This window comes from Flavihumibacter fluminis (assembly GCF_021491375.1).
Lineage (GTDB): Bacteria > Bacteroidota > Bacteroidia > Chitinophagales > Chitinophagaceae > Flavihumibacter > Flavihumibacter fluminis.
The window spans coordinates 173015-230685 of the sequence record NZ_JAKEVY010000003.1; the positions used below are offsets into that span (position 1 = coordinate 173015).

Consider the following 57671-nt stretch of genomic DNA (forward strand, 5'->3'; position numbering starts at 1 on the left):
TTTCATTGCTTTCCTCCAGCGCCGGATCATATTGATTAAACGCTCCAAATGCTCTGAAGGCTTCCAGGATACCACCACATCCCGGGCGTTCCGCCTGGTAAATAAGCGATTGTCCGGCTGTTGCTTCAACCAGCGCAGGCTCGGCTGCACCAACCACAACACCTTTATAACCTGTCTGGTATAAGGACAGATCGTTCAGGGTATCACCGGCCACAAGGATCTGGTCCTCGGGTACACTGAGCAATTTCACTAATTGTTTGAGGGTAAATCCTTTATTAACACCCGGTGGCAATACATCCAGGAACTTCCCTGCTGAAACCAGCACATCACAACCCAATTCGGCAGCAAAAGACTTTAGTTGCTCCATATCGGTTTCATGATCAAAGAAATAGGAACTGCGCCTGGTCATAGGTACTTCCTGGCGTTTCAGGCCACGGATATCTTTCAGGCGGTTATTCACCACAAGGGAACCCGGCCACCTGTTTTCAATTTCGGACTGTATAGGTTGAATAGGTTCGAGCGTGCGGCCATTTACTACTGTAGCTCCTACATCGCAAATAATATAATCAGGGTTAGGGATCACAGGGTCATTCAAAAGAGGGATTACTGTTTCAAGACCGCGACCTGTAACAAATACCAGCCGGACAGTAGGATTCTCCCGAATCACCCGGTACAGTTGCTGTTTGTCAGCACTTTTACCACCTAAAAAAGTTCCATCCAAATCCGTTGCTAATAATAACATACTATCAATTTTATCTTAAATAATGTTCAAGCAGTCTCATCTCATTAAACGGAGAAGACTGTTTATATAATATCCGGTACACCGCAGATAAGAGCGGTAACTGGAGTTTGGCTGCATTTGCTAACGTATAAAGTCCGCGTGCGGCAGGATAACCTTCCGCCACCATCTGCATGTGCGTTTGTGCCATATGCACAGAATAACCACGACCAATCAACTGGCCAAATGCCCCGTTCCGGCTAAAGCCTGAATAGGCAGTAACAAGCAGATCGCCGAAATAGGCAGAATCATTTAAATCTCTTGGGGCCGGATGCAGGGTGTCTACCAATGTCCTGGTTTCTCTCAGGGCATTGCTGATCACCACTGCCAAAAAATTATCACCGAAATTCATCCCCCGCACGATCCCTGCAGCAATACCGACAACATTTTTCATGATGGCGGCCAACTCAACACCCATCGGATCCTGGTTTTGGATCACTTTCAGGTAGGGAGAAGTAATCGCGGCAGCAACCTCCTGCACGGCAGTTGTATCATGACCTGATACGGTGAGATAGGTTTTTCTGCCCATGGCGATTTCTTCCGCATGGCAGGGTCCTCCAAGTACAATACAATCCCTGGCATTGGTACCCAGTTTTCTTGCCAGAAAAACAGAGGGAATCTCACCTGTTCCTGGCACCACACCTTTAATAGATACCAGCAATCGCTTACCGGGAGGTAAAATTTCTTCCCAGTCTGAAAGCGTTGATTCCAAATAGGCGGAGGGTACGGCAAATAAAATATGGTCAGCGGCATTCACTGCTGTGGCAATGTCGGCCACCGGATGAATCGTATCGAGATTAAGCGATAGGTAATTCAGATAATGTTGCGGACTCCGGTGCATCAAAATATGATCCACATGGGCGGATGACCTTAATAACCAGGTCACCTGCACGCCGCTTTCTGAGAAAATCTTTACCAGGGCTGTAGCCCAACTTCCACTGCCAACTATACTGATTTTTTGTAATGCAGGCATGGTGCAAAGGTACCCCATAATGCCCGGTAATCGGGCCTCAAGCAGTTAATTAAAATCATAAAACAATGATTATTAACATTTTAAACAGATTATTTTAATGGTATTTTCATATGAGACAGTTTCCCGGTACTTTTGCGCCACACTATCAGCTAGCCAATGAAAAATACTCCCTTTACCGCCAAACATCAGGCCCTTGGAGCCAAAATGGCGCCCTTCGCCGGATACAATATGCCCATTTCCTATACCGGAATCAATGATGAACATGCAGCCGTAAGAACCAATGCCGGTGTGTTTGATGTAAGCCATATGGGCGAATTCATCCTGAAAGGAGCCGGCGCCGTGGATTTGATCCAGCGTGTTACTACTAACGATATTTCCAAGCTCACCAAAGGAAAAGCGCAATACAGTGCCCTGACCAATGAAACCGGCGGTATTGTGGATGACCTGATTATTTACTGTGTTGAAGAAAACCAGGTGTATATGCTGGTGGTGAATGCCAGTAATATTGAAAAAGACTGGGAATGGATCAGTCGGTTTAATACCGGTGGAGTTGAGATGCATAATATCTCTGACAAAACCTGTTTGCTGGCTATCCAGGGTCCGAATGCAACCAAAATTCTGCAGCCACTAACGGAGATGGATATCCTGAATCTGAAATATTACACCTTTGTAAAAGGGCCATTTGCGGGAGTAGATAACGTGCTGATCAGCGCAACCGGTTATACCGGGTCAGGTGGTGTTGAAATCTACTTTGAAGACAAAGACGGTGCTGCAGATAAAATCTGGGATGCCATTTTCGAAGCAGGTAAAGCAGCCGGTATCAAACCAATTGGCCTGGGTGCAAGGGATACCTTAAGACTTGAAATGGGTTACTGTTTGTATGGTAATGATATTGACGACAGCACGTCACCACTGGAAGCCGGACTGGGATGGATTACTAAATTTTCGAAAGATTTTACAGCCCGGAATATTCTTGAAGAGCAGAAAGCAGCCGGCATTCAGCGTAAACTGGTCGGCTTTGAAATGATTGATAAAGGCATTCCGCGTCATGATTACCAGATTGCAGATGCGGAAGGAAATATCATCGGAAAAGTAACCAGTGGAACACAGTCGCCCAGTTTGCAAAAGGCAATTGGATTAGGTTATGTTACTATCGGTCATGCACAACCGGATTCGGAAATTTATATTCTTGTTCGCGATAAAAAACTGAAGGCGAAAGTGACCAAACTTCCCTTTAGCTGATTGTTAAGATCTCATTAGAAAGGCCGCCGCTTACCCGCGTTGCGGCCTTTTTTTGTAGCTTTGCTGCTCCCACACCCATCCGCCTGCCTTATTATTCACTAAATTTTTATTCATGAGAGAATACTTGAATCAAACATTTTGGGGAAATACTTATTTGGCTTATCTGATAGCAGCAGCAGGAATATTGGTTGCCTGGATTATTGTTCGGTTAGTCAAAAAATACGCAGTAAAAAAACTACAGCAACTGGTTTCATCTACCGATAACCAGTATGATGATATGGTTATTGAAGGGGTAGAGAAATTTGTAATTCCCTATATCTACCTTTTTGTCAATTATAATATCATTACCCATCTCAACCTGCATCCAAGACTGGCCAATATATTTCGGGTAGCGATTACCGTTATTACGCTGTATTATGCTGTACGGCTGGTGAACCATATTCTTGGTGCCATGCTGAAAGGTTTCATGGAAAGAAGGCATGAAACTCCCGAGCGTATCCGCCAACTCCGGGGAGTGATGATCGTGCTGAAAGCAATCGTATGGTTTCTTGGTATTGTATTGTTATTAGACAACCTTGGTTATGATGTTGCCACTATTATAGCAGGTATGGGTATTGGTGGTATCGCCATCGCCCTGGCGGCACAAACCATTCTGGGTGACCTCTTCAGTTATTTTGTGATCTTCTTTGACAAACCATTCGAGATCGGTGATTTTGTAAATGCGGACGGAAAGATTGGAACCGTTGAATATATTGGAATAAAAACTACCCGCATTCGTAGTATCACTGGTGAGCAGGTGATTATGTCGAACACCAAACTAACCAATACGGCCCTGCATAATTTCAAACGCATGGAAAGAAGGCGGATTGCGTTTACCATTGGTGTTACCTATCAGACTCCTGCAGAAAAACTGAAACAGATTCCGGGCATCATAGAAAAGGCTATCAAGGCTCAATCGATCGCAGCTTTTGACCGTTCGCATCTGTCTGCTTTTGGCGATTTCAGTATCAATTTCGAAACTGTCTATTTCATTGAAACACCTGATTATCTTGCCTTCATGAATGCACAGCAGGAAATTTACCAGGCTATTTTTGAAGCGTTTGAAAAAGAGGGAATTGATTTTGCCTATCCTACTCAAACCCTGTTCCTGGAAAGAGCCAGCCAGGATACAGCTGCAAAGACCACTGAATAAAGCTGCACCGATTTTCCTACATTCATGGCTCAAACAACCGCTATGAGAAGCTTCGGATGGATCGTATTGCTTGCTCTTGGCTTAACAGCACAAGGCCAAAGCACCCAACCAACCTTTGCGGAACGATTAGGTTTTCCAAAAGGATCCAAAGTAGTTATCCTGCATGTAGATGATGCAGGCATGAGTTATGATGCCAACCTGGGTGCCATGCGCGCACTCACAGAAGGAGTTGCCAGCTCTGTCAGCGTCATGATGCCCTGCCCCTGGGTTCCACAGTTTATGAATTGGCTGAAGGAAAATCCGAAAATCGATGCCGGCTTACACCTGACCCTTACCTCCGAATGGAAACAATATAAATGGGGACCGCTCAGTGGTTATCCCTCTGTACCCGGATTGGTTGACACCACCAGTGGAGCTATGTATGCCTCTGTTCCGGAAGTGGTTCAACATGCCAAACCCGAAGAAGTGGGTATGGAAATCAGTGCGCAGATTCGTCGCGCCAGGCAAATGGGCTGGGAACCAACCCACCTCGACAGCCATATGGGTACACTTTTTGCGCATCCAGGATTTACCATGCAATACGTACAGGCCGGAATCCGGGAGCGCATCCCGGTTATGGTTCCAGGTGGCCATAACACCAATCTTATAGAAGATGATCCATCGCTGGCCCAGCGAAAAGCGGAGACAGATCAGTTGGGCGCTATGCTCTGGAATGCCGGTCTGCCGGTGCTGGACGATCTCCATAATAAAAGTTATGGCTGGAAAATTCCGAAGGAAGCCCTGAAATCGGATAAGACCCTGGCTGCTTATGCAACCAGACAATATATCCAGGCGCTGGAAGAATGCAAACCCGGACTCACCATGATGATCATGCATTGTACGCAGCCAACTGAAGTGTTTGAACAGATCAGTGACAGCGGTCCCAGGCGGAAAGCAGATCTTCTTGGAATGTTATCGCCCGAGGTAAAAAAATACATCCGGGACAATGGTATCATCCTGACTACCTGGAGAGAATTGATGGAAAGAAGAAAACAGCTTTCGAAGTAAACATGCCAACCATTCACCTGACCAGTTTTATCCAGGCGCCGATTGAAAGGGTATTTGATCTTTCTCGCAGCATCGACCTGCACAAAAAATCCATGACCGACAGTGCTGAGGAAGCCATTGCAGGCACCACCAATGGCCTGATACAATTGGGGGAAACAGTCACCTGGAAAGGCAAACACCTCGGCAAAACACGCTTTCATAAATCCCGGATTACTGTACTTCAAACGCCTGTGCATTTTATTGATGAAATGGTGGAAGGGGATTTCAAGTCCTTTGAACACGCCCATCATTTTATGAAAATTGAAAATGGCACCATCATGATCGACCTGCTCAACTACGAAGTTCCGTATGGGGTGATTGGCCGGCTGGTAGACCGGTTTTATCTTTACCGGTACATGGTAAAAATGATGGAAGCCAGAAACTTATATATTAAACAAACGGCTGAATCAGAGAGATGGCGGCAATTTTTGTGAGCCCCCCTTATCTTTGCAGCCCATGAACAATCGTCCCAGCCTCTTTACATCCCTGTCCCCCGCCCTGTTGCATCTCTATGATGTTCGCGAAAGTATTGTTGTAATTATTGATGTGTTGAGGGCTACCTCTACCATCGCAACCGCCCTGTATAATGGCGCAAGCTCCGTGATTCCGGTGGATTCTGTGCAGCGTTGTATTGAACTGGGCGGACAAATAGGCGCCATCACTGCCGGAGAGCGGGATGGAAAAGTGGCACCCGGACTTGCCTATGGCAATTCTCCTTTTGAATACCCCCGCAGTTTTGTGGAGAACAAGACACTGGTGCTGACCACCACCAATGGAACCAAGTTGTTGCATATGGCATTAAACAATGGTGCACCTACCGTGATTACTGGTTCTTTTCCCAACCTCTCAGCAGTTTGCGACTACCTGGTAGCTGAAAAAAGAAATGTGATCCTGGGCTGTGCAGCCTGGAAAGATCGTTTCAACCTGGAAGACACCCTGTTTGCCGGAGCTGTGATTGACCGCATTCGGGAGCATTTTGAAATTAACTGCGATTCTTCACAAATGGCGGCTACCCTCTACCAGGAAGCACGGGAGGATCTTTATGAATTCATGAAGAAGAAGGACGCATCGCATTACCATCGCCTGACAGGTTACGGATTGGAAAAAGACATCCGTTATTGCCTGGCTGCAGATGGCGCCAATGTTTTACCCATATTTATTGATGGCCGGCTGGTAGTTAACCAAGCGATTTAGTGAGCACATAAGTGGTGAGTCCGGATGCCGCTTCAGCAGAAGCCGCTACGGTAAACCCTGCTTTTTCATAAAAGCCCAGGCTTTTTTCATTTTCAATGCTCAGCCATAATTCCTGCAAACCCGCTTCCCGGGCCTGTTCAGCAGAGCTATCCAGCAGCCATTTTCCATAGCCCCTGCCTCTGACACTGAAATCCACTGCCAGCAGCCAGATATAGGCAAAATTCTTTGCAAGCCCTGAGATCAGGGCTTCCGGCGTCTGCTCATGCGTATTGAATCTTTCCCATGCTTCCAGCACATACGCTGGTTGCCCGGTCATTTTAAAAGGATCAATATGGGGAGGAAATACGGTTCCGGGAATCCAGGCGAGCACCCCTGCGTTGCCCGGAGCCAGGATGATTTCCCCTTCCGTGAGGCAGTAATCCAGTGCCGCATTGAAATAGGCTTCTATCCCCCGGTGCCGTTGCTGGTCGGTACCCTGGAAACTATACCGAAACAAGGGGTCATCACTGAAGTTACTGGTGAGCAAAAGAGAACATTGTAGCAGATTCATACTGCAAATATCCCTGACCTTTCCCGAATTCGTAAGCGGAATGGTGTGCGGATCGGTATTTTTGCACACTTAACAGATCTGACGGCATGATTCAAATTGGATTAGTAGGCAACCCGAACAGTGGAAAGAGTTCTCTTTTTAATGCATTGACGGGCTTGAACCAGAAGGTGGGGAATTTTCCTGGCGTAACGGTTGATAAAAAAACCGGTATCTGTGATTTGGGAGAGCAGCAAAAAGCAACCCTGATCGACCTTCCCGGCACCTACAGCCTCTATCCAAAACGGGGTGATGAATGGGTAACCTACCAGGTACTGATGGGCCAGGACAAGGAGGTGAAACTGGATATGCTGATTCTGTTGGCCGATGCCAGCAACCTCAAAAGAAACCTGCTGTTTGTTTCCCAGATCATCGACCTGAAGATTCCGGTAATTGTAGCCCTGACCATGATGGACCTCGCCCGAAGCAAAGGCATTGAGGTGGATCTTGAAGGACTGGAGCGGGAACTCGGGGTTCCGGTGGTAGCTGTAAACCCCCGCAAATCAAAAGGCATTCCTCAACTTAAAAAAGTAATGGCCGCCACCGCAAAGGGTCAGTACAAAGCACCTGCCTTTGATTTTATTGCCAATCATGAACTGGCTGCCGGGGCAGTTTCCGAAGTGAAGCAACTGGTACCCGGACTCAGTGATTACAAGGCTATACATTACCTAATCAATCATGAAAGTTTTGAATTGGGTGCCGGATTACAGGAAAAAATAGAAGGTGCGGAAAAGAATCATGCGTTCAATCCAACCAAAACCCAGGCTGAAGAAATCCTGCAGCGATATGCCCGGATCAAAACAATCATGGGCCAAACAGTTGCAGAACCTGATCCCTTACACAAAACCATTCTCACAGATAAACTGGATTCAATTCTCTTACACCGGGTTTGGGGTTACCTGATCCTGCTGGGCGTGTTGTTCCTGCTGTTTCAAAGTGTTTTCCTCATTGCCCAATACCCGATGGATGCGATTGAAACCAGCTTTGGTGCACTGGGCTCCTGGCTCGGTGAAGTATTGCCAGCAACCTGGTGGAGTGATTTGCTGATCAATGGAATTGTTGCAGGGCTCGGGGGTATCGTAATATTTGTACCTCAGATCATGATCCTGTTTGGTTTGATTACTGTACTGGAAGACACCGGTTATATGGCGCGGATCAGCTTTCTAACCGATAAACTCATGCGAAAAGTGGGACTGAATGGAAAATCGGTGATGCCGATGATCAGTGCCTTTGCCTGTGCAGTACCGGCCATCATGAGTGCCCGCAATATTGAAAATAAGAAAGAGCGATTGCTTACTATCCTGGTAACACCCCTGATGAGTTGCAGCGCCCGATTGCCTGTTTATACCATCCTGATTGCTTTGGTGATTCCGCAAAAAATGATTGGAGGTATTGTGAGTTTGCAGGGCCTGGTAATGATGGGCCTTTATCTGCTGGGAATCGTATTGGCGATGGCGATTTCCTGGATTGCAAAATGGTTTATTCAGAATAAGGATAAAAGTTTTTTCATCCTGGAACTGCCCATGTACCGCGCACCACGATGGAAAAATATTTTCACCACAATGATACAGAAGGCCCAGATTTTCGTATTCGAGGCCGGTAAAGTAATCATGGTGATCAGCCTGCTTTTATGGGCGATGAGTTCCTATGGTCCTGGAGATCGCATGGCACAAGTGGAAACAGAATTTGCTGCTAAGAAAGCGGCACAACCGGAAGCTTTGGAAGAACTGGAAAAAGCTGAAGCATCTGCCAAACTAGCTAATTCATATGCGGGGATCCTGGGTAAAGCAATTGAACCGGCGATTGAGCCTTTGGGCTATGATTGGAAAATCGGCATTGCGCTGATCACTTCTTTTGCAGCACGTGAAGTGTTTGTAGGAACGATGGCAACCCTCTATAGCGTAGGTGATTCTGATGATGAAAGCGGCTTGCTCCTAAGGGAAAAAATGCAGCAGGAAAAAAAATCCGATGGTAGTCCTGTTTACAGTCTGGCCACCGGATTATCCCTGATGGTGTTTTATTTATTAGCGATGCAGTGTATGAGCACCCTGGCTATTGTAAAGCGTGAAACACGTTCCTGGAAATGGCCGATGATTCAGCTGGCATATATGACAGCATTGGCATATGTCATGAGCTGGCTGGTTTACACCATTGCCTCGTGAACTTTCACTGCTTCTGTTTCAGGTCTGACGTCTCACATCTCACGTCTCACCTCTTCCATAAATTCCAGTGCAACCTCCATACCCTTATTCTTTGCATACCAGGCGTGGAGCTGATTGTAGAGTTCTTCTTTGGGAAGTTCTCTGTTTTCTTTTAACTCTTCGAGCAGCTTTTGTGCGGAACTCGGTCTGGGTCCCCATGAACCAATAACACTCAGGTCATCTTCCTTCATCAATATGATTTTTGGAATGGAGCGGGTTCCATTCGTCAGGAACTGGTCCATGATCTCCAGATTCTCATCCCGAAGAATAAGCCGGTGTTGAATTAATGGATTTACAGCAGCCAACTTTTCAATGATGGGTACCACCTGTGCCGCATCTCCACACCAGCCTTCTGTAATGGTAAGCCAGATCATAGGGGTTTCTATTGCCAGGAGTTGTTGTTCCAATTCTTCCGGAACCGTCCAGGTTTTATCCCAGCGATTCATTCGCTGCACATTCAATCGGGTGTAATCTACCAGCCATTCTTCCTGGTTGGGACCAGTGGTTTTTCCAGCTTCAACAAGGTCATTTAATGTTTTCCGGTAGGTATTATAGGATACAGCCTGGTCAATGACCAGTTCATTCATATGTGTCATCATTTGTTTCGTTTTCAGTTAAGCTACGGCAAGCTTCGTCAGGAGGGCTTTCACCTGGTCGCGAATATAATCACGAACAGTATTGAATTCTGCCGGCTCCATATGTTTGGGGTCGGGAATCTGCCAGTCGATGAATTCTTTGGCAGGCATCCAGGGACAGGCATCACCGCATCCCATAGTAACAACTACATCAAAGGGTGCAAATTGTTCAACTTCCTGGAGCGACTTCGAATCATGTGTGGTAAGATCATAGCCAAGTTCCTTCATGGCGGCGATGGCTTTTGGATTTACCACTCCGCTGGGTCGACTGCCGGCACTGTACGCTTCCACTTTATCTCCTCCAAGAATGTTGGCGAAGGCCTGACTCATCTGGCTTCGATTGGCATTTTCGACACAAACAAAAAGCAGTTTCTTTTTTTCCATTTTGATTATTGGGTAATTGTTTTTCGCATAATCACAGCACTTGCGGGACATAAACCATTCATCTCTTCTGAGCTGGCTACGGAAGCCGGTAAATCGGCTTTCGTAATTAGTTGAAAGCCTTTTTTACTGAAATAGGATTCGGCAGTATTGGTAATCAGGTAGAGCTCAGACAGGTCAAGCTTTTTTGCCAGCAGCTCTACCTGATCCACCAGGCGACTTGCAATTCCCTTATTTCTGTATTCCGGTAAAACTGTCATAGAGCGAAGTAATCCATAAGGAGCATACAGATCCATGCCAATTACACCAATTGCAGTACCTGTTGCATCCGCGATCCAGAAATGTTCCAGGTCTCTTTTAAGATCTTCAGTTGGCAATCCGGCAGCTCTCAATAATGCGACCACAGTTGCATACGCTTCCGGCTCAGCCTTGTTGATTTTAATATCCTGATTCATGTTTCCCATTAAGGTTTTGCGCGATGAGATTAACAACAACCACTGCCTGGTTCACAACAGGCGGCAGGTTTTTCTGCATAAACCGTAATACTTTTAATGGCGACATTTCCGCTCTTGTATTCTATTATTTCTTTCTCACTCAGATAGTTTTTCAGAATCTCTTCCGGAATGGTGATCAGCTTTTCTTTTTGAATGGTGATCTTGCTGAAACCTGCTCCCTGGATATGATTCAGGTAGTCAGATTGCTGGATGGCCCCACTCACACAACCAGAGTAGAGCTCAGCAACTGCTTTCCATTTTTCCGGAAGCTGACCTTCGAGTACAATATCAGAGATCGAAAAATGGGCTCCTGGTTTCAATACCCGAAAGATTTCTTTGAAGACTGCAGGTTTATTGGGCACAAGATTCAACACGCAATTGCTGACAACTACATCGGCGGTGTTGCCTGCAACCGGCATTTTTTCAATATCGCCCTGGCGGAATTCAACATTGTTATATCCAAGCTTATCAGCATTGACGCGGGCCTTTTCAATCATTTTTTCAGTGAAATCGATACCGATCACTTTGCCCTTTTCTCCAACAATGGAGCGTGCAACAAAACAATCATTACCTGCACCACTTCCCAGGTCGATCACTGTATCTCCCTCCTTGATTTGCGCAAAAGCAGTAGGCAGACCGCATCCCAGTCCCAGGTCGGCATCGGGTACATAACCTTTTAATTGAGAGTAGTCATCTGCCATGATGGAATAGACTTCGTCTCCACAGCAGGAGCTGGTAGCACCGCAGCAGGAGCTTGCATTTTGCGTGGCGCTTTGTTCTGCGATAGCGCTATAGCGTTCGCGAACCAGGGATTTTAAATCGTTATCTGTTTGCATATGATGTATGTTTTAAATTTTGATAAATACGCTTAATTGTATGCTGAAGGGTACATCGATGCAGCACTAACTGCAGCAGCCGGCCGCTTTCTGGCGGGTTTCGATTTCTTTAAAAAAGGAAGAGAAGGAATCAATGGCTTTTCTAAAAGCGGATTCATTAATACAGTAGCAACTCTTCGGTCCGTCGATGGTTCCCGCGATCAGTCCGGCCTCCTTTAGTTCCCGGAGATGTTGAGAAACAGTGCTTTGTGCCAGCGGCAGCACATCTACCAGTTCTCCGCAAATACATTCATTGCGTTTTGCCAGTTCTTTTAAAATGGCAATTCGGGCGGGGTGGGCAAGTGCTTTAGCCATGGTAGCCAGTGCCTGTTCTTCCTGTGAAAACGCTTCTTTTTTATTGATCGCCATATTTTATCGTTTTTATACGATTAATCGAGGGAAAGAAAAAGGCCATACGGCCTCCTTTCATAGTCAAAGTATATCGCAAATATACGATTTAGTACAACTCTCCAAAAATTATTTTTCCCCGTCGTTCTCTTCCTCCATCTTCTATAACCTTTCTTCCATTCCCCCATTTTCCTTTTGTCCTTCTTCCCTTCCCCTCTTCCTCCTTTACCCATCTTCCATTCCTCCATCTTCCCTGCCTCCCGTCTCCTCTGTCTCCCGTCTCCCTTGCCTCCTCTTCCATACCCATCTTCCTATGTCCTATCTTACATTCCCCCTTTCTTCCCTTCCTCCATCTTCCTTTCCTCCCTTCTCTCATATGCCAGGGCCGCCTTGATTTCGGTATAGGAAATTGCCTCCCCCAGGTATTCCTTAAGTGGACCTAACTGGGTTGAACCAAGCGCTTCCCTGCCTGCCTGAACCAGGGACCTTACCTCCTCTTTTACCAGGAAATCCGGCTCCAACTCGCCCTCCTGGATTCCCTTTACCAGGTGCCCTTCTATTGTAGAATAAGCAAGTTGTCGTTCCGCCGCGATTTCTGTTATTGACTTACCCTCCTTACAGAGTGAAATACTTTCGCGGTACGAACTGCCTGTTTCCTTCTTCTGACCGGGAGTGGTGCTTTTTTTACTTGCTGTTTTAGAAGAACCTTTCGGGCCCTCATCAGCAAGCTGGTTCGTTGGAACCATGGTTTCCTCAGCTTCCGGTTTATGTTGATTCAATTGTTGAATCAGCTCACTGATGGCAGGAGTAGCCAGACCCTGCTCCAAGGCGGCAGCAATTTCCACCGACTGTTTCAATTTTTGATGCCTAACCCGAAGCGCTTCTCCCAGGTTCCTGAGCTCCCGCTGGTATTTGGTAAGTCGGGGTTCTTTTTTCATCTCGGTTGCATGCGCATCGACCAGGCTTTGCAGTTCGTCAAACAAGCCATTGAAATAATGAACTGCATCTTTTGTACGCTGCAATAAATAAACACGATCCATTGCGGCTCCCTTTTCAAACTGAAGAGAAAAGTGATGCGCTGTTTTATTCGCAACCTGTTGCACCACCTGCAATTTTCCATTCAGTTGCTGATAGGCTTCCAGCATTTTGTATTTGGATACACTGTTTTTCTTTTCAATCTCCGAAAACCAGTCATCGGTTAATGCTTCCAATCCTTCCAATTTAAAGCAGCGCAAAAAGTAGTCGTTCACATAAGCAGCTTCAGCTTCTTTCAATGCCTGCTCCAACTCATCTTCTGGAAATTCAACCCTGGTGTAAGTAACCACTCGTTCATCTGTCTGGATCGCTGCCATTGGAATACGAGTCTTTAATACCAGTCCCTCCAGCCCGGTTAACCGGCTGAGCGCAACATATACCTGTCCGGGTGCAAACGCCGCCCCCGCATCTACAATGGCCCTGTCAAATGTCAGTCCCTGACTTTTATGAATCGTAATCGCCCAGGCCAGCCTTATAGGATATTGAGAGAAGGTCCCTAATTCCTCTTCATCTATTTTATCTTTCGCCTTATCCAGTTTATAGCGGATATTTCTCCAGGTCTCCTTTTCAAGAATGATGGAATAGTCCTCCTCAGGGAAGCGCACTTCGATCTGCTCTTCCTCCAATGATTCAATCACCCCAATTTTGCCATTGTAAAAGCGGCGGAATTCACCCTTGTCATTTTTAATGAACATAACCTGCGCACCCAGCTTCAATTCCAATACTTCTTCCGCCGGATATGCTTTCTCTCCAAAATCACCCGTGATCTCTGCCTCGTACCGAAATACTTCACCTTTCAGCCTGCTGAGTTCCTGTTGGTTAATGGCATCAGCCCGACTGTTATGGGTGCTCAGTGTTATATAATACTTGCCAGGCTCTGGTTGAAACCCTGGCTGATAATGCACATGAAGGGCATGCCATCCAATCTGATCAAGCTGGTTGTTTCGAATCTTATTCAGCAATTCAATAAACTCCTGGTCTGTCTGACGATAAATCTTCTTCAACTCAATCAGAAAAGGATTAGTCTCTTTTATAACCTGGGCATCAAAGAAAAACGGACTGCTGTAATGTTCTTTTAAATGAACCCATTCCTTATCTGAAACCACTGGTGGCAACTGCCAGAGATCACCGATAAACAAAACCTGCAGCCCACCAAATGCCTGCTGTGGTTTTTTGCGAATAAACCGTAAGACCGCATCCACTGCATCCAGCAAATCAGAACGAACCATACTCACTTCATCAATCACCAGTAATTCCAGCTCCTGGAATAATTCCTTCTTTGACTGTGAAATCCGAAGATTCCGCAACAAACTTGCCCTGTTATTAAATAGCTGTTCGCCTGTATCGGGAATCGGACCCGCCGGAACATAGGCACCCAATGGCAGCTGGAAAAAAGTATGCATAGTTACTCCTCCAGCATTTATGGCAGCAACACCGGTTGGCGCAACCACGGCCATCTTTTTGGTACATTGTTCCCGGATGGTCTTCAGAAAACTTGTCTTTCCTGTGCCTGCCCGTCCCGTTAGAAATACAGATCGGTTTGTATGTAATATAAACCGCAAGGCCAGGTCCAATGGCCGGTTTGTCAGATCCCTCGTTATCATCGCTGTAAATCTACTGATAAGATACTATGTCTGAATAGCTCACCAATCCAGACATAGCATCACCACCAATCAGACCTCTGCCTTTTTCGCCTGGCGAATCAGACTTAGTTCCAGCACTGTTATCTCTGTAACATAACGCTTCAGTCCCTCCTTATCCACATAACTGCGATAGGAAATCTTCCCCTCAATGGATACTTCTGATCCTTTCTGCAGCTCCTGCTCTGCTTTATCCGCCAGCTTGCCCCAGGCAACCAGGTTATGCCACTGCGTTTCAGTAACTTTTTCCCCCTGACTCGTCTGATACGTATCATTGGTTGCCAATTTCATATGTGCAACTTTCTTGCCTGTAGTCGTTTCCTTCATCTCCGGATCAGCACCCAAATGACCGATCAGGAATACACGATTGTTCTTTTCACTCATGACTCTTTGTTTATGCAGACTTTCATCCGCCTGGTTATTCAAATAAAAATTTGCGGCGCCGTTAACAGTGTAAATATGAATAGAAAAGGAACCTGTAAAAGAATGGTAAGTGATTAAAACAAAAGAAAACCGTTATTAAACGCTTGTGGTGCAAAACGAGCCGGACTATTTTGTTGAAAAAAATTATGGCCTTTACAGAACCAACCCGCTATTGCCTTTGGTGTAAGGATCCTCTTCGCGGCAGATCCGATAAAAAATTCTGCGACACCAGTTGCAGAAATGCCTACCATAATCAACAGGATCACAACACCGCGCACCTGATCAAAACCATCAATTATGTACTTCGGAAAAACAGGAATATCCTCGCAGAGCTTTTTGAAATGGCCGACGAACAAACAACCTTCCCTGCTGCAGTTCTACTATACAAAGGTTTTCAGTTTCAGTATCACACCGAAGTACAACATACAAACAGCCCGGCACCGTTTTTTATCTGTTACGATTTCGGCTACCAGGCTGTTAAGGATGAAATGGTACGCATTGTACCTATATCAAAAGACTTACTTTGTTCTTGGCATTCGGGCAATGGAACGGGGAGGAGGAGCGGGATTTAATACTGCTTTTATCTCATGTATCTTCATCTTATCCGCTGATTTCACCTGCACCGGAACACTGGAAAACGATTTCTTCTTTTCCATCTCCTTGTGCAACTCATATTTGGTATCCGCCGGCCCTAATATGATCACAGACTCCACTTTACTCATTTTTCCCACTACCGATTTCAGAAACGCTTTGCGCTGCTGCTGCAATTTATTCTGTGCATGTTTCTCCTGGTTCAAGGTAGCCCCAAACAACCGGTTCTTGTTGGAACCTTCTCCTTCAAACCGAACCCGGGTATCAATTTCAGACAGGACTGATTCCGTACTTACTTTTCCCTCTTCATCTTTACAGGCAATCACTGCTTTTTGTAAATCAATCCAGATGGCATACTGTAAACAATTCGTTGTTTTCTTTTTCATACCGCTGATTTTGTGAAATAAAAAGTTACGATTTTTTTATGGCATGATAACTTGCCGCGTAACCCGATCCGAATGATTGTAGTCATACCAGCCAGTAATTTTTATCATACTTACAACTTATCATGAAAAAGATCCTGGCTCTGACGCTTAGCTACTTTGTAATCAACAGCTGTATTGCACAATCATCAAGTAAAAATCATCCCCTGGAAAAACTTGGGCAGGCTTATATAACGGCTCATAATACAACCGATACCCTGCAATTCAGGCAATGGATGGCCAACACCAATTTGGACGCTGCCACGCAGGCCCGAAAAATCCAGGGCTTCAAAAATGGTTGCAGGATGGTTGGCCCGGTACAACCTGTGCATTCGCAATCCCTTTCCGACAGCAGCATTCAGCTGCTCGTTAAAGACAATCAATTTGATGCCTGGTGGAAAATCAGGATCTATACCAACTCCAATGGAGCATTCAAAGACAGAACCTTGCAACCGCATCGCTTCAGTACCGAACTGATACAAAAAGGCAAGCTGACAAAAGAAGAGTTTCAGGTACAACTCGATAATTATCTCAGTCAAAAACTGCAACCCTTTTCAGGAGAAATCCTGATCACAAAGGGAGAAGAAACCTTCTATCATAAAAAGATCGGCAACACCACAGCTTATGGACTCGCTTCCCTAAGCAAAATTTTTGCTGCCACTGTTATTCTCCAATTACGCGACCAGGGTAAACTTTCGCTGGAAGATAGTCTCTCCAAACACCTGCCCTTCATTATAAATCCGGCAATCCGCCCCATTACTATCCATCAACTGCTCACCCATAGCAGTGGTTTGGGTGATTTTTTTGAACAGCCGGAATATCACCAGCTGAAATCCATGCTGAAAACAGATGTTGATTTCCTTCCTGTTCTTGAAGCCGACCAGCTAAAATTTACACCAGGCACTCAATGGCAGTATAGCAATAATGGATTTGCCTGGCTGGGCATATTGATAAGCACGATCACCAAACAACCCTATGAAGAATATCTTAGGCAGGCAATTTTTAATCCCGCTCAAATGAACCATACCAATGTGCAAAATGGTTCCGGCGGAGGTGTGTCTACTGTAGAAGATCTCAATAAATTCGCAACCGCCTTGCGCACTCAAAAACTGCTCAGCAAAAACAGCAACACAGAATTATTAACCTACACCTTCAACGACGAGTACGGCTTAGGTTCCGAACATGCTCAAATTGGTAAAGAACAGGTGGTCGGACATAGTGGTGGCTTCGAAAAAGTTTGTACCGAACTCAATATCTACCTGCAATCAGGATACCATGTCATCATCCTTTCGGATGTCGACCCACCTTTTGCACATTTCTTATCCAATAAAATAAAGGAATTATTGATCCGCGATTATAGTCCATAAAACCGGATGGCATTGCCACCCCAGAAATCCTGTTGTTCCTGTACACTCAAATTCTGTACATAATCAGCAGCAAGATTTACGACCTGGCGATAGGATCCTGCTACAAGACATACCGGCCAGTCGCTGCCAAACATCAGGCGCCGCGACCCGAATGCCTCCAGCGCCACATCCAGATACGGACGAATCTGTTCTGCGGTCCAGCTATGCCAGTCGGCTTCTGTAATAATGCCGGAGATTTTGCAGTAGCAGTTATCCATCGCGCCCAGCTTATACATGTCCCTGCGCCAGGCATCAATTTCTCCAGCCTTGATATAGGGCTTCGCGATATGATCCAGCACAAAGGGCTGAGCCGGACAGGTTTTCACCAGCTCAACAGCCGCTTCCATCTGGTGTGGTTTGATCAGGATATCATAGGTAAAGCCATACCTGCCCAATTGCCGAATGCCTCTGATTACTTCCGAACGCGATAAGTAATCTGCAGGCTCGGCCTGGGCAATATGGCGGAATCCTTTCAGCTTGGACAAGTCTCTCAACTCATCCAACTGGTCTTCCAGATCGGCAGCCAGTAAATCCACCCATCCCACAACACCCTTGATAAAGGGATTTGCTTCGGCCGCGGCAGTGAACACCATATTTTCCCGCAGGTTCTGATTTACCTGCACCAGGACTGTTCCATCTATGCCGGCTTCCTGCAACAAGGGTTCCATATCAGCAGGCGTAAAACTTCGTTGAATCACAGCCATGGAGTCATCAATCCAGGCATGTTGTACCGGGTCATAGTCCCATATGTGATGATGTGCATCAATCTTTAGCATAATCCTAAAATACAATGATTTAGTTTTGCAACATTCAACATGCAGTTATTTATCAAAAATATGGTCTGCGATCGCTGCATCCTGGTGGTGAGGCAGGAACTCGATCAACTGCAGCTACCCTATCGGCAGGTTCAGCTCGGAGAAGTGGAGCTCGCAAAAGAACCATCTGCAACAGAATTATCGCAATTGAGAGATCGACTGGAAAAGCTAGGCTTTGAATTGCTGGATGATAAAAAATCAGCGCTTGTTTCAAAAATCAAAACGCTGGTGCTGCAACTGATTCATGGGAATGAAGAGGTGGAACTCAATACCAAATTGTCTGTTATATTATCAGAAGCCCTGCAGCACGATTACTCCTATCTTTCTTCTCTTTTTTCCTCTATTGAAGGCACTACCATTGAAAAATATGTAATTGCCCAGCGCATTGAAAGAGCGAAGGAATTATTGCTCTATGATGAACTAACACTCAATGAAATTGCATTTAAACTGGGCTATAGCAGTGTGCAACACCTTTCGCAGCAATTCAAAAAAATAACCGGACTCACACCCACTCATTTCAAACAGATTCGGGAGAATAAAAGAAAGCCACTCGATAAAGTGGGACAATAATTATATAACAGACAGCGAAGATTCTGTAACAACCAGCCCAATCGCAATGCGGACCTTTGAGTTATCAAATCAAAGTTCAGCAAGATGGCTACTCAACTCATAAAAGAAACTTACCCGGTACTGGAAATGACCTGCGCCGCCTGTGCGGTTAGTGTCGAATCCATGTTGAAATCGGTGAATGGCGTAGCAGATGCAGGGGTGAATTTCGCCAACCAGTCGGCCTGGGTGAGTTATAACCCCGCCCTTACCAATCCGGAAAAGTTTCAGCAAACCGTTCGCTCCATTGGATATGATCTGGTAATCGAAAAAGAAAATGCAGAGGAGGTCCAGGAACTCGCGCAGCAAAAACAATATGCTGCCATTCGCCAGCGCACTATCTGGGCCGGTGTGTTTTCCATCCCCCTGGTGATCATCGGCATGTTCTTCATTGATATGCCCTACGCCAACTGGATCATGCTGGTACTGGCAACACCGGTTGTCTTTTACTTCGGACGTAACTTCTTTATCAATGCATTTAAACAGGCGCGCAATGGCAAGGCTTCCATGGATACACTGGTTGCATTGAGTACAGGCGTTGCCTGGCTGTTCAGCACCTTCAATACGCTGTATCCTGAATTCTGGCACGCACGCGGACTGCATGCACATGTGTACTTTGAAGCCGCTGCAGTTGTGATCGCCTTTATTTCTCTTGGGAAACTGCTGGAAGAAAAAGCCAAATCCAATACCTCTTCCGCATTGAAAAAATTGATGGGATTACAACCCCAGACCGTCACCCGGGTATTGGAAGATGGAAGCCTGGAATTGACCCCCATCCAAGCTGTCCTGGCTGGCCAGTTGCTCCTTGTTAAACCCGGAGAAAAGATCCCGGTGGATGGATCGGTTAAAAATGGCAGCTCCTATGTGGATGAAAGTATGATCAGTGGAGAACCTGTACCGGTGCTCAAACAAGCAGGTGAAAAAGTATTCGCAGGCACAATCAACCAGAAAGGATCCTTTCAGTTTATCGCTGAAAAAGTTGGTTCCGATACCGTGCTGGCGCAAATTATACGATTGGTAAAAGAAGCCCAGGGATCCAAGGCCCCGGTACAGCGACTCGTAGATAAAATCGCAGGTATTTTTGTTCCCATCGTGATAGGTATTTCCATCCTCACCTTTATCAGCTGGATGGTGTTGGGAGGAGAAAATGCGTTTACTCACGGTTTGCTTACCGCGATTACTGTTTTGGTAATTGCCTGTCCCTGTGCATTAGGACTCGCCACACCCACTGCCATTATGGTAGGCGTAGGCAAGGGTGCCGAAAATAATATCCTCATCAAAGATGCAGAAAGCCTGGAGCGGGCCCACCTGGTAAATGCTATGGTGCTGGATAAAACCGGAACCATCACGGAAGGTCATCCCACCGTAGAAGCAATTGAGGTTGCAGCCGGATATGACCCCGCAAGCATTAAAGCCATTCTTTCGGCTATCGAATCCCGGTCTGAACACCCACTGGCAGATGCGGTGGTACGGTTTCTGAATGCAGAAGGAATAAAAGCAGTGGAAGCCGATTCGGTAGAAAGCATCACCGGTATGGGTATAAAAGCTGGCTATAACGGAAAACAGTATACGCTGGGTAATCAACGCTTCCTGGAACAGGAAGGGATTAAGCTGCCGGCAGTCATTCAATCAAGAAAAAACGAATTAGAGTCAGCAGCGCATACAGTAATCCTGCTGGCTGAAAACAAAACAGTAGTGGCACTGGTGGCCATCACAGATAAGATCAAATCCGGCTCTGCTGCTGCCATCGCACAATTGGAAAAATCGGGCGTAGAAGTGTATATGCTGACAGGCGATAATCGCCATACGGCAGCAGCCATCGCGCAGCAACTCAACCTGAAACATTTCGAGGCGGAACAACTGCCTGGTGATAAAGCGGAATTTATAAAGCAACTAAAAGCCAAAGGCAAGATCGTTGCCATGGTGGGTGATGGTATCAATGATAGCCAGGCCCTCGCGGAAGCAGATCTCAGCATTGCAATGGGTAAGGGTTCAGATATTGCCATGGATGTTGCCAAAATGACCCTGATCGGATCGGATCTGAACAGCATTCCCAAAGCTTTGAAGTTATCCCATAAAACCGTGCGGGCGATTCGGCAAAACCTCTTCTGGGCTTTTATCTACAATATCATCGGCATCCCTCTTGCTGCCGGCATATTATATCCTGTCAATGGATTTCTGTTAGACCCCATGATTGCTGGAGCTGCTATGGCACTCAGTTCCGTAAGTGTGGTAGCCAACAGTTTACGCTTAAAATTTTCAAAATTATAAATCAATAACAATGGAAACATTACAATTTAAAACCACCATCAAATGCAGTGGCTGTATCGAAAAAGTAACTCCCTATTTAAATGAAACCGTGGGAGAAAACAACTGGGAAGTGGATCTTCAAAATCCGCAAAAGGTCCTGACCATCCCAAACGCGGAGCAAGTTCAAACCGGTGAAGTAGTGGAAGCCCTTGCCAAAGCCGGATACAAAGCAGAAAAAATTTAAACCTTATTACCATGAAAGAGTTCCTATTATCCCTGGCGCTATTTGGGTATTGCATCAGTGCAACTGCTCAATCCAACAGAAATGGAGTCCTGGCAAAATACTACAGCATCAAAGAATTTCTGGTGCTCGGTGATTCCAAAAATGCAATGCTTTCTGCCAATGAGCTGATGCAATCACTGGACACTGCGCAATATAAAAATGCAGCGAACTTGGTTCCCAAGTTGAAAAAAGATGCAAAAGCTATTGCATCCTCATCTGACATTAATAAACAGCGGGTTGCTTTTGCCACTTTATCTGAGGCCATGATTGAATTCGTGAAAGCCAATCAGGCAGATACTGCACCTATTTATGTGGACTATTGCCCGATGAAAAAAACATACTGGCTTAGTGCAGAAAAAACAATCCGCAATCCCTATTACGGATCGGCTATGTTAAGCTGCGGCTCTATTACTGATACCATTCAATAAACGATCATGCGAACTTCCCTCCTGTTTATTGCCCTATTCCTGGTACAGTTGGTTACTGCTCAGCATGCATTAACTCACCTGAAGGAGCGATTACCCTTCCGAACTACCATTGGAAATAAAGTAATCCTTCATTTATACCTGACCGATACGGTGGTGCAGTATACCAATAAAAAAGCCAGGGCGATTGCCATTAATGGAAGTATTCCTGGTCCCACCCTGCAGTTTACAGAGGGTGATACAGCAGAAATTCATGTGCACAATGAAATGCATATGGAATCCTCCATCCATTGGCATGGGCTGATTCTTCCGAATGAACAGGATGGAGTTCCTTATTTGACAACAGCCCCGATTAAAGCAGGAACAGTTCATGTGTATCGTTTTCCAATTGTTCAATCGGGAACTTACTGGTATCATTCCCACACGATGTTACAGGAGCAGTCCGGCATGTATGGAGCTTTTGTCATTCATCCCAGGAATGCTCCGGTTGAAAAGGAACAGGTGGTATTGCTCAGCGACTGGACCAATGAAAATCCTCACCAGGTGGAGCGCTCCCTGCATTTTGCTACGGATTGGTATGCGATCAAAAAGAAAGCAACTCAAAACTATGCAGAAGCAATCCGTGAAAAGCACCTGGGTACCAAACTGGAAAATGAATGGAAGCGCATGCTGGCCATGGATGTGAGTGATGTTTATTATGATCTCCTTACTACCAACGGCAAGCTGGTTGACTATAGAAGTGATCTGCAAAAAGGAGATACCATTCGGTTACGTGTCATCAATGGAAGTTCCTCCACCTATTTCTGGCTGCAATTCGCAGGAGGAAAAATCTGGGTGGTTGGCACAGATGGTCAGCCGGTGGAGCCTGTAGAAGTAGATCGCCTTATTGTGGGAGTATCTGAAACCTATGACCTCAAAGTAGTACTGCCAGACAGTGGGTCCTATGAATTCCGTGCTACTTCAGAAGATCGGACCAATCATACCAGTATCTGGCTTGGAAAGGGGACTGCACACCCGGCCAGCGGATTAGGCAGACTTCATTATTTCGCCGGCATGAAGATGATGAACGAGATGACCAATCCGGATGGCAGCATGCATGATATGGGCATGAACATGAGTTTGCAGCAGATGGACATGAATACTATTATGTACCCCGAAATCGCAGACAGCAATCAACAACTGGTAACACTGAATTATGCCATGCTGAAAGCTCCTTCCAATACGGTGCTGCCAGCCGGACCGGTTCGGGAAATGAAATTTGAACTAACGGGGAACATGAACCGATATGTGTGGACCATGGACAATAAAACCATTTCCGAGTCGGATAAAATCCTGATTCGCAAAGGGGAAAATATCAGGATCATACTTCGCAACAATTCCATGATGCGGCACCCTATGCACCTGCACGGACATTTTTTTCGTGTCATCAATGGCCAGGGAGAGCATGCTCCACTTAAAACGGTGTTAGATATCCTTCCGATGGAAACGGATACCATTGAATTTCATGCAGGAGAGGAATATGGCGACTGGTATTTTCATTGCCATATTTTATACCACATGATGTCAGGGATGGGCAGGATATTTTCCTATGAAAATTCGCCACCCAATCCACAACTTCCGGATGCAAAAAAAGCGCTGCAAAAAGTTTATAGAGATGATCGCCGGTTTTTCCTTGGGGCGCAAATCGGGCTTGAGTCCAATGGGTCTGATGGAGAAATCATGCTGGCCAATACCCGATGGCTCCTGCAAACCGAGTGGAGACTTGGTTTAAATGAGCGAAAAGGATTTGAAAATGAAATACACCTGGGAAGATTCATTGGAAAGCGGCAGTACCTGATGCCCTATATTGGTTTCGACTGGCGCTACAGAAAAGGATCAGAGCCGGAAAAAAATATTTTCGGTCAGGCGAATACCAAGGACCAGCGTGCTGCGGTTTGTTTTGGCGTACAATACCTGTTGCCCATGTTGTTTCGTGCAGATGCCCGCATCGATACAGATGGCCGCATCCGGGTTCAACTGGGAAGAGAAGATATTCCGATTAGCAGTCGCCTTCGGATAAACCTCCTGGTAAACAGCGACAAAGAATATATGGCTGGATTCCGATACATTGCTACCAAGTACCTGTCTCTATCTACGCATTACGACAGCGATATGAGCTGGGGAGCTGGCATAACGTTTACGTATTGATTAATCCCTGTCCCGTATTTTTGAAGGAGAATGCAAACTATGCCTCGAATTCTTCCAATACTGCTGCTGATCTGCAGTTACAACCTAACTGCCACTGCACAGAAAACAACTATACCCGCACTGATTCAGGAACAACTACCCTGGCTGACTAAAACCTATCAACACCTGCATGCCAATCCGGAGCTCAGCACACAGGAAGTTAAGACCGCCGCCTTTCTCAAACAGGAAATGAAAACAATGGGTTGGGAAATTATCGACTCACTGGGTTATCACAGTTTCGCTGCGGTGTTGAAAAATGGAAAAGGTCCGGTTGTTTTGTACCGCACAGATATGGACGGATTGCCTCTCAAAGAATTAACCAACCTGCCTTTTGCAAGTACATCTTCGGCTATGCATGCGTGTGGGCACGACCTGCACATGACCAGCTGGCTGGGTATTGCAAAAGTCCTTGGCGCGATGCGTTCCCAATGGTCGGGTACCCTGGTCTTTTTGGCACAGTCTGCAGAGGAAACCGGTCAGGGTGCTAAAAAAGTAGTAGCTGCCCCCAATTTTGCGAAGCTGCCAAAACCCACTGCGCAATTAGCGATTCATGATCATGCGGAGCTATTAGCCGGACAAGCAGGCTTCTGCGATGGTTATTCCATGGCGGCAGTGGACATGCTGAACATCACGGTGTTTGGAAAAGGCGGACATGGAGCAGTACCTAACAAAGCAATCGATCCGGTGGTGTTGGCGGCGCAATATGTACTGGCACTGCAAACAGTTGTCAGTCGCAACCTGCCCACCACTGAAAATGCAGTAGTAACAGTGGGTGCTATCCAGGGTGGTACGGTTGGAAATATCATCCCGGATAAGGTGGAGCTCAGGCTGACCATCCGATCTTTCAGCAGCGAATCGCGCCAGCTCATTTTTGACCGCATCAAAACAATTGGAAATAACCTGGCCCTGGCAGCCGGACTCGACAGCTCACGTTTACCTGTATACGATTTGCTGAATATGTCGATTCCATCTGTTTACAATGACCCGGCTTTGGGAGATCGCCTACGCACCAACCTGAAACGCAAACTCGGAGAAAGCTCCTTCACAACGGTTGCCCCTGTCATGATTGGAGAAGATTTTGGCGTTTATGGACAACAGGCCTCGAAAATCCCTTCATATATTCTATGGATGGGTACGGTAGCACCAGCCAAAAAGCAGGCTGCCTCAGAAGGAAAACTGGAATTACCTTCCCTGCATTCGCCACGCTTTGCACCTGACCTGGAGCCTACATTGAAAGGTGGCATTCATGCCCTGACAGTGAGTATCCTGGAATTGTTATCGCTTTAGTACTAAGTCTTCTTTCGCAGCCCATTGACCGATATCCTGCTTGCTCAGGGCCTGCGCCATCAGATCCGGAAATTTATCCGGTGTACAGGCAAAGACCGGAATTCCGAGGGAAGCCAGGTAGGCCGCGTTCGCATGATCATAACCGGGAGCACCATCATCGTTTAGTGCCAGTAATACAATTACCTGTACGCCGGCCGCCACCAGCTCAGCAGCTTTTTTTCGCATGGGCTCATCCGAACCTCCTTCATACAAATCGGTGATCAGCACCAGCACTGTATCTAATGGTCGCGTGATGATCTGCTGACAATAACCCAATGCCAGTTGGATATCGGTGCCTCCTCCCAATTGCACACCAAATAACAAATCCACCGGATCCTCCAGCTCTTCAGTTAGATCCGCCACAGCAGTATCAAAGACCACCATCTTTGTTTTAATAGCAGGAATGGATGCCATCACCGATCCGAATATACCAGAATACACAACCGAGGTACCCATCGAGCCGGATTGATCCAGGCAAAGCACCACATCTTTCAGGGCAGATCGTTTACGCCCATAACCGATGCGCTGTTCCGGGATAATTGTTTTGTACTCGGGTTGATAATGTTTCAGGTTCTTTTGAATGGTTGCATGCCAGTTGATTTCTGCATGCCTGGGACGCGTATTTCGTATGCTCCTGTTCAAACTGCCCTGGATCGCCTGCTGCATGGGAGTCGACAGCTTGCGCAATAATTCTTCCACTACTTTTCTTACAACCTGCCTGGCAGTGTCTTTTGTCTTATCCGGTATCACCCTGCTCAGGGTTAACAAGGTGGCCACCAGGTGAACATCCGCTTCCACATTTTCCAGCATTTCCTTTTCAAACAACAACTGCGTAAGGTTCAGTCGCTGTAGGGCATCGCGCTGCATCACCTGCACCACAGAGCTGGGAAAAAAGGTTCTGATATCCCCCAGCCACCTGTTCACGTTAGGTGAAGAAGGTCCGAGTCCCGCACTGCGTTCACTATCATATAGGGCGCTCAGTGTTTTATCCATTTGAAGATCGACACCGGTTAATGAAAAACCGGTACCATCATTTTGATCTCCGCCCAGTATCAGGCGCCACCTTCTTACTGCTTCGTCCATCTTAATTTGTTTTAGGATATCCTAATAATTCCATCACCACCGGTATCGCCTGTTTACCGGCTTCGCGATTGATTCCTGCAACTGCCTCCTTCATCAACACTCCCGGCTTTCCACCCTGCTTCAGTTTCTCCCCCAGCTTTCTTCTTTCCGCAGGCGTAAACTGGCTGAAAGTTCGACGTAGTAACGGCAAGGCCTGAACGAAATCCTCTTCCGGAATCTGCTGCACCCATTCGTGTACAATGCCCCAGAGGTTTTCGTCCAGCAATAATAACGTACCACTTCCCTGTAAAAATCCTTCCAGCCAGGCAGCAGTATCGGCAACCGGCAACGCGCGACTCAAACTACTATAGAACAGGCGATTGAGGGTTTCCTTTTCCAGTTTTTTCGCATCCATCAATTGCCTGGTGGAAAAGCCCCGCATCATGGGAGCCGCCTGTTGCATCCAGGTTATTTTTTCCAGGCAGACATGCCATTCCTTCACATATTCCGGTTCCTGCAATAAATGAATGCTATGATTGATGCTGTTGCAATCATCCGTGAGTTTTCGAGTGTTCTCTTCATCTATACCTGCGCAGGCAAGTGGCAGACCAATACAGATCCTCGTGATCATACTCTCTACAATATGCCTCACCAGTGCTGCATCTGTCTTGCGTACATTTCCATAGCGAATGATGCGCGCCAAACCAGGTAAAACAGCTACCAGTTCAATAATATCATTGGTTGCAGCAGCCAGGTTTTGAATACGCTCCGCGATGGCATTAGCTGCTCCACTGAGATCCGCGGGTATCACCTGCTCCAACAAGGCTGCAATTGCCTGGAGCGATTTTTCCTCCTTGCAGCGATGCACCAGCCAGGCATTACAGGCTTCCTCTAACGTATTGCCCCAAACGCCTTTTTCAATGATGTTCAGAATAAAAGAAGGGTCCCACTGCAGGCGCCACTGTTCTTTAAAAGTTCCCTTTCCACTCACCAGGCTTTTTTGTCCCCAGGGTATGCCCAGCAATTCCAAGCGATGTAAAAAGATACTTCGCTCCTGGTCATTTTCCTTGCGGAGATCCAGCATATAATCTTTCCAGTCGGCACTCGCGGGCAGGCGTAACCGTTTTTGAATCTTTTCTATATCTACCTGCAAAGGCGGCTTGGGTATCTCATCCGGAACCGAACCAATTCGGTTACTCACGGTTAACTGCTCGCGGATCAATCCCATCAGGATTTCTTCCCCATTGCAGATCACACTGAGGGTTGCTTCATTCAATTCTGTTAACCCAGCTTTGGAGAGGTTGCGCATCGCAGCCAGGGTATTGGCGAGTCGCACGGATTCAATCACATGCGCCACTGAAACATCGCGCTGGTTCTCTCTGAAGAGGCGGGCTACTTTGGATAACCATAAACTGCCATCATCGGTTGTATGATTCCAGACATGATCATACCAGCCGGGTGATTCAATGCCCGCGCCATACCCTGAATACATGCTGAGGCGATCATAGGTCCAGGGAATCCAGGTGGTTTCTACTTTCACTTTCGGCAATCCCTTCAACAATTCATTGTCCTCTTTCTGTTTGGGCATATTGGCCAGGGCCGGCACATGCCAGGCACCACAAATCACTGCGATTTCGGTGTACATTTCCTTCTCTGCCTGCCGGATCAGTTTGCGCATCCAGGCTTCCCGCAACTGTTCCATTTTTTCAGAAGGCGTAGGCTGCTCTTCCCTGAGAGCCGTCATCGCTTCCTTTACTGCCTCAAAGATGGATGCATTCTCCTGTCGGTGTTCAATCATGATTTCCCACCAACGATCTTCCTGCTCAAAGCCAGCTGAAGCAGCCAGTTCTTGCAGAGGACTCCTGGTTTTGCGCTCCACTTCTTCTTCCTTGATTGCCATCACATGCGTCAATGGCAGGTCCATAAAACGGACAGGTATATTCGCTTTTTTGGCATATTGAATGGCCTGCCATTCCGGGGAGAATTCAGCAAAAGGATAATACACTGCCTGCTGCAGTTCATCAGTTTGATAAACCAAGATTGCAACAGGAGGTTTCAATTCAGTGTGCTCTGTATAACGGAGAAGCTCATCCGCTTCAGGCGGACCTTCCACCAATACGATATCCGGCTTCAGCGCCTGCAGGTATTGCTGCACATTGCGCGCGGAACCCGGACCATGATGTCGTATGCCTAATAAATGTACTGCCATGTTGATCAGGATATATCTCTGCAAGCGCGATACACATCTTTCCAGTCGTCGCGGGTTTTAATCACTGTCTCCAGGTATTCTCTCCATACCAGCTGATCCTGCACCGGATCTTTCACCACAGCACCCATGATACCTGCAGCCAGGTCGGCCGCCTTGAGCTGGCCATCACCAAAATAACCAGCCATCGCCAAACCATTATTGACAACAGAAATGGCTTCCGCGGTACTCAGTGTACCACTGGGTGATTTCAGTTTTGTTTTTCCATCGAGTGTGAGGCCGCTTCTCAATTCCCGGAAGATGGTCACAATGCGACGAATCTCCTGCAGGGCAGGTTTCTCGGCAGGCAGCTCCATGATTTTTTCAAAACTTTCCACTCTCCTGCGCACGATATCAATTTCTTCTTCCATGCTATCGGGCACAGGAAGAATCACGGTATTGAATCTGCGTTTGAGGGCGCTGGATAAATCATTCACTCCTTTATCGCGGTTATTGGCAGTGGCGATGATATTAAAACCACGCACGGCCTGCACCTCTGTGTTCAACTCCGGAATCGGCAAGGATTTTTCAGAGAGGATGGTGATCAGGGTGTCCTGCACATCCGCACCGATACGGGTCAATTCTTCAATGCGCACCAGTTTACCATCTTTCATGCCGCGAATCACAGGCGTTTCCACCAGGGCTCTTTCAGAAGGACCTTCTGCCAGGAGTTTCGCATAGTTCCAGCCATACCGGATGGATTCCTCACTGGTGCCTGCAGTGCCCTGGATGATCAGGGTGCTATCGCCACTGATGGCAGCAGCCAGGTGTTCACTGACCCAACTTTTAGCGGTGCCCGGTAAACCATAAAGCAGCAGCGCACGATCGGTTGTTAAGGTGGCAACTGCAATTTCCATCAGGCGACGCTGCCCGATATACTTCGGACTTACTTCAAACCCATTGGAGAGTTTACCTCCCATCAGGTAGGTAACCACGGCCTGGGGACTCAGTTTCCAGTTAGCCGGACGTTTACCGCTATCTGTTTTTTGCAGGGCTTCCAGTTCTTCAGCGAAAAGCTGTTCAGCATGTTGACGTAAAATGGTGGACATATAGTTAGGCGTTAAATGATTGTTGAATGCGTTTTTTAAGATCAAAAAGAGGTTGGATTTCCTCGAACTGATCCAACCAGGACGCAGCTTCCAATGGAAGCAGGTGCATCAACTGCTGATAAAATGATTTCGTGTACTGATAGGGGTTAGCAGCCGTAAAATTCATGATTTGACGGGCCAAAGGAACCGGCCATTCGGTTTCCCTGTTTACGAAAACCGGAAGAAAGAACTCCTCCTTTCCGGTAAACCAGGTTTTCGCATAGGCATCCTGTTTAGCAGGCGGCAATGCTTCCAGGAGATCCGGTAAAAACAGATCTGCTTGTTCGGCCAGGGTTAGGATCCAGTCCTGGTTTCGAAACCGCTTAGCTGCAGCTGCGATGGCCGGCAACCAGTGTTTGAGTTTCTCCTTTTGCATGGACTGTACAATTTCAATCGTACCCAATCCGGATACTTCATTCAGCAGCGTAGGAGGCACCCATTGCAGCAGTTGAAAGAGGATGAATTCATCATCGGTAAACTCTTTGGTGTTGCTAACAGTTGCCAATCCCTGCTTGCGCCAGTCCGGGTCAATTTCAACCGGCGATTTTACTTCCCAACTGAATTTGGAGGACAAGCCGAGAAGTGTTTTTTCTTTTCGGATAACCAGTGAGGGCCGCACCACTTGCTCATATGCTTTAACCAATGCCGATTCCGGAATTTGTCTCAGCAGCTCGAGCACCTGTTGTTGCACTTTCTGGCTTTTATCCTTCTGGCAGGATTCCAGGAAAGGCAGATCCGCATGGCTCAAAGCAGTATCAAAAGCTTCCAGCAGTTGCTGTTTTACGGCGGCGGCTTCCTTGCTCCAGCTTTCGGTTAACCATACGCGGGAGGACTCCGGATTTTCAACTCGTTGTTGCCGGAGGGCAGCTACACGTTGGTTGGTACTGCCCTGTTGCCAGCTATCTTCCAGACTGAGGGTAGTGCTCTCCTGCCAATCGGGATTGAGTTGCGCCAGCCACTCTCCTCTTTTGCCAGTTATCACACGAATGGGATCACGCAGCTCCTGATTTTTCGCAGCCAGTTGCAGGAGCAGGGGAACCATTTCAGGAGGAGCAATCCTTGCTTTAGCAGCGCAGAGCTGGATCCAGTAGTAAAAAAGTCCGAGTGCCTGGTACTCAAACAATTCACGTAGCGTATCCTTTGAAGCAGCAGTACAATAAGGAAGAGTTTCCGGCTCCGCGATAGAGGATTCAATTTCAGTAACCTCCAGGGCTGTTTGTCCGGCTTGCCGGTAATTAAACAGGAGGGCGGAAGCCTGCAGCAATTGTTCTTCCGCATCGAGAGAAGGATTTGCGGAGATGGCTTGCAAGACAGGGGAAAGGTCCTCATCGCTGGTGAGGCTAGCCGGTTCAGGCGGTTTTTTTTCTGTACCGATCAGGGCATTTTGAAGCAATTGATTCCAGCTGTTCATGCGACGGATTTATAGAGAAATGAGTTCCTGTTGATAAAAAGCGCTGAGGGGCTCCACCCTGTCATCTTTCTGCACAATGGCCAGGTCCAGGGGCGAGCCTCCACTCAGGGCCAGCAGTTTCCAGAGCGATGGATAGTTTGTGGGCAGGGGCATCAGGTGATTTTCCTGGTCCTGCAACCACCAGGCACCCTGGTACTGAACCGGGCGAACCTGGTGCACCAAAGCCGGCGTCTCCAACTGAAAAGGCAGGTTGGCAAAACGAGCTGCGCGGTATTGCAGTTGTTCCTTCCATCCGCTGAAACCCTTGATGGGTGGCTTTTCCCGGATGGGTTGTTGTGATTTTATCAGTGCCCGCAGGGGAGCAGAGGAGGGGAAATAAACCAGTTCGGCCTGGAGCACCATGCCGGTGGAAAGGGAGAACTGGAGACCTTGTCCGCGTACAATAAACTGCAGCACCAGGGCATACTTGCCCGACTGGAGGCCATATAACCAGGTGCGATCGGTGGTAATCTGATCCTCCTCCTGTAACTGCTTGCCAATCACCAGCCACTGGTCGGTGATGCCGGCTTGTTGTTTCAGCTCTTCCTGGGAAATCGTGATCCCGACGGCGCTGCTGAGGTCTTCTTTGAGCAGCGGGTTGACAGTCTCCCGGTTTTGAAAGCCCCGGGCGATCAGGTAAATCCGGGCGAGCTGTTCGAGGAAGAGGGATTGCCATCCTTCCTGGTAGAGATTGATCCGGCTGAGCAGGCGGAGCTGGTTGGCAAGTCCGGGTGCTTTGGCATCAATCATTCTGCGACTGATTTCCTCCATAAAAGCCGGGCCTTTTTCGGGCAGGGAGAGCAGACCGTTGCGTACCAGGTCTTTCATCCAGGTGAGCAGTTCATTGATCCCCTGTTCAATACTTTCTTCGCGTGCCTGCTGGCGTTTGGCCTGGGCTGCTTCATCAACAGGTTTGGCGGGGGCGGCTTCTTTCTGGATTGCTTTTTCCTGGCGTTTCCCGATCCAGTCGGACACCCAATCGGGGGCGGTGGAGTCGGTGAATAGAGCAGGTTGGCGGCTGTTCAGTAAAAGCAGGCCGATCCCGTGTTTGCAGGGAAATTTTCGGCTGGGACAGGAGCATTTGAATGCGATGGATTGCAGATCGATTTGGGTCTGGTAGGGTTTGCTACCACTGCCCTGGCATTCACCCCAGAGGGCGAGTTCATTTATGCCCTTTGAGACCCATTTACCGGGACTCGCAAGTGCACTGCCGGCTTTACGCGAGGCATCATCGGGGGCTAGGGCAAGGACCTGGTCTTCAGAAAAATTCACGGAGCTGGTTTATGTAATGAAGATAGCTGGTTTTGGTATTGTTTGTATAGGTAGAATTCTGTAAAAAATAAGTAGTGAAAGTGACCATGTTGGGGGGTGTAAATACCACCAATAAAAAAGGCTGCGTTAAGAGCGGGTACCCTATATCGATTATGACACAGATAAGAAAATCCCTATGGTTATTGCTGCTGGTGGTTGGTTGGGCTGCCTGCAGCAAAACCGGGGAGAAGCCCGAACCGGAAGCCGAACAAACCAACCCAGTCGCTGAGCAAATTGCAGGTGCCGGATTTAAAACCTACACCATATTGGCGGGCGAACATTATGCTACAGAAAATCCAATAGAGAAGATTAGTGGCGATTCAATCTCCTTCACCGTGCGATTCGATAGTACCTGCCGGTACCAGACAAAAAATCCCCGCAACCAGGATGATATCAATAAGCTGATGGGCTTTAGCGACAATGGGGTGATGCATCATCAGAACAGTGCGCGGGTGGGGTGGAGGTGGAAGAAGGAGAAGATTGAGTTGTTTGCCTATTGTTATGCAGAAGGAACGCGCAGTTTTGTGAAGTTGGGAGATGTGGCGATTGGCGATACGGCCAGGTTGATGATTAAGTTGAGTCCGGTTGGATATGAGTTTCAATACAAAGGAGTATCTACCATAATGAGTAGGGGGGTAACGGACAGTTCCATCAATGGGTATCTGTTGTATCCATATTTCGGGGGCGATGAGCCGGCCCCGCATACCATGAAGCTTTGGATAAACCGGTAAAAACGCCCTCTCTAAAAAAAATGTTGATAACCCGAGGTATTTTGTTGAAATCCCCCTATTTTTGCGTCCCGATTGATGATAAATTGGTCAGGAGGTGCGGTAGCTCAGTTGGTAGAGCAAAGGACTGAAAATCCTTGTGTCGCCGGTTCGATTCCGGCCCACACCACTCTCAAAATGAAGCAGTTACGGAGTAAATCTCGTAGCTGCTTTTTCTTTTGGTACAACATAGGTACAACATATGCTCGCCATAGCTGTTACCAGTTGTTAATTAAGCGGTTTGATCATAATTTGGGTTATTGGTATCATTGATCGAGTTATACAAATAGGTATACTGGTGACGCGACGTTCATATTAATTGATAATAGAAGTATGGCAAAAGCTAATGCAGCCGTAAATGCTGGTGTTCATAATTCGAATGGAATCGAATTCCAAAAGCATTGTGCAATCCATATAATATTGTCTCGATATTCTTTTTTTGATGGTAAAAGATACTTTGTAAGCATTGAACACCATGACGATGTAATTTTCGGATTTTTTTCCAATCAAAATGAAATTGATGAAATTGAGGTATATCAGGCCAAGAAATCTTCTAACCCTTGGACGAACTCATCGACATGCACGATCATTGGTAAACTTACTCAAACTGGCCTGAATCTAATTGCGGACCAACATCCAAAATCAGCATCCTATACTCATTCTCTAGCATTTCTGACAAATGATTCAATTACATTGACATGCGGCAATCGGTCAAAACATAAGACTACGACGACTGTAACAATAGATGCCGTGAATGATCATGTAACTTATCCCTCCATTGCGTCCGCAATTCAAGATAATGTGAAAAAAAATCTTGCTAAAGCTGGAATTGTAAACATGAGCCAACTTGCAGAATTACAAAATCTTAGCTTAAGGTATATTGATTTCCCAAAACGAAACCAGGAACAAAAAGATTATCTAATAGGTTTAGTCTATAGGCTTTTTAATAACACAGTTAAAGACCCAAAAGCAGCCTTAGACACTATATTGGAATTATTTAGGGATGTAGAAAATTTCTTCAACAAGGGGAATATTGTTAACTTATTAGATGTTGCCAAGCGTGTTACTAGTGAGCAAATTGAAAACGCGATTTTTGTTATCACAACCAAATCGAAAGCCTACGACTTGTGGCGTAAAAAGGAAGATGAGATATGTGACACATTACATATAGCTTTGCTTGACAGGCAGAAGTTTGGATTGCAATTTCAAAACAGCATTGATTTATTTAAGGATTACAAACAAGCGGAGCATAAAAAGATATTGAAATATGCGACTGATAACAAACAGCAATGGCTTTCCCATTCAAACGAGTTAGCGTGTATTTCAGACATGTTTAATTCTTTTAAACAGAAATATTCTACCACCTTATCTGACTTAGACCTCAAAGCTGCAATATGCGCGGCCTACGTCGAAATAAAAGGTTAAGCATATGAAGAAAATTCTCACTATTGAATCAGTTTTAATCTGGAATGCCGATCAGACAAAATCATTTTTTTCTGAGTTTGGTGATAAGATAAATATTATTCATGGTCCAAACACATCCGGGAAAAGTACTTTGATTTTGGCCCTTTTGTACGGATTTGGGATAAATGATGGTAATCGATATTTAAAAGAAATTTTTGATGAGCAGCCGACATTGAAAATTTCATGCAGGTTATCCGGTAGCAAGCTCATATTCATAAGAGAAAAAGACACTCTTTATATAAAACATGATAATCAGCCGTTGCGCATATTTAATGGAATTAGCGCTAACCAATCTGCAGAACATGTTAAACTTAAAGAATTCATGGCAAAATTGTTTGATTTCAATTTGAGACTTGAAAGCAAAAACGAACTTAAACACGGGCCCATCGAATCAATGTTCTTACCTTATTATGTTTCTCAATCTGTAGGTTGGATATATCTTCGGGATTCCTTTAGTGGTCTCAATTTCTTTAAAAACTTTAAAGACGATTATCTTGATTACTATTTGGGAATAGAGTCATCGGAAGAAAGAATAGAAAAGCATAGATTAGAATCAGAATTGCGAAATATTAATACTCAGATCACAGTCCTTGGCGATTTTGAAGGTAAAAATGCAGAGTTACAACTTGCAAAATTGGCGGATGAGGAGTTTGTTAAAACTTCGAATGAATACATAAACAATTATCGGAGTCGCTACAAAAACCTGGCAAAAAAAGAAGACCAGCATGTGTTAGCGAGCAATGAGCTTTCTTATTATCAAGAAAGAAAAATTGTATTACAAAAAGTTTTTCGAAATCATAAGCTTCAGCAACCGGAGTCAGGTGAATGCCCAACATGTTCTCAAACATTGCCTTATAGTTTAAGCAGTAAATATATTTATGAACAGGAAAAAAATGACACGATTTCTAATTTAGAGAATATATCCGCTAAAATAAAAGAGATTCAATCTCGAATAAATTCACTAGATCAAGAAATTGCAGCAGAGAGAGATATCATTTCGAATGAATATCAAGTCTTAAAGAAATATACAAACAGCGATATTTCTTTTGATAAATGGATAGATAATAAAGCTAATCTAGAAATGTTGAAAAATTTGAACAGCCGTGCTGGAGAGCTAGCACTTGCGAAAGAGAAGCTTTTGGAAAGATTAAAGGCTTTCAAAACAGACAGTCAGATCACGGAATTACGAGCGAATAAAAGTTCCCTTTTTCGAGCTACATTCGAGCGCTTTTTAGAGCAATTACATGTCAAAAAACTTGAAGAAGATCGATATTTAAACATTTATGATATTACTGCATTTCCTTACCAAGGTGTGGAGCTTCACCTTACTATTTTAGCTTATCACTTTGCCTTTAATACGGTAATTTCTGAAACAACAGAAATACATCGTTTGCCATTTATTCTAGATGCAATTTTTAAAGAGGATTTAGACGATCCTACACGAAAGCTTATTCTTGAATTTATCAAGAAAAATGCACCAAAAGATACGCAGACAATTATTTCAATTGCAGACACTAAAGACAAAATCGACAAATCAAGTGAATACAATTCGACTATTTTTAATAATTCCGCAAAATTGATTCAAATAGGAGATGGCCTTCAAAAGAGGTCATTACTAAATCAGAAAGCAGAGCTGCATTCTAAATTAATCGAAGAAACTTATGCTATGATTGAAGAAAGTATCAATTAAAGTTAAGTCCATTTATTGCAATGTAAGATCAGTAATTTAATATATGAGTCTGTATGCTAACTAAAACAGATTTTATCAAATTTCTTGATTGCGCCAAATCTCTCTGGCTGATGAAAAATGATCCGGAAAACTTTCCCTCAGGTGACTTTTCTGCCTTTTTGCAAAAGCTCATAAAGGAAGGCTATGAAGTTGAAGCATTTGCTAAAAAATATTTTGAGCAAACCCCCAGCAACAATAAAATAGAATTTCAAAAAGTTCTTGAAGCTGAGCTGGGGTTATATACCCGCGTCGATATTATAGTCTACGAGCCATCTGGTGAAGTATCTATTTATGAAGTCAAATCAAGCACTCGTCTAAAAAAAGAAAGAGGCGAAAATCATATTAAAGATGCGTGTTTTCAGGTAATATGTGCTGAGCTTTGTGGTTACAAGATAAAGTCAGTTTCAATAGTACATCTAAACGGGAATTATATTAGAAGCGGTGAAATTGAAACTGAAAAGCTTTTTACTATTGTAGATGTAACTACTGAAGTCCGAGCAATAAAAGGTGAAACGTTTGAAGAGATCAAACAAGCGCTTTTACTACTTGCTGAAAATAATATTGATAGAACATCATGCGATTGTGTCAGAAAGTCTCGAGCCAATCATTGCGATAGTTTTACTTATTTTAATCAAAAAATACCCGAGTATTCAATTTATTGTCTGCCGAGGCTTTCTGACAAAAAGAGATTGGAATTATTAGATAATGGCAGTATGGCATTAGAGGAGGTGCCGGATGATTTTCAATTGTCACCTCAGCAGGCTGCAGTTTTGAAAGCGTCAAAGAAAAAAGAGGTTCAAATAAATAAAAAGGGAATTATAACTTTTATTGAAAGCCTTGCTTATCCTTTGTATTTCTTTGATTATGAGACTTTCTGTTCAGCAATTCCTATTATTGATAGAGTTAAACCCCATCAACATATACCCGTTCAGTATTCCTTGCACCGTTTAGATGAAGACGGAACTTTGTCACACTTTGAATATTTGGCTACTGACGCAGTACTCCCATTTGAATTAATTCAAACAATGAGACTGCATATAGGACCGGTCGGAAGCATTATTTCTTGGTATGACACTTTTGAAAAAACAAGAAATAAAGAAATGGCATTACTTTATCCGGAACATGCCGAATTTTTAAATGACGTCAATCGAAGAATGGTCAACTTAGAGGATGTCTTTAAAACAGACTATGTAGATATGCGGTTTAAGGGGTCGACCTCAATCAAAAAAGTTCTGCCAGTGGTATGCCCTAATTTATCTTATAGCGAGTTAGAGGTACAGGATGGTACATCGGCTATGGATGTTTGGTCGAAAATAGCCTTGCAAGGCACTGATCCTGTTATAAAGGAAAGTCTCAAGACTCGGCTTCTCGAATATTGCAAGCTGGACACTATGGCTATGGTTGAGATATTCAACATGCTACAACGGACTGTTGCAATATTATAAAGTCTCGCAGAGCCTCGATTATTTTTATCGCTTATTTTCCTTTGTGAATGGATTTAGTAGAACCAAGTATTTTGAGGGATAAGTAAAAGCTATTTAAGTGATTAAAATAATTGGTTTCTAGGGCAGGATTTGCACCTGCGGCCTTCAGGTTATGAGTTCATCAATATAGTCTGCATATTTTTGCATCATTTCTATACGCTGAGGCAAAAAAGAAGCTCGATCATATGCGCGATCGGTACTGTTTTTTGGCACATGTGCAAGTTGCCTATCAGCGGTTTCATGTGAATATCCAAGTTTCTCCTTTAAGACCCCTAATGCCAGTGACCTGAAACCATGTCCGGTCATTCGGTTTCGATATCCCATTCTTCCCAAGGCAACAAGGATCGTACCTTTGCTCATAGGTTTCCACGGTCTGGGAATACTCGGAAATATAAATTCTCTCGAAGGGTTCAATTCTTTTAATTCATTTAGAATTTCTATTGATTGAATGGATAATGGAACAAGGTGAGGGGAGCGCATTTTCATACGCTCAGCCGGAATAATCCAAATTTTCCGGTCAAAATCGATTTCAGTCCATTTTGCATTGATTAATTCTGACGTTCTCACAAAAGTAAGCAGCATCATTTTTATAGCTAAGAATGTTTGCCGATTCAGGTATGGCTCGTAATTGATAAAATCATGGATGAACTTAGGTAGTTCATCTACCGAAATAGAGGCAAAATTAGATTTCCGGTATTTTCTGAGCGCAACCTCTAGACCATAACTCGGATCGATTTCCATACGCCCGGTTACAATGGCATATTTAAAAACCTGGCTACAGATTTGCTTAATCCGGCGTGCCATGTCCGGAGCTGTGACCTCAATTTTTTGCAAGCAGCCTAATATCATTACAGGCTTAATCTCCTTTACTGGAATATTTCCCAGAAAAGGAAAAACGTACTTTTCAAGTCTATGGCGAACTGTTTGAGCATATTTAGCATCCCAGGCAGGAGCGTTCTTTTCATGCCATTCAAGTGCTAAATCCATAAGCGTGTTCTTTTGAGTTACAATTAGCGATCTGCGCTCAATTTGTCTTGCCTGAACAGGATCAATTCCGATTATTAATTTGGTTTTTGCCCTTGATTTTAAATCTCTGGCCAGCGACAACGAAACTGTTGGGTACACTCCCAAAGCAATTCGCTTTTCTTTTTCACCCGCACGGTATTTCATGCGCCAGTATTTCCCACCCGAGGGAAGGACTTCCAAATACAGGCCGTCACCGTCAAAGATCTTGTACTTCTTTTCTTTGGGTTTTGCTGCTTTGCACTGCATATCAGTAAGCATCATATCCAGCTCCCTACAAAACAAGTCATAGTTATGTCAGAAAAGTGGGGGAACAGGATTATGTAACCCTGATTTGTTCCCCCATTTGTTCCCCCAGATTTCGTTACTGTGGGTAAATTCCGGTTATATGAGAATGTAAAGAAAACGAGTTTAACCAGTTGCAAGAATTCGATTTTCTTGCGAAGAATAACACTGATTAATGCTGGTAAATTATTAAGATGGCTCCTCGAGCAGGATGACATTTTTGCTTCTACCTATTTGAAAATGTGCGGTTATTTTTTCCCTGGTCAACTTTGTTCCCCCATTTGTTCCCCCACAAACCTACACTAAGCTGACTTTAAAATTGTATCCGAAGCGTTCTTGGAATTCAAGAATCTACTCTTTGATTTTTCCGGTTACATACCCCTGGGACAAGGAAGAAAGATTTTTAAAACTGGATTACATTTCTAGTCAGGAGTCATCCCAATTTGTTAAAATACTTATTTTAGTTTCTATTTGACCATTGTCGTCAATTTCTAAAGCATCAAGAAGTGAAGAAGGCAAGCCAGTTTCGGAACTATAACGTGCTTTGGTATCATCAAAGAGTTTACGTTCTTGTTTTGCGATTTCGTTCGTGATATCCACTATGAAATTGATCAAGGTTGCTGTGATGGTGTTTCCGAGAATTGGGTAAAGAAAAGAGTAAACTGGTTCAGCTTGTGGTAAATATAATACCTGCTGTCACAACACCTAGTTTTTCGACAAAATCTTCGTCTGATATAAATAGATCATCAATCCTAGGATCGTCTGCTACTAAAAACCATTGGCCAGCTCGCTTTCTTAACCGCCGAATAATCTCATCTCCGTTATATCTGACATGGACTATTTGACCGTCTTTTGTTGGTTTGCCCCGATCAACAATCGCAATACCGCCTTGATGAAGGCCACTTGGCCGCATTGAATTTGTACATACACGAACAAGCCTTACGGAGACAGAGTTTTCAGTCAGTAGGGCGTGTAAGTCTACATGATCCCCATTTTGACGTATCAGACCGCTATCGCCAGCATCGACTAGCTTTCGCGGGTCAACTCGTCTTATTTCTGATAAGTGTCCTTGTGGCTTATATCGCATACCTTGGAATTATCTGAGTCGCCCTTTAATGTCAATATATTCCTATTTAAGGATTGACAATAACGAGCCTTCAATATATTGATTTTGTGTAGGGTTATTTTATTTGTTGATGGGTTTACCCCTAAAGAATATGGGAGGGCTTTATCTACTAATATACATAGCTCTGACAGAAACCTGGGTGAAGAGTCTATGTATAAAAACATATTTTTATTTTTTTTAGTTCTGATATTTTTCTCTGCTTGTGAAACAGCAACTATAACTTCACAGACTTCATCTATTGCTCCAGTGAGACCAGGATCGAAGATTTATATTAAAAAATCTGACCTTCGCTCTATCGAAAATCAAAATATAGAAAGCTCCATGAAGTCTTGGTTAGAAAATAATAGCTATAAATTAGTTCAAGTTCCATCGGAGGCTGATTTTACGATTAGCTACACGCAGCCATCGAATATCACAACACAGTTTAATTACTCTATCAATGAGCCAGTCACTACGCGTGCAACAGGTTTTATAGGATCAACACCAATAAATATTTCGCAGACAGGTTTTGAAACACGCAATTATACAGAACAAGTTACAAATCGTACAATTAGCTTTGTGATAGTAAACAACACTGGAAAAAATGCCGGGGAAGTCGCATGGGCGGGCGGAATAGGAACTTCTCCAGATAGCTTATTAAAAAAGACTCCTATATTGATTGATAAACTGTTCTCACAAATTGGTAAAACAACGACAACTCATCCAGTAATAAACTAAAAAGTGATTTTTTGTTATGATACCTGATTATCAAAAATTGATGCTTCCTGTTTTGAAGTCTTGCGCAAATGAAGAAGTTTCAACTTCAGCTGTAATAGATAGCCTGGCAATCCTCTTGAAGCTTACTGAAGAAGAAAGAGATGAGCTTCTGCCTAGCGGAAAGCAAACAACTTTCGCAAACCGTGTTAATTGGGCAAAAGGATACTTAAAACAGGCTGGCCTTCTTAAATATACAAAGCGGGGATCTTTTATAATCACCGAAGAAGGCCAAAAAGTGCTCGCTAAAAATCCAGAGAGAATTGACAATAAGTTTCTTGAGCAATTCGAAGCCTTTCAAGTGTTTCGCAGACGTAAAAGCCCAATGTTAGGAAATGAAGGTATAGAAAAGAATACTGATATCATACAAAACCAATCTACACCTGATGAGCTATTGCGCTCTTCACATGCAGCTATAAATGATGCATTGGCAAGTGAGCTGCTGAGTCGTATTCGTAATGCAAAACCTATATTGTTTGAGTATCTCGTTGTAGAGCTGTTACTGGCCATGGGATATGGCGGCGCTTCAGAAGTGCCAGGAAAGCTTCTAGGCAAGAGTGGGGATGATGGCGTTGATGGTGTAATTGACCAGGATGCGCTTGGTGTAGATCAAATATATGTACAAGCTAAACGATATGCAGAAGGAAACAACGTAGGTGCTAGTTCAATCAGAGACTTTTGTGGCGCTCTTGATATGAAGAAAACACAAAAAGGTATCTTTTTTACGACTTCAGCATTTAGCTCTTCTGCTGAGGAGACCGCAAAAGCTATGGGTAAAAAAATTGTTTTGATTGACGGTCAAAAATTAGCCCGACTTATGATCCGATACAATATAGGTTGTGAAGATGAAGAAGTACTACATCTCAAGAAAATTGATGAAGATTTTTTTGAGACCTATAGCAGTTAATAAAAGCATGAATCTCTATAGATTTAAAACATTTTCAAAAAATCTCTCTATTGATAAAGAGTTTTTATTACCAACAGCAGTTATTGTCTTGGCTTTGTCGATTTTTATTGGCAATGATAACGGTAAATATCAAGCCGTTGGTGAGGATAATAGTTTTGTTGTTATTGATACATCTACAGGTGAACTATATTTTTATTGTAAAAGCTATAATGATAGTTATTCAGATAGACAAATTTTAGAAGATAATATATCTAGGCGGCAACTGAATTTGCCAGATACCGGACGCAGAATACCTTCGAATCAACCAAGCCGGTACTACTCAATTTGGACTTATAAGGAAAGTGATGCTGACTATCATAATTACAGATGTTATTCTTTTGATTTGCAGTAGCATTTAATTATTTCTATTCTTCAAGAGAGATAAATCCCTATACTTTCATAGCATCATGTACCCTGGAATCGAACGGAACACACTTTCCTTCAGATTTGGAATTTTGTCTTTCTGGATCGGGTTGTTCTTAAAAAAGAGTCTTTGTGCGTCTGCGGTGTATGACTTGCATATAGGCGATTAAGTTTGGAATTGGCTAATTGAATATGCTTGTTCTTATCCTTTTATATTCAGCGATGCTTATCTTGAATGTTTATGCCACTGTTACCGTCAAGAAAACTCTTTTTTTCGCCAAGGCTTTTTTTCGTTTGTTTCTGATTCGGTAAAATCAATGGATGTATTGAAACATAATTATAATCAATAGGTTACTTTATTTCAGAATTTCTATATCGGATATAGACGTTTTTATACGGATATAGGATTTGTTCTTAACAAGAGATTGTTTTGATTGACTTTTAGTGTCGATTCGTGGTTTCTTCCTCGCCCCTTTGATGGGGATTATGCAATTGCCTGTTGTCTAGTACACCAAACCTATGGGGGAGAAACATATGAGTTTGATTACTGAACCGCTGTTGGATAGAAAAGCCGCCGCTAAATACCTGCAAGTATCACCGGGCACGTTGTCCGTTTGGGATTGTACGAAACGATACAATCTCCGACCGATCAAAGTCGGGCGAAGTGTCCGCTATCGAAAATGTGACCTCGATCGATTTTTGGAGGAACGCACTGAACCGTAATTGAGCTGAGACCTTTAGGTACTCGGCTCTTTTTTTGTCTTTAAATTTTTAAATTGGAGATCGCTATGAATATTCATGACGCGAAACAGATCCCTATTGCCGAAATTTTAGAGCGGATGGGGCATCAGCCGACCAAGAAGACGGTTTCTGAATACTGGTACAAATCGCCGTTACGGGCAGAAAAAACCGCCAGCTTTCATGCCAATGTCAAAAAGAACATCTGGTATGATTTCGGCCTGGGGGATGGGGGAGACAATATTGACCTGGTGATCAATCACCTCAAATCCCAAGGCGTGGGGAGTTCTGTTTCGGACGCCTTGCGCTGGCTGAATAATATGTTTGATAAGGCCATCAAGATCGAGGCCGTCAAACAGGAGATCATAGAGCATGAGCGACCGCCTTCCACCCTTGCTCTCAAATCCGTTAAGAACATCTATCAGCGTGTCTTGGAGAACTATCTCTCCGACCGGGGTATTCCGCTTCAAATCGGGGCTCGGTACTTGAAAGAAATCCGAGTGCACAACCGGGAAAGCGGCAATGACTTTATCGCCCTTGGCTTCAAAAACGAAGAAGAGGGGTATGAAGTCCGGAACAAGAAGTTCAAGGGCTCAGTCAAAGCCAAATACATTTCTTTTATCCGGGGCAGTAACCTAGAAAAGAAAGAGATCCATCTCTTTGAAGGCGTATTCGACTTCCTAACCGCCATCACGCAAAATGAAGGTAAGCACTTTGAGGAGGATGTGATTGTCCTGAACTCAATTACGCTGCTACCCAAAGCCACGCCGTATCTCAAAGGCTATGGCTACAAGGTGCTCTATTCCTGGATGGACAATGACGAAGCCGGGAAGAAAGCCACTGAGGCATTGGAACAGTTCGCCCGATCAGAAGAGGGACTGAAACATGTTCCCATGAATCATCGGTACATCCCATACAAAGATGTCAACGCCGCCCACATGGCCAAACTCGGCCTGAGCATGGAGTAAGCCCATGATGAAACCCTATGTTCAAAACCTCTTTGCCATCACAGAAATCGAGCTCATGTACCGTAATCAGGTACAACCGGAAAACAGGCCGATCATTTATTCTTCTCAATCTGCCTATGATATTCTGATCAACTGCTGGGACATGAACAAGATTGAACTGGTCGAAGACTTCATGATCCTTTTACTCGACCGCAGCAATCTTTGTTTGGGGATCTCACGGGTCGCACGGGGTACTGTATCCTCCTGTTTGGTCGATCCCAAAATCGTATTTGCTACGGCTTTAAAGGCCAAAGCATCCGGCATTATCCTTGCGCATAATCACCCTTCGGGAATAGAAACCCCGAGTGTCCAGGATAAACGTCTGACGAAAAAATTGCGGGATGGCGGTGATCTCTTAGACATTGCTGTCTGTGATCACATCATTGTCACCCCGCATAGCTACTACTCATTTGTGGATGATGGAGAAATGCCGTTTGATGGAACACCCTCGCGTGGCCTTACTCTCCTTCAGCCATAGTGGCGCAGCTCTAGATGGCGTCGACAGCCTGGCTTGAGATAAGAGACCTCAAACATATGGCCTTGGAAGTTATCCAATCGGGGGTTCGGGTCTTCACGATGTGACCCCATATAAAGATTGGTGGCTTCTTCCATCATGTTTTGAAGTAATTGTCTCTGGGACTGGCCGAGGCTTTTGAACACCTCTGAGCTTTCTAGAAAGCTATCAACCAGATCTGCTCCGTTGAGGCCTTCCGACATAAAGATTTCTTGGAAACCGTCGGAAGCGCCCCAGCGGAGATTACCATTGCCGGAACTGGCAGCCAGAATAAGGCAGTCAATTCCTTCTGCACATTCTTTGAGGGTGGCTTTGCCACTCGCAATGTAAAAGCCGAGTTGGCGCATAGCTTTTCCGGCAGTGATGGGTGACTCATAATTATATGAATCTTGGAGTGCTTGATAAAATTCTGTAGTCATGTGACACCTATGGGGCAGGGGTGAGTGTCTCGTAAGAAATACCACCTCAGATAGAATATGTCAAGTAAAAAAGTGATTGTATTCAGTAATTAAATTATAAGTCATTGAAATAAAATTTCCGGAATTCTGGCCTTGCCGCTGGGAAATTCAACACTAATTTTTTGTCCATGTTGATCGTTTTCTGGCCTAAAAAGATCAGAATAAGGGACAAAGTATTTTGATCTTTCGAAAACGAAAATGCAGAAGGTAAGACTCTCCCTACCTGTTCTTACTTTCTTGCAGTTCAACTCATGACGCAGAAGGAGAGACTGGTAAGGTTCATCCCTTACCAGTTTTCTGTTTTAATGGCAGTTGTAGTAAAACACGGCCAGGATAAAATCACAAAACGGACGGATGAATCCGGAATGGGTTCTTTGATTTGAGGGTATTTCACAATCCTGTAATCCGGCAATAGCCTCACCGTTTTCTTTGAAATTCAGCAGCTCCAGCGCTGATTTGCGTTTCTTGAGAACCGCCACATGATCCAACAATCCTTCTTTATCGTCCGTGTAGATTTTTAGATCGTAACGGCCACGAGAAGCCGAAACATAGAACTGTTTCAAATCTGAAGCTGTAAACGTTCCCGTTGGCTGCGATACCAATACCACATCAACGGTTTTACCCTGGGAAGCATGAGAGGTTAGGCAATAGGCATGTTGGATATGCTGAAACTCTTCGCCAATAAAATACTGGCACTTGGTGGTTTCGCTTTCAGCAACGATTGATCCATCCTTATTGATGGATTTAATGACTAGTTCCTGGCCATTGTTAATTCGGCGTTTTTCTTTGTCCATCCCATTGCGGGTTGCTCGGATTTTATCTCCTTTCGCTAAGGGCAGTTCTGCTTTCCGGTAGACCTCAGCTTCTTTGAGGGCTTCATAGGGAACCAAATGAACCCCTCCGTTTTTATCAGTCAGTTCAATGCTGTCCTTAAAGACTTGCGTGACCTCACCATAAGAATGGGCTTTTAAAGAGTCCGTTTTACGATTGACCCGGATCATCAATCCTTTTTGGTAGGATTTCTTTTCCGTGCGCTCTGCTTCAGTCAGGTTCAAGCTGATCAATTGTGATACGAGCTTGTCTTGCTGGCGGATCTGCTTTTTAGCTTTTAGGGTTTTTCTGATGGCTTCCGTGACCACCCCGCATTGATGATGGGTCGGTGAGACGACCAACACCGATTTCTTTCGCTTGGTCAGGCTGATGTACTGATCGACCAATGCACTGGTTGTGTCTTCCGGGTCTACTTCCTCAATAGCCCCCATAGTGGCCAGGGTTTGGTAGCCCTTGACCGCATCCCCTATAGAGAGAGCTTCAACGGCGTATCGGTATTGTTCCTGTTTCTGGCGGCGGATGGTGGAAAGGCCGACTGGCTTTACCCCAGCCACTTCATCCAGCAAGCGTAAGGCATCCCCACGGGTAACGCTGGAATGCTGCTTGGTGTCCCCGGACAGGATCAATTGGGCGTTACGAGCATCAGCCAACCGGAGGAGGGCAAGCATGTCCTTTGTTCCCAAGAGTCCGGCTTCATCCACCCATAGCACCTGGTTAGTCAGCTTCTCTTGCAGGGTTTTATCGGTGAGCAGCTTTGCGACGGTTTCTGCACCCCCAAAGCCTTCCTGCCGCAAAACACCTCTTGAAGCCTCAGCTGTAGGGGCAACAACCAGGACGGATTTTCCGGCCTCGGAGAACTTTGCCACAGCTTCCTGCATGAGGCTGGTTTTACCCGTCCCGGCACGACCCATGATGATGGAAACCGGGTCAGTGGTGGTTAGGACATGCTGGATGGCTGTTGCCTGTTCATCTTCGAGTAAAAGGGAAGGCGGGTAAGAATAAGCCGGGGCATTACGGCCTTTGGTCTGGTTTACCAGTTTGACAATGGCCAGCTCTTCTTTGACAATCTCGACCGTAGAGCAGGACACCCCATCGCCATCGTGGGATTTGATGATGTTTTTATTCTTGCTGAAAGAGTTTTTTATACCGGAAACGGTCACACGCGGACAGCCAATCGCATAGCGAATGGCAGACTCCAGAAGTTTACGCATCGGTACAACCGAAGCCCGTTCAAACTGATGATCAAGGGCATAATCAACCGCATTCCGAGCCTTGATCAACATACCTCGGATCGGATCGGCAAACCGCAGGACAGTGTTTTTTAACCCAAGATCAAAGCCCATGTCCTTGATCTGCTCGATCCAATAGGCGCGCAGTTGGGGAATGGTAAGACCTTTTTTCTTTTTCGCCCGCGTTTTCCCTCCCAGCTTATCCAGTTCTTTGGCGTCGGTGATCTGTTGATCCTTTGCCAATTGGCCGATTTCATTGGTGCGTTTAGAAAATAGGTCAATGATATGTTCCGGCACGCCTTCGATTTCAAAGGCAGCTTTGGTAGGCCTGACCTTATAACCCAGCTCCATCAAATTATCTGCAAGCCGTTTATGAAACAAGGCCTGGTAATAGGGCATGTCCCGCTTGATGTTCCGGAATTGCCCAGCTTTAAATTTACCTTCAATATCATCCCAGGTGACATTGAAGACAAAGCAATGGCAGTGCAAATGGGGATCTGGCAAGTCATCCTTGACGGGTCTAGCCGTTTGATGGATGAAATCTGCATAGAGCAAGCCATCCGCTGGACGGTTTTCATCTTTGCCGTTTTTTCGCACGCGGGTTTGTGCATCTTGTTCTATATCATTCATCGTTTCGAGAACAGATTGATGAAAAGCCTGTAAGATGTGACCATCTTTAGAGAGCGCATGCAGAACCGACACGGATTTCGGGCAATGAAAATTGATATCATAGCCGACCGTGCGATTAGTTTTTTTTAATGGTGTCAACGGAACGCCTTCAATTGGATGTATATTTTCACACAACGTATGAAAGACATCTTTTTGAATTTCTCTTTTTATACCTAGTAATTCAGCTACTTTTCCTCGGAACAATCCTTTGAACTCTTGTTCGTTCATATAATAATCCGACCGAAGTAGCGATTCACTGAAGTATTCTTTAGCGTTATTAGCTGACCTGCTTTGGATCATGCGAATCATGTAATAGGCTTATACAGGAGTTCCAATTCCATTTGAGAAGATTCGCCCGGCATTAATGGTCTGAGTACACCAATAAACTTTACCAGAGATTTTGTTTCTGAATAGCATCCAGTCAGCTAGGATGGGTTATTAATACTGAGTGTTTGTTTTAAACAAACTGCGTCAGTTGGCCTATTTCTGCATAGAGACGGCATATTGGTTTCCCACGAGATTTACCGAAGTCGCTCCCGTCTCCAACTAAAATTTTCCCCTCGCTAAAGCGATTCCACGCCGCACCAAAATTTCAGCTGGTTTGTTCGCTAGTCCTTCGGTTTTTGATCTCTTGTCACCAACACACCTAAACAGAAAAGGACGACCAATGACCACTCAAGTTCAAAAACAAGCATTCAAGCCTGACCCGAATTTCAAGCGCAAAGATGTCTATCAGGAAGTCACTGATACCATCGTCAAACAATTAGAAAAAGGTGTTGTGCCCTGGCACAGACCTTGGACGGGCGAAAGCAGCTTCAACTTCGATCTTCCTTTGAACCACCATACGCATAACCGCTACCGAGGGATCAACATCTTGCTCCTTTGGTCAGCAGCACAAGAGAAGAGCTACTCTTCCAATGAATGGGCTTCTTTCAAACAATGGAAAGAAAAAAACGAGTCGATCAAACCGGAAGAAAAGGGAACGATGATCGTCTATTACGACACCTTCGAACGCGAAGAAAACGGAGAGGTCAAAAAGATCCCGTTCCTGAAACACTCCTACGTCTTCAACCGCTGTCAGCTAGCCAGCTTTAAGCCGGAAGAAGCTCAACCTCAATCTGAAACCAAGTCTCTTGTAGAACGACTGGAGATCGTAGACCAGTTCATCGCCAATACTGGGGTACAGATTGACTATGACGGCTCAAGAGCTTGTTACAGTCCTTCTAAGGATCGTATCGAGATGCCGAATGTCAGCAGCTTTATCAATACCGAACAATGTTCTGCAAGCGAAGGATACTACGCGACATTGTTCCATGAACTGACCCATTGGACAGGTCATAAATCCCGTCTGGATCGGAATTCCGGTAAAAAGTTTGGCGATAAAGGATACGCCAATGAAGAGCTGGTCGCTGAGTTTGGTGCTGCTTTCATGTGCACCGAGTTCGGAATTGCCCGGCCGGAGAAAGAACACTATGCCGCTTATATCTCGAATTGGCTGCAAGCTCTGAAAGACAACAAATACGCTCTTGTCGCAGCAGCTAGTGAAGCCTCTAAGGCTTCTGAGTATTTACATAAATTACAGCCTATTTAATACTATACAAAAACAGACCTTATTATAAGGTCTGTTTTTTTTCCATCATTCATTGTATTTACTATATTTAGAGCAATTGTTTATTGGATAGTTATGATCGAAGAAATCAAAATTGAAAGATTCAAGAATATTGAAAGTATTACAATCCCATTAGATAAAATTACTGTTCTTGTGGGAGCGAATAATTCAGGAAAAAGTTCAATACTTCAAGGAGTTCAAGTAGCAGTTTCTATTGCGCAGACAACATCATTTGATGAATTTAAAAGTGTCAAATGGAAAAATGACAGACTCTCAACATCATTGACTCCAAATCAAATAATTTACGTTCCTTTTCGTGATGTTTATTCACTTGGATTTGGAGGAACATTAAGCCAGGATAAAGCAAAAAGTATAAGCGTAAAATTAAAAGAAAAAGGAACTAATCATTTTGCAAACTTTATGCTTAGAAAGGGAAGAAACAAAAATTTATTGACCGAAATTGAAGGTAGAGATCTTGGCGAAAGGATCAGAGATATTGATAACCCTTACAGTATATACGTACCAGGACTTGCAGGAATTTCTTCGTTTGAAGAATTCAAAAGTGAAGGGATTGTAAGAAGAGCCGCTGTAAGAGGAGATGCAAATAGTGTGTTCAGAAACATATTATACTTATTGAAAGTAAATCCACAGAAATGGGCTTTATTCAAAACAGATTTTCAAGATATTTTTCCAAACTTAGATATTATCGTTGGATTCGATAAACTGAAAGATGAATACATTTCTGTTCAAGTAAAAAGTGGTGCTACTTATTTACCTATTGATGCGTTTGGAACTGGTGTATTACAAGCAATACAAATCTTATCATATGTACATTTATACTCTCCGAAAATTCTAATTTTGGACGAACCAGATAGTCACCTTCATCCAAGTAACCAAAGAAGATTAGCAGAAAAGCTAATAGAAATTACAGATAGAATAGATATTCAAATAATTTTATCAACTCATTCTCGACATTTACTCGATAAACTAACTGGCTTTGCTGATATAAAATGGATTTCGAATGGAAACATTCATTCAGACGCTTATAATTTCATTTCTGTTTTACTTAGTATTGGTGCATTGGATAAAGGCGATGTTTTAAATAATGGAAATACAAGGTGTTTTGTTCTTACTGAAGATTCAAAACTAGAGCCATTAAAAGCGATTTTAATTGCTAACGGATTTAATATGAACGAAACTGATATTTGGTCATACGAGGGTTGCTCAAAAATAGAAATTGCCATTACATTGGCAGCATTTATTAGAAACTCCGCACCTGGCACTAGAGTTTTGATACATAGGGATAGCGATTATCTTACTGAAGATGAAATACAAGATATCCAAAGACGAGCAACAGCTGCCGACTTAGATATATTTTTTACTATTGGAACTGATTTAGAAAATCATTTTTTAAATGAAAGTCACCTTCAGAAAGTCTATCCGGATCTTAGGTTGGAGCAAATCCGCGAAATTATAAATCGCTGTAGTGATGAAGTAAAAGAAAAATCACTTCAAAATTTTATTAACGCTAGAACTCAAACAGCGCTAAAAATACAGTATAGTGGCGGAGAACGAGTAGATAATGGTAGAATTTCTATTGAATGCTTGCGTAATTATGATGAAAACACAAATAGATTTAGACATGGGAAACGTGTATTTAAACGAGTAAAAAATGCATTACAACAACATGGAAACAATAATTTGTTGATTCCAACTGAAGATCTAAAACTTCAGTCATTAGAAACAGTCAGAAATTCTATCTGGAATGTTGTATAATACCATCAGACATCTTCCCGCGCCCCATGCGGAGGGAAGATATCAGTAATGGTTAAGAGGGCTGTTTTGTTATCGTGTCGCTCTAATTAATTGAATCTATGAAATTATTCTTGGCGGTGGATCAGCCCTGTCTTTGAATAATTCTCTCAAATCATCTGGAATCTGACCTTTCTTCATCATTTTCTGAAAATCAGGAATGGTTCTTGGATCATCCCATTTTCTATTTTCATACCGGTTTTGGTAGTACCCAACTTTCTCAATAGGAAAGCGTAATCCGTCTGCAATCGTTATAATATCTTGAAAACGTTCTACCTCATCCGGATCAAGTAGTGGGCGTCCTATGTGCTCAACACTCTTACTTGTCGAAGATCCATTTTGACTATGACTGTTAGATACCTTGACCTCTGAGAGCGTTCCTGTTCCTAGTGAGTAACTCACATAGTCTTTCGTAAATTTATCTTTTACACCGAATGCCTGTAAAACATTCGTATTACTCAATAGGGTGTTTAAGCCATCCTCGCCATAGATTTGCTTGATCTGAGAGAGACTTTGGGCAAATGCCCACATCACAATGTTTTGTCCTCGACCAAATGCGTATGCCCGCAGGACGTCCGTCATTTTCCCCAAAACAGCAAATTCGTCCAATATAAAGTTAACCCGCTTGTTCGGCCTGGCATTTACTGCCTTTAAGCACAATCCAATTACTAAACGTAACCAGGCGGAATGCGTTTCCATGTACTTTTCTGGAATAACGATATACAAGGTGACATTACCGTTAGCTAATTCATACGGATTGAAGCCTGATTTATTTAATGAAGCGCGAAGTTGAGGGCTTTCAAAAATTGTGGTTGCATTATGTGCCCCTGAGAGAATTGAGGCAAAATGATCAGAATTTCTATCGAAGCCGGAAAACTCACCTGCCGCGGCTGCAACCAATCCATCCAACTCTTTACTGATATTCATCTTGGCCATCAATAACGTCCAGTCGTCCCCTTGTAGGCGCAGTAGTTTATACAGCGTCCAAAAGTTTTGCTCTTCTTCTGGAAGAGAAGTCATGATGTACATCAAGAAGGTCTTTATGATCGATCTTGCTTTATTATCCCAATACGGATCTTTTGCCTCCGTATTAAGTGGTATTAAATAATAAGCTAAGAGTTCACAATTATCTCGCAGCTCATTGGGCTCTGACCTTATAAAGTCAAATGGATTGAAGGTGGCAGTCGGAATTCCATGCTTGGCTTGCATTTTTTCTTGCTGTTCCCAGGGATCAAGAATGTATACTTTTTGGTGCATCTGTTTTTGATGCCTGGCCGTTATGTAGGCATTTTCCCCTTTGGGATCGGTCACTACATACGAGCCAAAAGGAACAACCAGTAAATTGGGAATAATGATACAGGCATTTTTACCTGATCCTGCTCCCGCTACAGTCAATAAATTGCCGAATTTTTGTCTACGGTAAAAATTTCCAAGCCACAAGCCATGATCTTGAATACCATTCCCGGAGGCCTTGACGGCATCGTAATTACTCCATTCAGCTGAGCCTCTGCTCGTGTTTTTTACGGGTTGCTGTATTTTAGGTCGCTTCTTAAAACGTAAATACAGCAGGAACAGGGTCAGTAAAAACAAAAAGAAATATAAAAGGGCACTCCCCAGAAAAGAGAACTCACCCATATCCTTGTACAAACTGTATGAAGTCCCCGCTAGGGAAAGCATAATTAGTCCAAAAATTCCGCCAATTATTCCTAGTATAATATTGGCAATATTTCTCCCATTCGCCATTGCGATAAGATTTAAAAAGTTATGTTATATGGATTATGCTGGCCGTGAATTGGCTTTTCTATTGCGGTCTCTTCGTCGTCTTAGATAAACCATCAATACAACAAGACCAATGAGACCAGCGCCACTTAGAAATTGTTCCCAAAAGGTTGGACGAGTAACGACGAAACCGACGCCTGCTATAATTCCGAGAATATAGCCAATGAGCATGGATAGGGGGTTTTGCCCTGATGCATTCGACATGAAAGGATGGTTTAACGGTTTAAGAATTGCACCATATATGTGCATTCTTAAGATATGAATTATTTCTGATGCCCAAATTCCGTGGGAGATTATTTAGGCATTAAAAATTGGAAATTCACATCCCTTGACGCCGTTATACCCATTTTCCAGCACTTTGCTGTCACCGCCCACATCTTTGAGCTCAGCACCTGTGATGTATACCCGAAAAGTATTATCGATAAACGACCAGTCATAGGGCTGCTTATGAAACACTTTAAATTGGACGTAGCCATCAATTAGTTGGCGGAAAAACCACTCTGTTTGTGCATAGACAGCTTGATCAGGCTTAATACGATCGCCCAAATAATAGGTAATCGCCTTACGTGCTAACTTAGAATAGCGAGGCCGTGACTGGTTAGAATGCATATAGATGGTTTCTGCTTCACAGTAGTATTCCATGACATTGCCCTCCTTCAGCACATCCGATTATAGCTTATATTTAGGATTCTGTAAATACGTCCGGTATGAGTAATTACCCAGATTTTATAATGGATTATCACACCAATACGCATGACGATGCAGCTAGCAAGGAGCTACTTAAATTAGCAGCAGACTACAAGAAAGCCTTAGCTGAGGTCGAGAAGGGGAAGAACGCGCAGTATGGGGTAACGGTGACAAGTAAGACAGTCAAAACCGAAAACATTTATAACAATTATAAACAGCATGAAATTCAACTTAAGGAACAGTATCTAAAAAAGGCACGGGAAATAGCCAAGCCGCATATGCATAAAACGACCTACGAGGAACTAAACCTTAAACATGAACTTGAATCCGAAAAGCAGCAAAGATTAGATAAAGAGGCAAAAGAGCAGGATCGTACCAAAGATGGAAAACAAGTTGAAAATTCGAGAAATCAGGAACGCACCCAAGATCGAAAAGACGAATTGAGTCCAGAATTAAAAGCAGAATTTGAGCGGTTGAAAAAATCAAATGAGCCTGAAAAAAATCACCAAAGAGAGTCAGCCGCTGCGAATTCAAGCGATACCAAACCTGCTTCAAATAACCCTGAAAATGATCCGGAATTAGAAAAAGAATTCGAACGATTGAAGCGATTACATGACCAAGCTAAAGAAAGAAACCGTGATCATGACAGGTCAAGATGAAGGTTTGATAAAATTATTTTGATCTTTTTTTCTTTCACATCGCACCATATTGATTCACATCATACCAATCCGCTGAAATGCAGTCCTGACAAGCGTTTCAGCGGTTTTTTATTTCAGCAACTCTGCCTAATTTTAGCCTTGAGGGTTACCGCAAGACGTGGCTTGTCCGTACAAAAACAAATCATTTTCGTCCGTACAAACCGTCTTGTAAGGGAGCAGTTTCAGCACTCTCCCTTAACCCTCTAGCAGTCAAAAACGCAAACGCAGAGTTTATGCCCAGGCCACTAAAGACCATCACGGAACGCCGTTGCAAACGGATGGAAATTCGGCTGACCGAAGCCGAAGAACAATTGCTCGAAGCAATCGCTGCGGATGGTGGGCTTTCGATAAGCGAGCATATCCGAAAGGTTGCCCTGGGCAGTAAACCGCGGGTGGTGAAAGCCAGTCCGGAGCGGGCGGCCTTTATCCAAGGATTGGCCGCCTTGGGTAAGATAGGGAGCAATGTGAACCAAATCGCCAAAGCCTTGAATACCGATTTGGCCGCCCATCTACGCCCTTCCGTTTCGCCGGAGCTAATTCAATCCACCCTGTTTTCGCTGCAAACATTATCCAGAAACCTCCTTAAACACCTGTCCCATGGTCATCCGGGGGAAGACCCGAGGTAACGGCGCACAACTGGCCGGCTACCTCCTGAAGCAGGCGGATAATGATAATGTCCGCGTTTTTGAGATCCGGGGCACAAGTGACCCCATGGATCTGAAGGCCTCTCTGTTGGAGATGTCCTTAACGGCTGAGCTAACTAACAGCGAGAAGGGGCTCTACCACGCTCAGATCAATCCAGCCTATGGGGAGGACAAGGCCATGCAGCCCCAAGACTGGATCAAGGCAGCCGATATCTTGGAGGAAAAGCTGCAACTGAAAGACCAGAAACGGGTCATTGTCTTTCATGAAAAGAAAGGCCGGACACATGCCCATGTTGTTTGGGAACGCTACGACCATGAGAAGGGGATTATGATTTCTGATAGCTTTTCGCGTCTGGCTCAGGATCAGGCACGTAAAGAGATGGAGCTGGTCTTTCAGCAGACCAAGACGCCGGAACGGAACGCCGACCGGAAAGAAATGAAGGCCGTCCTGACGGATCTGTGGACTAAAACCGTTTCCGGAAAAGACTTCGTATTCCAGTCCTTGCAAAAGGGCTATGCCATTGCCCGGGGGGAGTTCCGGCGTCCGTTTATGGTAGTGGATGAAAAGGGAAGGAGCTTCGACCTGACTAGGCAATTGACCGGGGTAAAGACCAAGGAAGTAAAAGAACGGCTGAAGGCGGAAAAACTACCTTCTGAGAAAGAGGCGATTTTGATGAATAGAAAGCCTGTCAAACAGCTCGTGCAGAAACCGGAGAAAATTGAACAAGACAACCAACCTAAAGACCAAAGGCAATCGAAATACTATCCAGATAAAGAAACCCGCAAAAAAGCCCGGTTAGAAAATAACCAACCTCAACCCCCAATACCAACTACTCCAGGGTACTGGGTACGTGCCTATGAAGAGCAGGTGGCCACCGCCCTACAGCAAAAGCAAGAAACCGAGTTGGAACGGGAAGTTCGCCGTTTACGGGAGCAGTTGGAACAGCAACGCGCCTTACACAAAGAGCATCAACAAGAGCGTAATCGATAAAATCAGTCCAGATTATCTTGAGCGACCGCGACCCCTTTCTTTATCCCTGTCCTGGTTCCTTTTGAGTTGCTCTAATAGCAATTCCCGGTCGTGTTGTTTGGCGCCCATTTGCATGGCTTGCAGGTATTGGCTGTTTTCTGACTTGGATTTCAGCAATTGCGCCAAGAGTTGGGGATCGAGCTTATTCAGTTGGTAGCCGATATTGAACCCCTTGATGTAATCTTGTTCTGGTATTTCCATTAGAAAGTGTCTTTTGAGTGGCGGTCTAAATATTCATGAATCGAGTCAACGTCGTATAAAATGATCTTCTTATCCGGCTGGGTGAATCGAATCCGTCCTTCGTCCCGGAACTTTTGCAAGGTGGTCTTGCTTGTAATCCGGAGCTTTTTCATCGCTTCATCGCCGGATATCCATTTATCCTCTTTGATCTCGTATTTCTCTTTGAGCCGTTCCATGACCCGGTCAAGCAGGGCATAAAACGCCTGGTCTTCCAAACAAATCACTTCCATGGGAAAAAGTTGTATTGGAAAAATACTGGATATTTTTCAGGAGAAAAAAGGATAGGCCATGCAAAGATGAATTTACCTGGGTAAACTCTTAAGAGGTTGTTTTTACAACCGATGCAGGTGCTCATGAATACGCGCTAGCAGGTCTTCAAATGGCGGTTGCCCCTTATAATACAACGCTTGGGTTGCTTCGTAGCGCTCAATAAAGCGTTTTCGCTTATCAGGATCGGAGAGCAAAAGAGCTTCACATGTCTGCAATACGGTTTCTTTGTCTTTCCCCAGGAAACGGGCGGCTTTATGCGCATGGTAGGCTTCAGTTCCAATAAATGCGTTCACCCTTTGGTCGGCCAGTAGGCTGAACACATCATAATACTGGCGCATCAAATTGGGATTCTCTTTGCCCGATTCTTGCTCTCGCCGGAATTTGGTGACGATGGTTTGAAGTTTCTCCACAAAAGTGTACCCAGGGTGATAACATTTTACATCCACGGCCCGGTTATCAATGATATCAATACCTGAAGTTGAATAGGCGCGATCAAATGCCCAGGAGCTTATTGTCACAGGCTCATTGGGAGTGACGGTATCAAACCCCACTTCTAAAAGAATACCTTCTTTCATCCCCGGAACAGTTGAGGTTACGGTTGGATAAAGAAGGCGTATGCCACCACTATTATAAGTATCAAGGTTATCAAAGGTTGTATCCCGAGTAACAGCTGTTATCCCGGGGATTTGAATGTTGTCATTCAGCCAGTCGTAGAAATTTTTGCGCGAGTCGACCGCCTCTTTGTTCTTTTTCTTTGGATCTGACACGACGTTTAATTCCGCCGGAGGGTGAATTTGAATGTCGATGTCTTCGGAGAAACGTTGGATAATCCCAAATCCTTTGGAGAGAGATGTCCCGCCTTTCATTTCAAAATCAAAGTTCAGTTGTTGCAACCCATAAAGGGAATGCATGATCCAATAATCCTTC

The 57671-nt window shown here is 44.5% G+C and carries 55 protein-coding genes and 1 tRNA gene (2 of these 56 running past the window's edge); 29 read left to right on the forward strand and 27 right to left on the reverse strand.

What is annotated here, in order from left to right:
* Positions 1-742: the 5' portion of a glucosylglycerol-phosphate synthase gene (gene ggpS / locus L0U88_RS11945; protein WP_234866295.1), read on the reverse strand. It extends 1514 nt beyond the left edge of the window; the window shows 742 of its 2256 coding nt (coding positions 1-742); its start codon is at positions 740-742; its stop codon lies off the left edge, out of view.
* Positions 743-752: 10 nt separating this feature from the next.
* A complete protein-coding gene (locus tag L0U88_RS11950; RefSeq protein ID WP_234866296.1) occupies positions 753-1751 on the reverse strand; it encodes an NAD(P)H-dependent glycerol-3-phosphate dehydrogenase in 999 nt (332 codons plus the stop codon).
* 156 nt (positions 1752-1907) lie between these two features.
* Here L0U88_RS11950 and gcvT point away from each other — a divergent pair, with 156 nt between their 5' ends.
* From gcvT to L0U88_RS11975, 5 genes are all read left to right on the forward strand, one after another.
* Positions 1908-2993, forward strand: a complete 1086-nt coding sequence (gene gcvT / locus L0U88_RS11955; protein ID WP_234866297.1) for a glycine cleavage system aminomethyltransferase GcvT — start codon at positions 1908-1910, stop codon at positions 2991-2993.
* A 112-nt stretch (positions 2994-3105) separates the two neighbouring features.
* Positions 3106-4185: a mechanosensitive ion channel family protein gene (locus L0U88_RS11960; RefSeq protein WP_234866298.1), complete on the forward strand. Its 1080-nt coding sequence runs from the start codon at positions 3106-3108 to the stop codon at positions 4183-4185.
* 42 nt (positions 4186-4227) lie between these two features.
* Entirely contained in the window at positions 4228-5232 is a 1005-nt protein-coding gene (locus L0U88_RS11965; protein ID WP_234866299.1) for a polysaccharide deacetylase family protein, read from the forward strand.
* A gap of 2 nt (positions 5233-5234) precedes the next feature.
* A complete protein-coding gene (locus L0U88_RS11970; RefSeq protein WP_234866300.1) occupies positions 5235-5705 on the forward strand; it encodes an SRPBCC family protein in 471 nt (156 codons plus the stop codon).
* A 22-nt stretch (positions 5706-5727) separates the two neighbouring features.
* Positions 5728-6465, forward strand: a complete 738-nt coding sequence (locus tag L0U88_RS11975; protein WP_234866301.1) for a 2-phosphosulfolactate phosphatase — start codon at positions 5728-5730, stop codon at positions 6463-6465.
* On the opposite strand, the gene L0U88_RS11980 is transcribed toward L0U88_RS11975, so the two are convergent.
* Positions 6449-7015: a GNAT family N-acetyltransferase gene (locus L0U88_RS11980; RefSeq protein ID WP_234866302.1), complete on the reverse strand. Its 567-nt coding sequence runs from the start codon at positions 7013-7015 to the stop codon at positions 6449-6451. The genes L0U88_RS11975 and L0U88_RS11980 overlap by 17 nt on opposite strands.
* Positions 7016-7101: 86 nt before the next feature.
* Between L0U88_RS11980 and feoB the strand changes: the two genes are divergently transcribed.
* The gene (gene feoB / locus L0U88_RS11985) at positions 7102-9213 is read left to right on the forward strand and encodes a ferrous iron transport protein B (RefSeq protein WP_234866303.1); all 2112 of its coding nucleotides are present in this window, start codon (positions 7102-7104) and stop codon (positions 9211-9213) included.
* A 32-nt stretch (positions 9214-9245) separates the two neighbouring features.
* Here the strand turns inward: feoB and L0U88_RS11990 are convergent, their stop codons facing one another.
* From L0U88_RS11990 to L0U88_RS12040, 9 genes are all read right to left on the reverse strand, one after another.
* The gene (locus L0U88_RS11990; protein WP_234866304.1) at positions 9246-9851 is read right to left on the reverse strand and encodes a thioredoxin family protein; all 606 of its coding nucleotides are present in this window, start codon (positions 9849-9851) and stop codon (positions 9246-9248) included.
* Positions 9852-9866: 15 nt separating this feature from the next.
* Positions 9867-10271, reverse strand: coding sequence for an arsenate reductase ArsC (locus L0U88_RS11995; RefSeq protein ID WP_234866305.1), 405 nt, complete (start codon positions 10269-10271; stop codon positions 9867-9869).
* 5 nt (positions 10272-10276) lie between these two features.
* On the reverse strand, positions 10277-10723 hold the full coding sequence (gene arsN2 / locus L0U88_RS12000) for an arsenic resistance N-acetyltransferase ArsN2 (RefSeq protein WP_234866306.1): 447 nt from the start codon (positions 10721-10723) through the stop codon (positions 10277-10279).
* Positions 10724-10752: 29 nt separating this feature from the next.
* Entirely contained in the window at positions 10753-11598 is an 846-nt protein-coding gene (locus tag L0U88_RS12005; RefSeq protein WP_234866307.1) for an arsenite methyltransferase, read from the reverse strand.
* 66 nt (positions 11599-11664) lie between these two features.
* Positions 11665-12006, reverse strand: coding sequence for an ArsR/SmtB family transcription factor (locus tag L0U88_RS12010; RefSeq protein WP_234866308.1), 342 nt, complete (start codon positions 12004-12006; stop codon positions 11665-11667).
* 88 nt (positions 12007-12094) lie between these two features.
* Positions 12095-12361, reverse strand: a complete 267-nt coding sequence (locus L0U88_RS12015; protein WP_234866935.1) for a hypothetical protein — start codon at positions 12359-12361, stop codon at positions 12095-12097.
* Positions 12309-14624 (reverse strand): helix-turn-helix domain-containing protein, encoded by a 2316-nt coding sequence (locus L0U88_RS20995; protein ID WP_289623311.1) that lies wholly within the window; start codon positions 14622-14624, stop codon positions 12309-12311. Before L0U88_RS20995 ends, L0U88_RS12015 begins: the two co-directional genes overlap by 53 nt.
* 69 nt (positions 14625-14693) lie before the next feature.
* A complete protein-coding gene (locus L0U88_RS12035; protein ID WP_234866309.1) occupies positions 14694-15044 on the reverse strand; it encodes a single-stranded DNA-binding protein in 351 nt (116 codons plus the stop codon).
* A gap of 557 nt (positions 15045-15601) precedes the next feature.
* Complete coding sequence (locus L0U88_RS12040; RefSeq protein WP_234866310.1) at positions 15602-16060, reverse strand: hypothetical protein; 459 nt, start codon at positions 16058-16060, stop codon at positions 15602-15604.
* A 122-nt stretch (positions 16061-16182) separates the two neighbouring features.
* Between L0U88_RS12040 and L0U88_RS12045 the strand changes: the two genes are divergently transcribed.
* On the forward strand, positions 16183-17463 hold the full coding sequence (locus L0U88_RS12045; RefSeq protein WP_234866311.1) for a serine hydrolase domain-containing protein: 1281 nt from the start codon (positions 16183-16185) through the stop codon (positions 17461-17463).
* Here L0U88_RS12045 and L0U88_RS12050 read toward each other — a convergent pair.
* A complete protein-coding gene (locus tag L0U88_RS12050; protein WP_234866312.1) occupies positions 17451-18278 on the reverse strand; it encodes an amidohydrolase family protein in 828 nt (275 codons plus the stop codon). The genes L0U88_RS12045 and L0U88_RS12050 overlap by 13 nt on opposite strands.
* A gap of 39 nt (positions 18279-18317) precedes the next feature.
* Here L0U88_RS12050 and L0U88_RS12055 point away from each other — a divergent pair, with 39 nt between their 5' ends.
* The 6 genes from L0U88_RS12055 to L0U88_RS12080 all read left to right on the forward strand — a co-directional run bounded on the left by L0U88_RS12055 (position 18318) and on the right by L0U88_RS12080 (position 25394).
* Positions 18318-18887 carry a helix-turn-helix domain-containing protein gene (locus tag L0U88_RS12055; RefSeq protein ID WP_234866313.1) on the forward strand — a complete coding sequence of 190 codons (570 nt, stop codon included), beginning with the start codon at positions 18318-18320 and terminating at the stop codon, positions 18885-18887.
* A gap of 84 nt (positions 18888-18971) precedes the next feature.
* Positions 18972-21194, forward strand: coding sequence for a heavy metal translocating P-type ATPase (locus tag L0U88_RS12060; protein ID WP_234866314.1), 2223 nt, complete (start codon positions 18972-18974; stop codon positions 21192-21194).
* A gap of 10 nt (positions 21195-21204) precedes the next feature.
* On the forward strand, positions 21205-21417 hold the full coding sequence (locus tag L0U88_RS12065) for a heavy-metal-associated domain-containing protein (protein WP_234866315.1): 213 nt from the start codon (positions 21205-21207) through the stop codon (positions 21415-21417).
* 11 nt (positions 21418-21428) lie between these two features.
* Positions 21429-21884 carry a DUF3347 domain-containing protein gene (locus L0U88_RS12070; protein ID WP_234866316.1) on the forward strand — a complete coding sequence of 152 codons (456 nt, stop codon included), beginning with the start codon at positions 21429-21431 and terminating at the stop codon, positions 21882-21884.
* 6 nt (positions 21885-21890) lie between these two features.
* Positions 21891-24068 carry a multicopper oxidase domain-containing protein gene (locus L0U88_RS12075; protein ID WP_234866317.1) on the forward strand — a complete coding sequence of 726 codons (2178 nt, stop codon included), beginning with the start codon at positions 21891-21893 and terminating at the stop codon, positions 24066-24068.
* A gap of 39 nt (positions 24069-24107) precedes the next feature.
* Positions 24108-25394, forward strand: a complete 1287-nt coding sequence (locus L0U88_RS12080) for a M20 metallopeptidase family protein (protein ID WP_234866318.1) — start codon at positions 24108-24110, stop codon at positions 25392-25394.
* Here the strand turns inward: L0U88_RS12080 and L0U88_RS12085 are convergent.
* From L0U88_RS12085 to L0U88_RS12105, 5 genes are read right to left on the reverse strand one after another with little or no spacing between them, the layout of a single operon-like run.
* On the reverse strand, positions 25383-26516 hold the full coding sequence (locus L0U88_RS12085; protein WP_234866319.1) for a VWA domain-containing protein: 1134 nt from the start codon (positions 26514-26516) through the stop codon (positions 25383-25385). The genes L0U88_RS12080 and L0U88_RS12085 overlap by 12 nt on opposite strands.
* A gap of 1 nt (position 26517) precedes the next feature.
* Positions 26518-28704: a DUF5682 family protein gene (locus L0U88_RS12090; RefSeq protein WP_234866320.1), complete on the reverse strand. Its 2187-nt coding sequence runs from the start codon at positions 28702-28704 to the stop codon at positions 26518-26520.
* A gap of 5 nt (positions 28705-28709) precedes the next feature.
* A complete protein-coding gene (locus tag L0U88_RS12095) occupies positions 28710-29789 on the reverse strand; it encodes an ATP-binding protein (protein WP_234866321.1) in 1080 nt (359 codons plus the stop codon).
* Between the two features lie 4 nt (positions 29790-29793).
* Positions 29794-31239, reverse strand: coding sequence for a DUF5691 domain-containing protein (locus L0U88_RS12100; RefSeq protein ID WP_234866322.1), 1446 nt, complete (start codon positions 31237-31239; stop codon positions 29794-29796).
* A 9-nt stretch (positions 31240-31248) separates the two neighbouring features.
* Complete coding sequence (locus L0U88_RS12105) at positions 31249-32550, reverse strand: SWIM zinc finger family protein (protein ID WP_234866323.1); 1302 nt, start codon at positions 32548-32550, stop codon at positions 31249-31251.
* Between the two features lie 152 nt (positions 32551-32702).
* Between L0U88_RS12105 and L0U88_RS12110 the strand changes: the two genes are divergently transcribed.
* From L0U88_RS12110 to L0U88_RS12130, 5 genes are all read left to right on the forward strand, one after another.
* Positions 32703-33320: a hypothetical protein gene (locus L0U88_RS12110; protein ID WP_234866324.1), complete on the forward strand. Its 618-nt coding sequence runs from the start codon at positions 32703-32705 to the stop codon at positions 33318-33320.
* Positions 33321-33413: 93 nt separating this feature from the next.
* Positions 33414-33486 (forward strand) — tRNA-Phe (locus tag L0U88_RS12115).
* 203 nt (positions 33487-33689) lie between these two features.
* On the forward strand, positions 33690-34781 hold the full coding sequence (locus L0U88_RS12120) for a DUF4297 domain-containing protein (RefSeq protein WP_234866325.1): 1092 nt from the start codon (positions 33690-33692) through the stop codon (positions 34779-34781).
* 4 nt (positions 34782-34785) lie between these two features.
* The gene (locus L0U88_RS12125) at positions 34786-36510 is read left to right on the forward strand and encodes a hypothetical protein (RefSeq protein WP_234866326.1); all 1725 of its coding nucleotides are present in this window, start codon (positions 34786-34788) and stop codon (positions 36508-36510) included.
* A gap of 53 nt (positions 36511-36563) precedes the next feature.
* Positions 36564-37994: a DUF2779 domain-containing protein gene (locus L0U88_RS12130; protein WP_234866327.1), complete on the forward strand. Its 1431-nt coding sequence runs from the start codon at positions 36564-36566 to the stop codon at positions 37992-37994.
* 144 nt (positions 37995-38138) lie between these two features.
* On the opposite strand, the gene L0U88_RS12135 is transcribed toward L0U88_RS12130, so the two are convergent.
* Entirely contained in the window at positions 38139-39305 is a 1167-nt protein-coding gene (locus tag L0U88_RS12135; protein ID WP_234866328.1) for a tyrosine-type recombinase/integrase, read from the reverse strand.
* 703 nt (positions 39306-40008) lie between these two features.
* Positions 40009-40428, reverse strand: coding sequence for a LexA family protein (locus L0U88_RS12140; protein ID WP_234866329.1), 420 nt, complete (start codon positions 40426-40428; stop codon positions 40009-40011).
* Between the two features lie 84 nt (positions 40429-40512).
* On the opposite strand from L0U88_RS12140, the gene L0U88_RS12145 reads away from it, so the two are divergent.
* The 6 genes from L0U88_RS12145 to L0U88_RS12165 all read left to right on the forward strand — a co-directional run bounded on the left by L0U88_RS12145 (position 40513) and on the right by L0U88_RS12165 (position 44752).
* A complete protein-coding gene (locus L0U88_RS12145; protein WP_234866330.1) occupies positions 40513-41184 on the forward strand; it encodes a DUF4136 domain-containing protein in 672 nt (223 codons plus the stop codon).
* Between the two features lie 16 nt (positions 41185-41200).
* Positions 41201-42127: a restriction endonuclease gene (locus L0U88_RS12150; protein WP_234866331.1), complete on the forward strand. Its 927-nt coding sequence runs from the start codon at positions 41201-41203 to the stop codon at positions 42125-42127.
* Positions 42096-42518 (forward strand): hypothetical protein, encoded by a 423-nt coding sequence (locus L0U88_RS12155; protein WP_234866332.1) that lies wholly within the window; start codon positions 42096-42098, stop codon positions 42516-42518. The genes L0U88_RS12150 and L0U88_RS12155 overlap by 32 nt, the downstream gene beginning before the upstream one ends.
* 545 nt (positions 42519-43063) lie before the next feature.
* A complete protein-coding gene (locus tag L0U88_RS21080) occupies positions 43064-43252 on the forward strand; it encodes a helix-turn-helix domain-containing protein (protein WP_353620657.1) in 189 nt (62 codons plus the stop codon).
* 65 nt (positions 43253-43317) lie between these two features.
* Positions 43318-44235 carry a DUF8464 domain-containing protein gene (locus L0U88_RS12160; RefSeq protein ID WP_234866333.1) on the forward strand — a complete coding sequence of 306 codons (918 nt, stop codon included), beginning with the start codon at positions 43318-43320 and terminating at the stop codon, positions 44233-44235.
* A 4-nt stretch (positions 44236-44239) separates the two neighbouring features.
* Positions 44240-44752, forward strand: coding sequence for a JAB domain-containing protein (locus tag L0U88_RS12165; protein WP_234866334.1), 513 nt, complete (start codon positions 44240-44242; stop codon positions 44750-44752).
* Here L0U88_RS12165 and L0U88_RS12170 read toward each other — a convergent pair.
* Both L0U88_RS12170 and mobF read right to left on the reverse strand, forming a co-directional pair.
* On the reverse strand, positions 44743-45207 hold the full coding sequence (locus L0U88_RS12170; protein ID WP_234866335.1) for a hypothetical protein: 465 nt from the start codon (positions 45205-45207) through the stop codon (positions 44743-44745). The two genes, L0U88_RS12165 and L0U88_RS12170, sit on opposite strands and share 10 nt — an antisense overlap.
* A 341-nt stretch (positions 45208-45548) precedes the next feature.
* Positions 45549-48284: a MobF family relaxase gene (mobF, locus tag L0U88_RS12175; protein WP_234866336.1), complete on the reverse strand. Its 2736-nt coding sequence runs from the start codon at positions 48282-48284 to the stop codon at positions 45549-45551.
* Between the two features lie 358 nt (positions 48285-48642).
* On the opposite strand from mobF, the gene L0U88_RS12180 reads away from it, so the two are divergent.
* Both L0U88_RS12180 and L0U88_RS12185 read left to right on the forward strand, forming a co-directional pair.
* Positions 48643-49566: an ArdC family protein gene (locus tag L0U88_RS12180; protein ID WP_234866337.1), complete on the forward strand. Its 924-nt coding sequence runs from the start codon at positions 48643-48645 to the stop codon at positions 49564-49566.
* Between the two features lie 93 nt (positions 49567-49659).
* Positions 49660-51360, forward strand: coding sequence for an AAA family ATPase (locus tag L0U88_RS12185; RefSeq protein ID WP_234866338.1), 1701 nt, complete (start codon positions 49660-49662; stop codon positions 51358-51360).
* 96 nt (positions 51361-51456) lie between these two features.
* Here the strand turns inward: L0U88_RS12185 and L0U88_RS12190 are convergent, their stop codons facing one another.
* Positions 51457-53139 (reverse strand): type IV secretory system conjugative DNA transfer family protein, encoded by a 1683-nt coding sequence (locus tag L0U88_RS12190; protein WP_234866339.1) that lies wholly within the window; start codon positions 53137-53139, stop codon positions 51457-51459.
* 333 nt (positions 53140-53472) lie between these two features.
* The gene (locus L0U88_RS12195) at positions 53473-53784 is read right to left on the reverse strand and encodes a hypothetical protein (RefSeq protein ID WP_234866340.1); all 312 of its coding nucleotides are present in this window, start codon (positions 53782-53784) and stop codon (positions 53473-53475) included.
* Between the two features lie 98 nt (positions 53785-53882).
* On the opposite strand from L0U88_RS12195, the gene L0U88_RS12200 reads away from it, so the two are divergent.
* From L0U88_RS12200 to L0U88_RS12210, 3 genes are all read left to right on the forward strand, one after another.
* The gene (locus tag L0U88_RS12200) at positions 53883-54521 is read left to right on the forward strand and encodes a hypothetical protein (protein ID WP_234866341.1); all 639 of its coding nucleotides are present in this window, start codon (positions 53883-53885) and stop codon (positions 54519-54521) included.
* Between the two features lie 272 nt (positions 54522-54793).
* Positions 54794-55186 carry a plasmid mobilization protein gene (locus L0U88_RS12205; RefSeq protein WP_434801960.1) on the forward strand — a complete coding sequence of 131 codons (393 nt, stop codon included), beginning with the start codon at positions 54794-54796 and terminating at the stop codon, positions 55184-55186.
* Positions 55158-56195, forward strand: coding sequence for a relaxase/mobilization nuclease domain-containing protein (locus L0U88_RS12210; protein WP_234866343.1), 1038 nt, complete (start codon positions 55158-55160; stop codon positions 56193-56195). Before L0U88_RS12205 ends, L0U88_RS12210 begins: the two co-directional genes overlap by 29 nt.
* Positions 56196-56207: 12 nt before the next feature.
* On the opposite strand, the gene L0U88_RS12215 is transcribed toward L0U88_RS12210, so the two are convergent.
* The 3 genes from L0U88_RS12215 to L0U88_RS12225 form a co-directional block, all read right to left on the reverse strand.
* A complete protein-coding gene (locus L0U88_RS12215; RefSeq protein ID WP_234866344.1) occupies positions 56208-56435 on the reverse strand; it encodes a hypothetical protein in 228 nt (75 codons plus the stop codon).
* Positions 56435-56704 carry a helix-turn-helix domain-containing protein gene (locus L0U88_RS12220; protein WP_234866345.1) on the reverse strand — a complete coding sequence of 90 codons (270 nt, stop codon included), beginning with the start codon at positions 56702-56704 and terminating at the stop codon, positions 56435-56437. Before L0U88_RS12220 ends, L0U88_RS12215 begins: the two co-directional genes overlap by 1 nt.
* 102 nt (positions 56705-56806) lie before the next feature.
* On the reverse strand, positions 56807-57671 hold the 3' portion of the coding sequence (locus L0U88_RS12225; RefSeq protein ID WP_234866346.1) for a nucleotidyl transferase AbiEii/AbiGii toxin family protein. It continues 92 nt past the right edge of the window; the window shows 865 of its 957 coding nt (coding positions 93-957); its start codon lies beyond the right edge, outside the window; the stop codon is at positions 56807-56809.

Bases quoted from the DNA above. Each gene is read 5' to 3' on its own strand.
- L0U88_RS11950 (WP_234866296.1), bottom strand. From the start codon at position 1,751: ATGCCTGCATTACAAAAAATCAGTATAGTTGGCAGTGGAAGTTGGGCT.
- gcvT (WP_234866297.1), top strand. From the start codon at position 1,908: ATGAAAAATACTCCCTTTACCGCCAAACATCAGGCCCTTGGAGCCAAA.
- L0U88_RS11960 (WP_234866298.1), top strand. From the start codon at position 3,106: ATGAGAGAATACTTGAATCAAACATTTTGGGGAAATACTTATTTGGCT.
- L0U88_RS11965 (WP_234866299.1), top strand. From the start codon at position 4,228: ATGAGAAGCTTCGGATGGATCGTATTGCTTGCTCTTGGCTTAACAGCA.
- L0U88_RS11970 (WP_234866300.1), top strand. From the start codon at position 5,235: ATGCCAACCATTCACCTGACCAGTTTTATCCAGGCGCCGATTGAAAGG.
- L0U88_RS11975 (WP_234866301.1), top strand. From the start codon at position 5,728: ATGAACAATCGTCCCAGCCTCTTTACATCCCTGTCCCCCGCCCTGTTG.
- L0U88_RS11980 (WP_234866302.1), bottom strand. From the start codon at position 7,015: ATGAATCTGCTACAATGTTCTCTTTTGCTCACCAGTAACTTCAGTGAT.
- feoB (WP_234866303.1), top strand. From the start codon at position 7,102: ATGATTCAAATTGGATTAGTAGGCAACCCGAACAGTGGAAAGAGTTCT.
- L0U88_RS11990 (WP_234866304.1), bottom strand. From the start codon at position 9,851: ATGATGACACATATGAATGAACTGGTCATTGACCAGGCTGTATCCTAT.
- L0U88_RS11995 (WP_234866305.1), bottom strand. From the start codon at position 10,271: ATGGAAAAAAAGAAACTGCTTTTTGTTTGTGTCGAAAATGCCAATCGA.
- arsN2 (WP_234866306.1), bottom strand. From the start codon at position 10,723: ATGAATCAGGATATTAAAATCAACAAGGCTGAGCCGGAAGCGTATGCA.
- L0U88_RS12005 (WP_234866307.1), bottom strand. From the start codon at position 11,598: ATGCAAACAGATAACGATTTAAAATCCCTGGTTCGCGAACGCTATAGC.
- L0U88_RS12010 (WP_234866308.1), bottom strand. From the start codon at position 12,006: ATGGCGATCAATAAAAAAGAAGCGTTTTCACAGGAAGAACAGGCACTG.
- L0U88_RS12015 (WP_234866935.1), bottom strand. From the start codon at position 12,361: ATGAGAGAAGGGAGGAAAGGAAGATGGAGGAAGGGAAGAAAGGGGGAA.
- L0U88_RS20995 (WP_289623311.1), bottom strand. From the start codon at position 14,624: ATGATAACGAGGGATCTGACAAACCGGCCATTGGACCTGGCCTTGCGG.
- L0U88_RS12035 (WP_234866309.1), bottom strand. From the start codon at position 15,044: ATGAGTGAAAAGAACAATCGTGTATTCCTGATCGGTCATTTGGGTGCT.
- L0U88_RS12040 (WP_234866310.1), bottom strand. From the start codon at position 16,060: ATGAAAAAGAAAACAACGAATTGTTTACAGTATGCCATCTGGATTGAT.
- L0U88_RS12045 (WP_234866311.1), top strand. From the start codon at position 16,183: ATGAAAAAGATCCTGGCTCTGACGCTTAGCTACTTTGTAATCAACAGC.
- L0U88_RS12050 (WP_234866312.1), bottom strand. From the start codon at position 18,278: ATGCTAAAGATTGATGCACATCATCACATATGGGACTATGACCCGGTA.
- L0U88_RS12055 (WP_234866313.1), top strand. From the start codon at position 18,318: ATGCAGTTATTTATCAAAAATATGGTCTGCGATCGCTGCATCCTGGTG.
- L0U88_RS12060 (WP_234866314.1), top strand. From the start codon at position 18,972: ATGGCTACTCAACTCATAAAAGAAACTTACCCGGTACTGGAAATGACC.
- L0U88_RS12065 (WP_234866315.1), top strand. From the start codon at position 21,205: ATGGAAACATTACAATTTAAAACCACCATCAAATGCAGTGGCTGTATC.
- L0U88_RS12070 (WP_234866316.1), top strand. From the start codon at position 21,429: ATGAAAGAGTTCCTATTATCCCTGGCGCTATTTGGGTATTGCATCAGT.
- L0U88_RS12075 (WP_234866317.1), top strand. From the start codon at position 21,891: ATGCGAACTTCCCTCCTGTTTATTGCCCTATTCCTGGTACAGTTGGTT.
- L0U88_RS12080 (WP_234866318.1), top strand. From the start codon at position 24,108: ATGCCTCGAATTCTTCCAATACTGCTGCTGATCTGCAGTTACAACCTA.
- L0U88_RS12085 (WP_234866319.1), bottom strand. From the start codon at position 26,516: ATGGACGAAGCAGTAAGAAGGTGGCGCCTGATACTGGGCGGAGATCAA.
- L0U88_RS12090 (WP_234866320.1), bottom strand. From the start codon at position 28,704: ATGGCAGTACATTTATTAGGCATACGACATCATGGTCCGGGTTCCGCG.
- L0U88_RS12095 (WP_234866321.1), bottom strand. From the start codon at position 29,789: ATGTCCACCATTTTACGTCAACATGCTGAACAGCTTTTCGCTGAAGAA.
- L0U88_RS12100 (WP_234866322.1), bottom strand. From the start codon at position 31,239: ATGAACAGCTGGAATCAATTGCTTCAAAATGCCCTGATCGGTACAGAA.
- L0U88_RS12110 (WP_234866324.1), top strand. From the start codon at position 32,703: ATGACACAGATAAGAAAATCCCTATGGTTATTGCTGCTGGTGGTTGGT.
- L0U88_RS12120 (WP_234866325.1), top strand. From the start codon at position 33,690: ATGGCAAAAGCTAATGCAGCCGTAAATGCTGGTGTTCATAATTCGAAT.
- L0U88_RS12125 (WP_234866326.1), top strand. From the start codon at position 34,786: ATGAAGAAAATTCTCACTATTGAATCAGTTTTAATCTGGAATGCCGAT.
- L0U88_RS12130 (WP_234866327.1), top strand. From the start codon at position 36,564: ATGCTAACTAAAACAGATTTTATCAAATTTCTTGATTGCGCCAAATCT.
- L0U88_RS12135 (WP_234866328.1), bottom strand. From the start codon at position 39,305: ATGCAGTGCAAAGCAGCAAAACCCAAAGAAAAGAAGTACAAGATCTTT.
- L0U88_RS12140 (WP_234866329.1), bottom strand. From the start codon at position 40,428: ATGCGATATAAGCCACAAGGACACTTATCAGAAATAAGACGAGTTGAC.
- L0U88_RS12150 (WP_234866331.1), top strand. From the start codon at position 41,201: ATGATACCTGATTATCAAAAATTGATGCTTCCTGTTTTGAAGTCTTGC.
- L0U88_RS12155 (WP_234866332.1), top strand. From the start codon at position 42,096: ATGAAGATTTTTTTGAGACCTATAGCAGTTAATAAAAGCATGAATCTC.
- L0U88_RS21080 (WP_353620657.1), top strand. From the start codon at position 43,064: ATGAGTTTGATTACTGAACCGCTGTTGGATAGAAAAGCCGCCGCTAAA.
- L0U88_RS12160 (WP_234866333.1), top strand. From the start codon at position 43,318: ATGAATATTCATGACGCGAAACAGATCCCTATTGCCGAAATTTTAGAG.
- L0U88_RS12165 (WP_234866334.1), top strand. From the start codon at position 44,240: ATGATGAAACCCTATGTTCAAAACCTCTTTGCCATCACAGAAATCGAG.
- L0U88_RS12170 (WP_234866335.1), bottom strand. From the start codon at position 45,207: ATGACTACAGAATTTTATCAAGCACTCCAAGATTCATATAATTATGAG.
- mobF (WP_234866336.1), bottom strand. From the start codon at position 48,284: ATGATTCGCATGATCCAAAGCAGGTCAGCTAATAACGCTAAAGAATAC.
- L0U88_RS12180 (WP_234866337.1), top strand. From the start codon at position 48,643: ATGACCACTCAAGTTCAAAAACAAGCATTCAAGCCTGACCCGAATTTC.
- L0U88_RS12185 (WP_234866338.1), top strand. From the start codon at position 49,660: ATGATCGAAGAAATCAAAATTGAAAGATTCAAGAATATTGAAAGTATT.
- L0U88_RS12190 (WP_234866339.1), bottom strand. From the start codon at position 53,139: ATGGCGAATGGGAGAAATATTGCCAATATTATACTAGGAATAATTGGC.
- L0U88_RS12195 (WP_234866340.1), bottom strand. From the start codon at position 53,784: ATGCATTCTAACCAGTCACGGCCTCGCTATTCTAAGTTAGCACGTAAG.
- L0U88_RS12200 (WP_234866341.1), top strand. From the start codon at position 53,883: ATGAGTAATTACCCAGATTTTATAATGGATTATCACACCAATACGCAT.
- L0U88_RS12205 (WP_434801960.1), top strand. From the start codon at position 54,794: ATGCCCAGGCCACTAAAGACCATCACGGAACGCCGTTGCAAACGGATG.
- L0U88_RS12210 (WP_234866343.1), top strand. From the start codon at position 55,158: ATGGTCATCCGGGGGAAGACCCGAGGTAACGGCGCACAACTGGCCGGC.
- L0U88_RS12215 (WP_234866344.1), bottom strand. From the start codon at position 56,435: ATGGAAATACCAGAACAAGATTACATCAAGGGGTTCAATATCGGCTAC.
- L0U88_RS12220 (WP_234866345.1), bottom strand. From the start codon at position 56,704: ATGGAAGTGATTTGTTTGGAAGACCAGGCGTTTTATGCCCTGCTTGAC.